Genomic DNA, 56,411 nt, shown 5'->3' on the forward strand with positions numbered 1-56,411 from the left:
TGGAAGCGGCGCCGGATTGCCGCAAGCGCGACCTTGGCTTCATGGATGGACGCGGTCCGCGCCGCCAGAGCCGTTTTTCGCTCTAGACCATCCGATCGTCATCCACATCGCCGGCCGAGAACGGGGCGCTGCTTTAGCAGCGCCTTCAGCTCCTGCTGCCATAAATTGGCAGCAGGCCGTTCCTCGCCGTGCCCAATTACCAGCAACGGGAGAACCGAAATGACCAGCCCCAATCTGATTATCCTCTACGTCAAGGAACCCGGCGAAAGCGCCAGCTTCTACCGGAACCTGTTGAACCGCGAACCGGCCGTGGAGGCGCCGAATTTCGTCGCCTTCCCGCTGGATGGCGGCTTCACGCTCGGCCTCTGGCGGCGCAGCAAGGTCGAGCCGCAGCCCTCCGCCATCGGCAACCGGGGTGAGGTGGCCTTCATGGTCGCGGGAGAAAATGCCGTTGCCAGGCAATATGAGGACTGGCGCCAGCGCGGCCTGCCGATCGCCCAGGAACTGACGGAACTGGATTTCGGCCCGACCTTCGTCGTGCTCGATCCGGACGGACATCGCCTGCGCGTCTGTGAGCCGGATAAGTAATATGCTGGATAGACGGGGCCTGCTTAGAGCAGGCCTCGCATCGCATGCCCCTTATAGACGCCGAGAATGCGCACCTTCTCGGAGAAGAACCGCAGTTCCTCCAACGCTCGGCGAACGTTCGGATCGTTCGGGTGGCCCTCGATATCGGCGTAGAACTGCGTCGCTACGAATTTTCCGCCGAGCTGGTAGCTTTCGAGCTTCGTCATGTTGATGTTGTTGGTGGCAAAGCCGCCGAGCGCCTTGTAGAGCGCGGCCGGAATGTTGCGGACGTTGAAGACGAAAGTGGTGACGACCTTCTCTTCAGCCGAATTGCGCTGCGCCCATTCCTCGTCCCGCGACAGGATGACGAAGCGGGTGACGTTGTTTTCCGTATCCTCGACATTTTCAGCGACAATCTCCAGCCCGTAGAGATCGGCTGCAAGACGCGGGGCAAGCGCGGCCATCGAGCGATCGCCGGTTTCCTTCACGAGTTTCGCCGCGCCTGCGGTATCGCCGGCGATAACAGGCTTCCAGCCATGGGCGCGCACGATCTTGCGGCACTGTCCGAGCGCGTGGATATGGCTGTGCACCGTGCGGATCTCGTCCTTGGTGACCCCGGGCAGCACCATCAGCTGGAAGCGAATCGGCATGAAATATTCGCCGATGATGTGCAGCCGCGATTCCGGCAGCAGATGGTGGATGTCGGCGACGCGCCCGGCAATCGTGTTCTCGATCGGGATCATCGCAATGTCGGCGTCGCCGTTGTCGACCGCCGTAAATGCATCCTCGAAGGTCTGGCAGGGCAGCGGCTCCATGGTCGGATACATGTCGCGGCAGGCCATGTCGGAATTGGCGCCGAATTCGCCCTGGAAGGCGATCCTGTTGGTCTTGATGTTCATGGGTGATTCCGTCAGTTCGACTTAGAGCATGATGCCGAAAAGTGTGAGCGGTTTTCGGACGACATCATGCTCTAACTCTTTAATTGAGAACAGGATTCAGATTTTAGGCCAACTGAGCTTAAAATCATCCTGTTCTGGCGGCGAGGATGCGCCGCGCCTTTTCGAGGTCGCCGGGAGTATCGACACCGAGCGGAACCGTGTCAACGATCTCGGCGTCGATGCGCATGCCGGCCTCCAGCGCCCGCAGCTGCTCCAGCGCCTCGCGCTTTTCGAGCGTTGACGGGCCGAGCGAAACGAACCGTTCGAGCGCCGCGCGGCGATAGGCGTAGAGCCCGATATGGTGGTAGAGCGGCCCCTTTCCGTAAGGCGCGGTCGCGCGGGTGAAATAGAGCGCGTGCAGACGGGTCTCGGAAACGGGCGAACCGACGACCTTGACGATGTGCGGCGCGGTCTTGTCCTCCTCATTGTCGATTTCGGTCGTCAGCGTGCCGATATCGACCGCCGGGTTCTCGAGGGGACGCAAAGCCGCCCGCACGGTTTCCGGCTCGATCGTCGGCAGATCGCCCTGGACGTTGACGATGATCTTCGCCCTTCCGTCGGGATCGACTTTCTGCAGCGCCTCGAAGATCCGGTCGGAACCCGATTGGTGATCCTGGCTGGTCATGACGACTTCGAAGCCGGCGGCGGCGATGGTATCGAACACCTCGTGGTCGTCGACAGCGACGACCACGCGGCCGATGGCCGCCTCCTTCGCACGCATCGCCACCTGCACGATCATCGGCAGGCCGCAAATATCGGCAAGCGGCTTGCCCGGAAGCCGAGTGGAGGCCATCCGCGCCGGGATCAATACGAGCACCTCGTCTAAATTTGAATCACTCATGGTTCGGGCCTTCTATTCCGGGCTGAAAAGTGTCAAAAAGTCTCACACGCAAGACCATTTAGACAGTTGCAACGATCAGCCAAAAGACATAGGTTCCGCGCGATTTCAAGATGGTCCGGTTTATGGTCTGCCGGCTGCAAGGGGAGCATTGCAGATGAATTCATACGTCAATACGGCCGTGGGGGCACTGCTCGGAACGATTTTCGTTCTGATGTCGGTCTCGATCGCGTCCGAGGGGATCTTCCATTCCGAAGCGCCGGAGAAGGAAGGTTTCGCGATCGTTGCCGAAGAGGCGCCGGCCGCCGGTGGCGAAGCCGCGCCGGCCGCTGCCGTTCCGATCGCGCAATTGCTCGCTTCTGCAGATGCCAAGGCCGGTGAAGTGGTCTTCAAGAAGTGTCAGGCCTGTCATGACGCCACCAAAGGGGGGCCGAACAAAGTCGGTCCTAACCTCTTTGGTGTCGTAGATCGCCCGATCGCCTCGCATGAAGGCTTCGCCTATTCCGCCGCCATGAAGGATTTCTCCAAGGGCAGCAGCGAAAAGTGGAGCTTCGAATTCCTCAACAAGTTCCTCCTGGCGCCGAAGAAGGACGTTCCCGGCACCGCGATGGGCTTTGCCGGTCTCCCGAAGGACCAGGATCGCGCCAACGTCATCCTTTATCTGCATACGCTGGCCGATTCGCCGGTGCCGCTGCCGGATCCGAACACGGCTACGCAGTAAAGCGAAGCGCAATCGCCTGAAAATCGAAGCCCGGCCGCAAGCCGGGCTTTCTTCGTTCCGGGAGCAGGTTCAGGCGCCGAGGAAATAGGCCCAGAGCGAGACGGTGATGGCGCCGAGCGCCGTCGTGACCGAGATCGTCGAGGCGGCGAGGCTATGCCCAACGCCGAAGCGATTGGCGATCAGCCAGGCGTTGACGCCTGTTGGCACCGATGAGGTCAGCACGATCGCCGCCGTCCATTCGGGGCTGAGGCCGAGGAGATGGCTTGCCGCCCAGACGCAGCCCGGCAGCAGCAGCAGCTTGCAGGCCGAGGTGACGCTGGCGATGCCGAGATTGCCGGATACGCCGTATTTTTCCAATGCCATGCCGAGCGAGATCAGCGCCGCCGGGCCGGCAATGCCGGCGATCTGGTTGACGACCGTCGCCAGCGCCGCGGTCATGGTCAGGCCGGAAAGGTGCATGGCCATGCCGGCCGCAAGCCCGATCACCAGCGGATTGCGGACGAGATTGACGGCAATCTGGCGCAGCACGAACAGCATGCTGCGGTCGCTTTTGCCGGCGATCTTTCGCTCGGCATGCTCCATCAGAACGGTGCCGGCGACCATCATGACCGGCAGATGTACGGCGAGCAGGATCGACAGCGCCACCAACCCCTCGTCGCCGACGGTGCGCTCGACGAGCGGCAGTCCGATGAAGACATTGTTGGCGAAGGCCGAGGACACGCCGGCGAGCACGCCGATCCGTTCGTCACGGCCGAAGAGGCGCGTGGCGGCGATATGACCGGCCGCCCAAGTGATGGCGACGCCGGAGAAATAGACGATCCAGAGCCGGAACGGCGAGGCGCCGTGAAAATCCGCCTCGGCAATCGTGCGGAAGAGTAAGAGCGGCACGGCGATCTTGAAGACGAATTCGCTGAGCGCTTCGCCGACATTCGATGCCATCAATCCGCTGCGGACGATCACCCAGCCGATGAGAATCAGGATGAAGATGGGAAGGACGTCGAGAATGATGGCTGACATGGGAAAGGCTGCTTTGCGCGGGAGGTCCCACCTCTAACAGCAAACCGCCCGGATTGAAAAGGCAAAGGCCGCCCGATCGCCAACAGAGCCGTCCGCAAAGCAAAAAAAGCGGGCTCAGCCCGCTTTTCCGCTCCGGCCCTGCCGGATATCCGAATCACGAAGCTGCCAGTTCATCCGTGGTCAGCGTCGCGCCGGTAAGATCGAAGGGATCATCCCTTACGCGCCCGGCTGCAACCGAAAGCTGCTCATGCCGGTCTTCTTGCGAGTATTTCTAGATTTCGAAGATGACAGGGGCATGACGAATAAGCGGCACTTTTGCGAAGAAATAGCTGCGCCATTCACCATTTATCCTTCCAAACCGCGGAAATTTCGCTAAGACCGAACCCCGGCTATCACAAATCCGGGACTCCCCATTTCATGACCAGATTCGATGTTCTGACAGTCGGCAACGCAATCGTGGATATCATTGCCCGTTGCAACGACCAGTTCCTCATTGACAACCAGATCACCAAGGCGGCGATGAATCTCATCGATGCCGAGCGCGCCGAACTCTTGTATTCGCGCATGGGGCCGGCCCTCGAAGCCTCCGGCGGCAGCGCCGGCAACACGGCGGCGGGCGTCGCGAACCTCGGCGGCAAGGCCGCCTATTTCGGCAATGTCGCCGCAGATCAGCTCGGCGACATCTTCACGCACGATATCCGCGCCCAGGGCGTCCACTATCAGACGAAGCCGAAGGGTACCTTCCCGCCGACGGCGCGTTCGATGATCTTCGTCACTGAGGACGGCGAACGCTCGATGAATACCTATCTCGGCGCCTGCGTCGAACTCGGCCCGGAGGACGTCGAGGCCGATGTCGTGGCCGACGCCAAGGTCACCTATTTCGAAGGTTATCTCTGGGATCCGCCGCGCGCCAAGGAAGCCATTCTCGATTGCGCCCGTATCGCCCATGAGAACGGCCGCGAAATGTCGATGACGCTTTCCGACAGCTTCTGCGTCGACCGCTATCGCGGCGAGTTCCTCGATCTGATGCGTTCCGGCAAGGTCGATATCGTCTTCGCCAATCGCCATGAAGCGCTGTCGCTTTACCAGACCGAAGATTTCGAAGAGGCGCTGAACAAGATCGCCGCAGACTGCAAGATCGCTGCGGTGACGATGAGCGAGAACGGTGCCGTCATCCTGAAGGGCCGCGAGCGCTATTATGTCGATGCGATCAGGATCAAGGAAGTCGTGGACACGACGGGTGCCGGCGATCTCTTCGCCTCCGGCTTCCTCTATGGCTATACGCAGGGACGGTCGCTGGAAGATTGCGGTAAGCTCGGTTGCCTGGCGGCCGGCATCGTCATCCAGCAGATCGGTCCGCGCCCGATGACCTCGCTGTCCGACGCCGCCAAGCGGGCTGGGCTTATTTGAAGGCTTCGCCGGGATAGGCGCCCCAGATCTCCGACTGCGCCACCCAACCGGAGGCGCCGTCGGTTTCGGCGCGGCACCAGTCGCCGGTGCATTCGCCGATCGTCAGCATCACGCCGGGTTCCAGCTTGGCGACGACCGAGGCGGAAGGCAGCGCCTCGCGGCGCAGATTGACGTAGACGCCCTTGCCCTTCGTCTTCATCCACGGCGCGGCGATTGCGGCGCGCTGGCCTGACAGCAGCGACTGGTTGACCCAGCCTTCGGTGCCGTCGGCATCGCGGATGCGCCGCCAGTTGTCATATTCCTGAATGATTTCCACAGGCAGCCCGGATTTCAGGTACATCCACGAAACGGCGTAATCCGTTCCCGGACCGATGCGCAGATTGACGCGTTTGGATTTCAGCGTCACGAAACGCGGCAACGGCAGTCCGCTCGGCCCCTTGGCCGCCTGCGCATGGGCAAATTCAACAGTTCCCAGGGATGCGGCCAGACCGATCGCGAGGGCGAGGCAGGACTTCAGGACTTTGCTGCGCATGGAAGCTTCCGTTTGCTCGAATCTGCGGGCCAGGCCCTGCCTGCTCGCTGGCCGGGCACTGACATTCCCCGGCTGCACCACGAGTTTTGTTTGTCTTCGCGTGCGGGTCTGGTAGAAAATGCCCGGAATGGGAAAATTATCACCCCTCTTGGTTAAAGACCTCTGAACAAGGCACGACAGGCAGCCATGACAGCGAAGAAAAAACCGAAGGTCTACATCACCCGCAAGCTGCCGGATGCCGTCGAAACCCGCATGCGGGAACTCTTCGACGCCGAGCTCAACATCGACGACACGCCGCGTTCCGTTCCCGAGCTGATCGCCGCCGTCAGGACCGCCGACGTGCTGGTGCCGACCGTCACCGATCGCATCGATGCGGCGCTGATCGAAGAGGCCGGGCCGCAGATGAAGCTGATTGCGAGCTTCTCCAACGGCACCGACCATATCGATGTCGAGGCGGCGGCGCGCAAAGGCATCACCGTCACCAACACGCCGAACGTGCTGACCGAGGACACGGCCGACATGACGATGGCGCTCATTCTCGCGGTGCCGAGACGGCTCGGCGAAGGCGCACGCGTATTGACCGACAAGCCCGGCGAATGGGCCGGCTGGTCTCCCACCTGGATGCTCGGTCGGCGCATCCACGGCAAGCGTATCGGCATCGTCGGCATGGGCCGCATCGGCACGGCGGTCGCGCGGCGCGCCAAGGCTTTCGGTCTTTCGATCCACTATCACAACCGCAAGCGCGCCAATCCGGCCGTCGAGGACGAACTCGAGGCGACCTATTGGGAAAGCCTCGACCAGATGCTTGCCCGCGTCGACATCGTATCCATCAACTGCCCCTCGACGCCGGCGACTTTCCATCTGCTCTCGGCGCGCCGCCTGGCGCTGCTGCAGCCGACCGCCTATCTCGTCAACACCGCCCGCGGCGACGTGGTCGATGAAGCCGCGTTGATCAAGTGCCTGAGGGAAGGCAAGATCGCCGGCGCCGGCCTCGACGTGTTCGAAAACGAACCCGCCGTCAACCCGAAGCTCGTCAAGCTCGCCAATGAGGGCAAGGTGGTACTGCTGCCGCATATGAGTTCGGCGACGATCGAAGGCCGGGTCGACATGGGCGACAAGGTCATCATCAATATCCGCACCTTCATCGACGGCCATCGGCCGCCGAACAGGGTGCTGCCCGGCCGTTGAAAGACGCCCCTTCGAGCTCGATCAGGCGGGGTTGATTTGGGGCGCAAGGACCTTGCGCATCTCGATGAAGGTCGTCCTGGCAAAACCGGGATGGGCCTTCTCGGCGGTTCTGGAAAAGCCCCAGGCGGCAAAGACGGCGTGATTGTCGGTAAGCTCGATGCGTGTCTCCAGCCGCAAGGCGGGAAGGCCGAGCGCTGAGGCCGTCTCCTCGGCGATATCAAGCAATCGCCGCCCGAGGCCCTTGCCTTGCGCCGAAGGGAGAACGGCGAGCTTGCCGACATAAAGGCAATCGGCTTCCGGCCGCAGGAAGAGGCAGCCGGTCAGCCTGCCGTTATCGATCGCGACATGACCGATCTCGGCTTCGGCCTTCGCTGCCAGCGCTTCGGCCGTCAGGCTGAGCGCCGACGATGGTGGATCGATCCTGCCGTTCATCGAGGCGAAGGCGGTCAGGATGAGGGCGAGCAGTTCGTCCCAGCGCGTGAAGCTGGCATCGAGGCGGATGATCGTCATTGCGCCGGCCTTGCGCGGCGGCGCCTGTAGCGCACGGTCTCGAACCGTGCCGAGAGGGCGTCGTAAAGCAGCAGCCGCCCGATCAGCGGTTCGCCGGCGCCGGTGACGAGCTTGATCGCCTCCATCGCCATCATCGTGCCGATGACGCCGGTGAGTGCGCCGATGATGCCGGCCTCGGAGCAGGCAGGGATGAGCCCCGGCGGCGGGGCCTCGGGAAACAGGTCGCGATATCGGGGGTTGGGCGTCCCGTCCTCGGCTGTCTCATAGGGTTTCAGAACCGTCAGCGAACCGTCGAAACGTCCGACCGCGCCGGTGACGAGCGGGATGCGCGCTTCTTCCGCCGCGTCGGCCGCGGCATAACGCGTGTCGAAATTGTCGGAGCCGTCGATCAGGAGATCGAAGCCGGACAAATGACGGCGGGCAGTCTCCTGAGAGAAGCGCTCCTCGAAACGGATCAGCCGGATATGCGGGTTGAGCCTTGTGATCGCCAAGGCGGCGCTTTCCGTCTTCAGCTCGCCGATCGTACCGGAATCATGGATCACCTGGCGCTGCAGGTTCGAAAGGGAAACCCTGTCGTCGTCGACGATTCCGAGCGTGCCGACGCCGGCCGCGGCCAGATATTGCAGGATCGGCGCACCGAGGCCGCCGGCGCCGATCACGAGCACGCGGGCGGCTTTCAGCTTCTGCTGGCCTGCGCCGCCGATTTCGGGGAGCAGGATGTGGCGGTGATAACGGGCGATTTCATCGGTGCTGAGCGGTTCCATGGCGCCGATCGTATCATGGCGCCCGACGTCGGGAAAAGCCGCCTCCGTCATTCGAACACCTTGCCGTCGGCCACCGTGAAGACCTGCGCCCGATCACCGAGTGCGGAGAACATCGCGCGATCCGTGCCGGTCATGAAAGCCTGGCCGCCGAGCCCGTCGATGAGGTCGAACAGCGCGGCGCGGCGGCCCTCGTCGAGATGCGCTGCGATCTCGTCGAGCAGCAGGATCGGCGCGTGGCCGGTGAGATTGCCGACGAGCCGGGCGTGCGCAAGCACCAGGCCGACGAGCAGCGCCTTCTGCTCGCCGGTGGAGCAGCGTTCGGCCTCCATCGCTTTTTCGCGATGGTGCACGATGAGGTCGGCCCGGTGTGGCCCCTCCAGCGTGCGCCCCGCGCCGGCATCGCGGTAGCGGCTCTCGGCGAGTATCGCCGCGTAGTCGTCCTCGAGGTCGACCGAAGGGCGCGAGAATTGGCCGTCCATGAAGCCGGAGAGCTGCAGGGACGCAGAGGGAAAGGGAGACGTCTCGCGCGTTTCCTCGATCAGCCGGGCGAGCAGGCCGAGCATCTCCTGCCGGGCGAGCGCCATGGCGATGCCGAGGCTTGCCATCTGCTCCTCGATGCCGGTGAGCCAGGACGGATCGAAGCGGCCTTCGTCGAGCAATTTGTTGCGGCTGCGCATGGCACGCTCGAAATCGCTGGCGCGGCGGCCATGGGCGGGATCGAGCGACAGCACCAGCCTGTCGAGAAAGCGCCGCCGGTCGGAGGAGGCGCCGGTAAAGAGGCCGTCCATCGCCGGGGTCAGCCAGAGAAGGCGCAGGTGATCGGTCAATTCGTCGGCCGTCCTCGCCGGCGTGCCGTTGATGCGCAGCCTGCGGGTGGTGGTGTCCTCGCCGGTTTCGATGCCGGTGCCGATCTCGACTTCACCCTCCATGCCATCGAGCGCGGCGAAGATCGAAAAACCGCCGGCTGCGCCGACGCGGGTAATATCGCCATAGGCCGCGCGCCTGAGGCCGCGGCCGGGCGAAAGCAGCGAGACCGCCTCCATCAGGTTGGTCTTGCCGGCGCCATTGTCTCCCGTCAGCACCACGTGCCGGCCGTCGAGGGCAAGCGTTGCCGCCGCATAATTGCGGAAGTCGCTCAGCTTCAGGCGGGAAAGGAAAACCTTGTGCGGCATCGGATGTCCGGAATCGTTAAGCGTGACAGCTAAGCCGAAGCGGCGCCGATGGCAAGGCTCGCCGCTTCTTTGCTATCGTAACCTCCTGTTGGCGCTGGCGAAAATCACCGCCGCAACGGGCGGCGACAGAACGGGGCAGCGTTCCCAAGGTTAAGAAAAATACAACCTGTGAGGCCATGGCTGGCGACCTCAGGCCGTGCCGCCTGCAGCGATAGCTGCGGCTTGCGCGCCTTGATATCAGGGGCTTTGACGCATTTCTCCGAATCGACTGACGTAACGTAAAGTCCAGAAAAAGTCGGTTGAAATTTGCAACTTTCGGGTTGAGTTATCCCGCAGAAACGATATGGTGAACAAAGCGTTTATGTAAAGAGAGTGGTGAAGTGCCGGATCCGGTTGATATTATCGTTGGTCGCAACATCAGACAGCTTCGCGCCCTTCGCCGTGTTTCCCAGCTCGAACTTGGTGAAGCACTCGGACTGACTTTCCAGCAGATCCAGAAATATGAAAAGGGAACAAACCGCGTTTCCGCCAGCAAGCTGCACCAGATCGCGGTTTTTCTCGGTGTCGAGATCTCCGCTCTCTTCGAGGGAACGGGCATATCGGAATTCGGCAGCCGGATCGAACTCAGCCCTGACGCCTATGCGCTTGCCCTGAGCTACGACAAGCTGAGCTCCGCCGCCGGCAAGGAAGCGGTCAAGACCATTCTCACGCTCATGACCGGCGAAGCGGTAGACAGCGCCGCCTGAGCGGCAGCTTTACGCTGGGAAAGACAGGACCTCTCCAAGAAATGGAGGGGCCGCGCCGGGACATTTGCACGTCTGCGGCGCAATCGCGAGGCAGACCCACATCACCTAAAGAGCGGAGCGTCTGGGGCGACGGCGTGCGAAGGGGCAGCGGTCTTGCGACAACGATGTGCGAGGAAAATAGACCTGAAGCGCGCGAAGCGATCCGAAAGATCGCTGCATGCTTTAGTGAATCTCGCATCCGTGCAGCGCCGTCAGCAGATCGTCCTGCGTCTGGTGGCCGGCATGATAGAGGTCGATCGCCATGCTGGCGATGGAAAGGCCCTGCTGGCTGCGAAGCTTGATGTTGCGTTCGGCACACCATGTGTAGATGGCGCCGGCGAGAACGTCGATGTCTTCGGACTGAGAGGAAAAGGCTGGCGCCATGATAGATACTCTTGCTTCCGTGGTCCCGCGTCCGATGGGGCGCGCTGAGAACGCTGTGTCATGTTAATTGCGCATCATCCTCCCGGTATCGGTGCCGATCTCCTGATTATGCGCTGACGGCAAAGATTGAAGTCATTTGGAAAACTTGCAAGCGGCATCATCCGGCTGCGTTAATGCAGTTTCTTTTCCGATTGAACGCCGTATCGATCTGGAACAGATGTCCCAAATCGGGACTTGCCCGAAAAAAAGCCGGAGACGTTTCCATCCCCGGCTTTTGCGATTGCGTATCGATCGGAGCCTCAGCCTTCGAAGAATTCCTTCATCCGGGCAAAGAAGCCCGTCGATTCGGGATTGTTCTCCTTGGAGGAAATCTGCTCGAATTCCTGCAGCAGCTCGCGCTGGCGCTTGGTCAGCTTTTGCGGCGTCTCGATCTGGATCTGGATGTAGAGGTCGCCCGTCTGCGCCGAACGCAGCACCGGCATGCCCTTGCTCTTGAGACGGAACTGTTTGCCGGCCTGCGTGCCCTCGGGAACCGTCACGCGCGACTTCGTGCCGTCGAGCGTCGCCACGTCGAAAGTACCGCCGAGTGCGGCCGTCGTCATCGAGATCGGGACGGCGCAATAGAGATCGGCTCCGTCGCGCTGGTAGAACTCGTGCGGCTTCACCGACAGGAAGATATAGAGGTCGCCCGCCGGCCCGCCGCGGGTGCCGGCTTCACCCTCGCCCTGCAGGCGAATGCGTGTGCCGTCCTCGATGCCCGAGGGAATATTGACCGAGAGCGAACGCTCTTCCGTCACCCGGCCCTGGCCGTGGCACTTCTGGCAGGGATCGGGAATGATCTGGCCGCGGCCATGGCAGGTCGGGCAGGTCCGCTCGATCGAGAAGAAGCCCTGCGCGGCGCGCACGCGCCCCGTCCCCTGGCAGGTGCCGCAGTTCTTCGGCTGCGTGCCGGGCTTGGCGCCCGAACCCGAACAGACGTCGCAGGTGATCGACGTCGGCACGCGGATCTGCGCCGTCTTGCCGGAGAAGGCCTCTTCCAGCGTGATTTCCATGTTGTAGCGAAGATCGGCGCCGCGTTCGCGCCCGCCCGACGAGCGCTGGCGCGCGCGTCCGCCGCCCATCATCTCGCCGAAAATATCCTCGAAAATGTCCGAGAAGCCGCCGCCGGCAAATCCGCCGCCACCGCCGCCCATGCCGCCATGCTCGAAGGCCGCATGGCCGTAGCGATCATAGGCCGCCCGCTTCTGCGGGTCCTTGAGCATCTCATAGGCTTCGTTGATTTCCTTGAACTTCCGCTCGGCGTCCTTGTCATCCGGGTTCTTGTCCGGATGGTATTTCATCGCCAGTTTTCGGAAGGCGCTTTTCAGCTCTTTCTCGTCCGCCGACTTGGCTACACCCAGAGTTTCGTAAAAGTCCGCTTTTGCCATTAAGGATTAAACCCCGGAAATGGATTTCCGGCTGCCATGGTGAGCAGCCGGATCAGGTGTTGAAGCATAACCACGCCGCCGCGGATTACGCGGACTTCTTGCGGTCGTCGTCCTTGATTTCCTCGTAGTCGGCATCGACGACATTGTCGCCGTCTTCCGCCGAGGCATCGGCAGCAGCGCCGCCTTCGGCCTGCTGTGCTTCATAGATCGCCTGACCGAGCTTCATGGAAACTTCCATGAGCGTCTGGGTCTTGGCCTTGATGTCTTCGGCGTCGGCTTCGGTTGCCTCGGTCGCGGACTTCAGAGCGGCGATCGCATCCGAGATTGCGGTGCGGTCGGCTTCGGAGACCTTGTCGCCGTAATCCTTCAGCGACTTTTCCGTGGAGTGGATCAGGCTTTCGGCCTGGTTCTTGGCTTCCACGGCCTCGCGGCGCTTCTTGTCTTCGGCGGCATGCGACTCGGCATCCTTGACCATCTTCTCGATGTCGGCGTCGGAGAGGCCGCCGGAAGCCTGGATGCGGATCTGCTGTTCCTTGCCGGTGCCCTTGTCCTTGGCCGAAACCTGCACGATGCCGTTGGCGTCGATGTCGAAGGTGACTTCGATCTGCGGCACGCCGCGCGGCGACGGCGGCAGACCGACGAGGTCGAACTGGCCGAGCAGCTTGTTGTCGGCAGCCATTTCGCGCTCGCCCTGCGAAACGCGGATGGTGACGGCCTGCTGGTTGTCTTCCGCGGTCGAGAAGGTCTGGCTCTTCTTCGTCGGGATCGTCGTGTTGCGCTCGATCAGGCGGGTGAAGACGCCGCCGAGCGTTTCGATGCCGAGCGACAGCGGGGTCACGTCGAGGAGTAGAACGTCCTTGACGTCGCCCTGGAGAACGCCGGCCTGGATGGCGGCGCCGAGAGCGACGACTTCATCCGGGTTGACGCCCTTGTGCGGCTCCTTGCCGAACAGCTGCTTGACGACTTCCTGCACCTTCGGCATGCGGCTCATGCCGCCGACGAGAACGACTTCGTCGATTTCGGCAGCGGTGACGCCGGCATCCTTGAGGGCTGCCTTGCAGGGCGCGATCGTGCGCTGGACGAGATCGTCGACCAGGCTTTCGAGCTTGGCGCGGGTCAGCTTCAGCGTCAGGTGCTTCGGGCCGGAGGCGTCGGCCGTGATGAACGGCAGGTTGATTTCGGTCTGCTGCGAGGACGACAGCTCGATCTTGGCCTTTTCGGCAGCTTCCTTGAGGCGCTGCAGGGCAAGCTTGTCGTTCTTCAGATCGATGCCGTTGTCCTTCTTGAACTCGGCAACGAGATATTCGACGAGACGCATGTCGAAGTCTTCACCGCCGAGGAAGGTATCGCCGTTGGTGGACTTCACTTCGAAGACGCCGTCGCCGATTTCGAGGATCGAAATATCGAAGGTGCCGCCGCCAAGGTCGTAAACGGCGATCGTCTTGCCGTCCTTCTTGTCGAGGCCGTAGGCGAGAGCGGCAGCGGTCGGCTCGTTGATGATGCGCAGCACTTCAAGGCCGGCGATCCTGCCGGCATCCTTGGTTGCCTGGCGCTGGGCGTCGTTGAAATAGGCGGGAACGGTGATGACGGCTTTCTCGACCTTTTCGCCGAGATAGGATTCGGCGGTTTCCTTCATCTTCTGAAGGATCATCGCGGAAATCTGTGCGGGCGAGTAGCCCTTGCCATTGGCTTCGACCCAGGCGTCGCCATTGTCGCCCTTGACGATGGTGAAGGGAACGAGATGCTTGTCCTTCTCGACGGTCGGATCTTCATAGCGGCGGCCGATCAGGCGCTTCACCGCAAAGAGCGTGTTCGTCGGGTTGGTGACCGCCTGGCGCTTGGCCGGCTGGCCGACGAGGCGCTCGCCGTCATCGGAAAAAGCCACCATGGAAGGGGTCGTGCGCGCACCTTCCGCATTCTCGATGACCTTCGCGTCCTTGCCGTCCATGACTGCGACGCAGGAATTCGTCGTTCCAAGGTCGATACCAATTACTTTTGCCATGTCATTCTCTCCTTGAAGCAAGCTGTCGGAACCCCGAGAAGGCATTTCCCTGACAGCCCCTTACGGGATGGGTCTACTTGAGATTACGCAATCGTGATTGCGGTGATGCGGCGTATATAAGGAGCGGTTTTCTGGACTGCAAGGCGGGAATTGGCCCGGAATCCAGCAAAACGAATGTGTTGCATTCAATTTTGACGGCAGCCGGGAGGGAGGTCTGCCGACGGCCTGCAAGGCAGTTGTTTCCTAGGGTACGGGGCTTGCGCCGGGCGTGCCGCAAAAATCTCACTGGCCCATGATCAGGTCGAGCAGGGTGGTGCGCCGCGGCTGCACCGAAGAGGTCGCCTGCGGCGTCCCGACATCGCCGGGCGGCACGACGTTTCCATAGCCGGACCCGTCGCCTTCGGCAACGTCGGAAGGCGGGACCGGACCGTTTCCGGACGGCACATTTTGCTGGCGCACGGGCGCCTGCGGATAGCGATTGGCACTTTCGTCGCCGCCGAAGACGCCGGAAATGATGCCGCCGATCGTCGTCGACGGCGGCGCCTCGGCCGTGACCGGCTGCCCGCCGTCGGGTACGGCCTGCGCCATCGGCTGGCCATTGTCCTGATCCCCGATCAGCTGGCCGTTGCCGAAGAGCGGAGCCGGCGAAAGACCCTTGTGGGCGGCGATCATAAATTCCTTCCAGGCCTTGGCCGGAAGACCGCCGCCGGTCACCTTCTTCATCGGCTTGCCGTCGTCATTGCCGAACCAGACGCCTGTCGTGAGGTTGCTGGTGAAGCCGACGAACAGCGCGTCGCGCGAATTCTGCGTCGTGCCGGTCTTTCCTGCCGCCTGCCAGCCGGGGATCTTGGCGCTCTTGCCGGTGCCGTTTTCGATGACGCCCATCATCATCGCATCCATTTCGGCGGCGATCTGCTCGGAGAGCACGCGCGGCGGGCTGTCATAGGTATTTTCGTAGAGAACCTTGCCTTCGGCGGTCGTCACCCGGCGGATGACGTGCGGCGTCGCCTTGTAGCCGCCGTTCATGAACGCGGCATAGGAGGCGGTCAGCTCCATCAGCGAGACTTCGGATGTGCCGAGCGCAATCGAGGCGTTCGGCTGCAGCTCGCTTTCGATGCCGAGCCGGTGGGCGAGTTTGATCACCTGATCCGGCCCGTCATACATCACCAGCTGCGCGGCAACCGTGTTCAGCGACTTGGAAAGCGCAGTGGCGAGCGTCACTTCGCCATTGTATTTCTTCTCGTAATTCTCCGGCGTCCAGTCGCCGATGCGGATCGGCGCGTCGTTGAACACCGAAAAAGGCGTCAGTCCCTTCTCCAGCGCAGCGGCATAGACGAAGGGCTTGAACGAGGATCCCGGTTGGCGCTTGGCCTTGACGGCGCGGTTGAACTGGCTTGCCGCGTAATCCCTGCCGCCGACGAGCGCGCGGATCGCGCCGGTCCCGTCGATCGAGACGAGCGCCGCCTGCGAGGCGTCGAGCTTGCCGCCTTCCTTGTCAAGCACGTCGACCAGCGATTGTTCGGCCTTCTTCTCCAGCGATTTGTCGATGGTCGTATCGACGATGACGTCTTCCTTGATGTCGCCGATCAGCCCGGGCAATTGGTCCATCACCATGTCGGCGACATAGTGCCCGGCGCCGGACCAATAGCTCTTGGCGGAAGCCGGGGTCTGCGACATCGCCGTCTTCACCTCGGAATCGGTGATGAAGCCCTGTTCGCGCATCGCCGCGAGTACGAGCTGGGCGCGTGCATTCGCCGCTTCCGCGTCGCGGGCCGGCGAAAGCCGCGACGGCGCCTTCAGCAGGCCGGCCAGCACGGCGGCCTCGCCGAGGTTCACGTCACGCGCCGATTTGTTGAAGTAGCGCCGCGACGCCGCTTCGACGCCATAGGCATTCGATCCGAAGAACACGCGGTTGAGATACATCGCAAGGATCTGGTCCTTGGTGTATTTCTGCTCCAGCCAGAGCGCGAGCAGCACCTCCTGCACCTTGCGCTCCAGGGTTCTTTCCGGAGAGAGGAAGAGGTTCTTGGCGAGCTGCTGCGTCAGCGTCGAGCCGCCCTGCACCATGTGGCCGGCGGTGAAGTTGGTGACGATCGCCCGGCCGAGGCCGAGCGGATCGACGCCGAAATGCGAATAGAAACGCCGGTCTTCGATGGCGATGACGGCTTCCGGAATATAGGGCGACATGTTTTCGAGCGACAGCGCCTCGCCGCCGGTGGCGCCGCGATTGGCGATGACGCTGCCGTCGACGGCGGTAATCTTGACGTTCGGCGGCCGTTCCGGGATCGCCCATGTGCTGGCGCTCGGCATGCGCGAGCCGTAATAGACGACAAGCCCGGCGACGCCGATGCCGGCCCAGATGAAAAGCACGACGCACCAGTAGACCACGCCGCGCAGGAAGCCGAAAAAGCCGCCGCCTTCGCGTTCGCGCGGCTCGCGCCGCCGGCGGGGAGCCGCCCGCTGCTTCGGGAGCTTTGAGCTGCCGCGCCGCGCGGACCGGTTTCCGCCAATGCGGTCGTCGGCATCGAGCGAGAATTCGTCATCGTCGCGTGCCGGACGGCCGCTGAAGGAAGGTTCGATTCTGTCGCCTGATCTGCCGCTGCCTGCCATCGCCGACCGGTCACACCCCTGTTCGATCGCGAAGCCCGGCTTCGCACAACGGCGCACTCGCGAGCGACGTGATCATCCGAGTGAACTTTAATTGCGGCGATTTAACGGGGTGTTAAAGAACATAAAGTGGCGGAAACGACGGCCTCTCGCCTTCAATACTGGCGAGCCTCATAATCATCGGCGGTCTCCGGGTCCTGCTTGTATTCCCATTGGCCCAAATGGAAACGGCGCCAGATCTGGCCGGAAGGATTGAGGTTTGTCCCATCGGTGAGACGCACGGGCAGGATGGGATTGTATTTATGCCAAACGGTAACGTCTTTGGCGGCCGCCCGAGGGCCGAATAGCCCGAAGAAAGCCAGGTAGTCTTGCGTCATCAGCTTCCAGCCTCGAACGGATCAAAATCAATCCGCAACGTCGTGAAGGTGCAATAAAGAACCCCGCAAGACAAGGGCGTCACGAGGCCCTCACAGCAAATTGTCGGTGAAGCGTCTGTCACGCCCACGCCGCTGCGCCGCACATCTTTTCTCGGGCAGGTGGAACCAACAGGCTTCGGGATTGTTTATGGGGAAGCGGGACAGCCCCCTCACGTCCCGCGAATGATCGGCCGTCTCCCCCTCAACACGCGCCGATCGACATCAGGCCCGGTGCATCCCCCAAGGGATCGCCGGGCTTTTTCTCGAGTGCCCGCCGTGCCGACACATGCCGAAAGGGCGGCGCTGCCGCCGCCCCTTATATATCATTGGTCGCAGGAAAGATCGCCGGGGAGGCAATCGGGATCTCTGCGATCCGGCCTGCGATTTCCATCTCGCCAGCCGTCCTGCCCCTCCTGGTCGCCGGCTCGATTGCGCCAATCTCTGTCGCCGTCCCGGTTGCTGTCCCCGTCGCGCCAGTTCCGGTCGTCGGTCCGGTTGTCCCGATCCCGCCGGTCCCGATCCCGGTCCCGGTCTCGATTGTCGCGGTCGCGGTAGTAATAGTCCGGGCCGCGGCTCCAGCGGTCACGCTCGCGGTAGAAATCTCGGTTGCGGTAATAACGATCCCAATAATTGTCGACGCTGAAGCGGACGACCGGAATGCCGAGCGGACGGTAATATTGCGGACCGACATAGATGCGGCGCTGCTGATAGAGGGCCTGGACATATTGGCCGGAGACCCAGCCGCGGCCGCCGTAGAATTCCACGTCGCACCAGTTGACGTCGGAAAGGCAGCCGCGGATCTCGACGGGAGAGCCGGCGGGTATGACCGCGACGGCGGGATACCGGGTGCTCGGTCCCGCACGCATATTGACGTTCGCCGTCGAATAGCCCTCGGCAGCCTGCGCGATCACAGGCGCCAGCACGAACAGGCTGGCCACAGCGATTTTAGCAAACAGATTTTTCACGCTTCTCTTACTCCTCATAGGCGCATTTTGGGGCAGCGCCTGACTGTATTTGCCATCCGACCGAACGGTGAAACCTTCGCCCTCCACGCGAGAGAGCGTTATCATTCACCTTGTCTTTCAATGGCTTATATGACGGTCGCGATGAACGCAGCTTGAACGAGGAATGTTCCGCCGATGCCAGGAAGCCAGCCGGCGCTTCCCATAGCCGGGCAACCCCGCGCGCTTGAGGGGCGTTAACGATGCGTTAACCTTTCGAGGGCAGTCTCGCTGCAATACCCGCTTCTCCTTGACCACGGATGAACTGGCACTGAGCGAGCGGATGACGAAGGGCCGGTTTCAACCGGCCTTTTTGTTATCGTATCCGAAACGCCGCGTGGTCAGGCAGCGAGCGCCTGAAGGATCCGCACCCAGGAGCGGATGCCCTTGTGGTAGGAAACGAGTTCGTATTTTTCGTTCGGCGAATGGATGCGGTCATCGCTGAGGCCGAAGCCGACGAGCAGCGATTCCATGCCGAGCATCTTCTGGAAATCTCCGACGATCGGGATCGAGCCGCCCATGCCGATGACGATGGCGGGTTTCGGCCACTCGTCGGACAGCGCGCTCTTCGCCTTGGTCAGAACGGGCGAATCATAGGAGAGATGAATCGCCGGCGAGCCGCCGTGCGAATGGAATTCGACCGAGCAGTCGGCCGGGATCTTCGACCTGATATAGCTGCGGAAGGCCTCGCGGATGGCGGCCGGATCCTGCGTGCCGACGAGGCGGAACGACACCTTCGCCGAAGCCTTGGCGGCGATCACCGTCTTGAAGCCTTCGCCGGTATATCCGCCCCAGATGCCGTTGACCTCGGCAGTCGGCCGCGCCCAGGTGAGTTCCAGCACCGAGCGGCCTTTTTCGCCCGATGGAATGGAAAGGCCGACTTCGCCGAGGAAGCTTTCCGCCGTCTTGCCGAGCGTCTCCCAGGAAGCCTTGATGTTGTCGGGTGTCTCCTCGACGCCGTCGTAGAAGCCGTCGAGCGTGATGCGGCCCGTTTCGTCGTGCAGGCCGGCAAGGGCCTCGACGAGGATATGGATCGGATTTGCCGCAGCACCGCCGAAGAGGCCGGAGTGCAGATCGCGGTCGGCAGCCGTCACGACCACTTCCTCGCCGACGAGGCCGCGCAGCGCTGCGGCGATCGCCGGCGTATCGCGGTCCCACATGCCGGTATCGCAGACCAGCGCATAGTCGGCCTTGAGTTCGGCGGCATTGGCTTCCAGGAAGGGCTTCAGCGACGGCGAGCCGGATTCTTCTTCGCCCTCGAACAGGATGGTGATGCGGCAGGGAAGGGCGCCGTTGATCTCCTTATAGGCGCGGCAGGCCTCGACGAAGGTCATCAACTGGCCCTTGTCATCCGACGTGCCGCGGCCAGTCAGGATCTTGCGGCCTTCGCCGACATCCTTGATCGACGGCTCGAAGGGGTCGTTTTCCCAAAGTTCGATCGGATCGACCGGCTGAACGTCGTAGTGGCCGTAGAACAGAACGTGCGGCGCATCGGCGCCGGCGCCGGCATGGTGGGCGACCACCATCGGATGGCCGGGCGTGTCGCGCACCGACGCCTCGAAGCCCAGCCCCTGGAGATAGGCGACCAGCCATTCGGCGGCTTTGCGGCATTCTGCCTTGTAGGCGGGATCGGTGGAAATCGACTGGATGCGCAGAAGCTCGAACAGCTTTTCAAGGCTCGATGAAAGATTCTGGTCCGCGCGCGAAAGCACCGGTTGTATATCGGTCATTTTCGACTCCTTTTCGAAATTCGGCGGGACGATAGACCAAACCGGAAAGGCAGGCGAGGCGGAAAAAGCAAAATCGATAGGGCGCAAGCGCGCCGAAACGACTCGGATCGCTTGTCGGAAGCGCGTCATATCAAACTTGATTCATGCGACGCGCATTCGCTCTTTGTTTTGAGCATGTCGTTATCCCGGAACCGCTGCAGACGTCCTGAGGACATGCATTAGTAATAAAGAAGAAAGTTCTAATTCAATTTACAGTTATTTAGCACAAGCTAAATAGCATCGGCCGAAGCAAGCTGTTCGGGGGGAGCAGATGTTTTCGGTCATTGCATGTATTCGCGACTATCACGATTGGCGTCTGGTCTTGGTGGCGGCCGCTGTCTGCTTGGTTGGCGCCATGGCGGCGATGCTGCTGCTTTCCCGTGCGCAGGAGTGCGACGCCGGGCGGCGCAAGCTCTGGATCGGCGCATCCGGCTTTGCCTTCGGCACCGGCGTATGGGCAACGCATTTCATCGCAATGCTCGCTTATGACGGCGGCAGGCCGATCAGTTATGCGCTCGACCTGACCCTGCTTTCCTTTCTTCTGTCGGTCGCAAGCTCATGGCTGGCGATCCTTGCCGCGACGCAACGCGACGGACGATTTTCCCGCATTTGCGGCGGCGTCCTGATGGCGCTCGGCATTGCCGCCATGCACCTGACCGGCATGCAGGCGATCGAGATGCAGGCGGTGATCCTCTACGATCCCGTGATGACGCTGACAGCGGTTCTGGCCGGAATGCTTCTGGCGAGCGCCGCCTTCCATATCTTTTTCACTCTGAAGGGCATGCGGCGGCTGCTGACCTCGTCGCTGGTCTTCGTCCTTGCCATCTGCACGCTCCATTTCATCTCGATGGGCAGCATTACGCTCGTGCCGGACCCCGGCAAGGAGGTTCCCACCTTGGTGCTCGACACCAGGGTGCTCGCCGCCATCGTCGTGGTGGCGGCAACCGCTCTCATCCTGGTCGTCCTTGCCGTAGTCTTCGTCCAAAGCCATCTGACGGATCTGCGCGGACTTGCCAATGCCTCGCAGGAGGGGCTGCTGATCCTGCGCGAAGGCCGGATCATCGACGCCAACGAGCGGTTCCAGGCCTTGTCAGGCTGGACGCTCGCCGACCTCTTGGGCAAGGCGCCCTCGGATGTCCTGACGGTCGTTCAGGGAGCGCGGGAGAACAGGCCCGGCGAGACGCTGCTGAACACCCGCACCGGCAGGGAAATTGCCGTCGAGGCGACCGCCAGCAGGATCGTTTATCGTGGCCGCAATTGCGAAGTGCTGGCGGTGCGCGATCTTACCGAGCGCAAGCAGGCCGAGGAGATGATAGAGCACCTCGCCCATCACGACGTGCTGACCGATCTGCCGAACAGGTCGCTCTTCGACACCCGCATCCGGCAGGCGCTGCAGGTGGCCGAACGAAAGAACGCCGAGGTCGCGTTGTTCCTTCTCGACCTTGATCGGTTCAAGGCGGTCAACGATATCTTCGGCCATGCCGAAGGCGACCGCATTCTCTGCAAGGTGGCCTCGATCCTGCGCCGGGTGGCGGGTGAAAGCGATACGATCGCCCGCCTCGGCGGCGACGAATTCGCCATCATCCAGCCCGCCGCGCAGCAGCCGGCGTCGGCGCAAAGGCTTGCGGCTGCGATCATCGACGAATTTGCCGCCGAGATGGACACGGCCCGGGATCCGACTGCCGTCGGCGTCAGCCTCGGCATCGCGCTCTATCCCAGGGATGGGAGCACGGCCGAAGAACTCTACAACAATGCCGATACCGCGCTCTACCGTGTCAAGCACGACGGTCGCGGCCAGGCATGTTTCTTCGATGCGGAAATGGACGAAGCGGCGCGCAACCGCCGCCAGATCGAAAGCGACCTGCGCCACGCGATCATCCGCAACCAGCTTCATGTCAGCTATCAGCCCATCCTCAATGCGCAGAGTGGCGAGATCAGCGGCTACGAGGCCCTGATGCGCTGGCACCGGCCGGGCCACGGCATGACCGAGCCGGACGTTTTCATCCCGATCGCCGAGGAAAGCGGTTCGATCGTCCAGCTCGGCGAATGGATATTGCAGCAGGCCTGCATGGAGGCCATGCGCTGGCCGCAGCCGCTGAGGATTGCAGTCAATGTTTCGCCGGTGCAGTTCATGCTGCCCAATCTGTGCGAGCGGATCGGGGCGGTCCTCGCCGAGACGGGACTCGCGCCCGATCGGCTGGAACTCGAGATCACCGAGGCAGCTCTGATCCGCGATCGCGACCGGGTGATGGTGACGCTGCAGCGCCTGCGCAAATTGGGGGTGCACATCGTCATGGACGATTTCGGCACCGGCTACTCCTCGCTCTCCAACCTGCGCTCGTTCCCCTTTGACAAGATCAAGGTCGATCGCAGCTTCACCGGCGTTCTGGAGCATGATGCGACGGCACGATCGATCGTGCGCGCCATCATCGGTCTCGGTCACAGCCTCGGCATGCCCGTGGTCACCGAGGGCGTGGAAACCGAAGTGCAGCGCCGGATCGTCGTCGAGGAAGGCTGCGCGCAGGTGCAGGGCATATTGCTCGGCGAGCCGGATATCGAGCCGAGCGTAAAGCTTGCCGCTCATCAAGGCTTCATGCCCAGGCAGGGCGAAACCGGCACGCCGCCGCGATGGCGCACAAGCCTTGTCAGCGACTGATCTTACCGCGTGCCGCGCAAATGTGTGCGCGGTTTTGCGATAGTCAGAGCGCCTTGGCGTTTTCCAGGAGCCGGCGAATATATTCGAGCGTCAGTTCACGCTCGAAAGAGCGGAAACCTTTGAACAGCGCAAGGTCGGCCTCGCGCGCGGTCTCGATCGCCTCCGCCTCCATGGCGCGCGCCTTCGGCGTCAGGAAGATCAGTTGCGCCCGCTTGTCGGACGGATGCGGCTGGCGCTCGATCAAGCCGTCGCGCACCATGCGCGAAAGCGTATTGGCCATGGTCGCCTGCTCGATGTCGACCCGTTCGAGAAGCTGTTTCTGGGTCAGCCCGTCTTCGGCCCAAAGCTCCAGCAGGATGGGAAACTGGCCCGGAGAAAAACCAAGCCCGACCGCGCGCTGGTGCAGCGAGCGGGCAAAACCTTTCGCCAACTGGCTGGCAAGGTAAGCTCCCGAATCCATGCGGTTAAATCCCATGATTGCAAGTTGGCTCAAAAGCATGCCGGAGACAATGCAGCAAATCGCCCAGGATGATCCAAAACATATGAGCCGGGACCATAATTTCGAGTGGCTGCAAAAAACATAAAGCCGCCATGGCCTGGAGGTTGGCCATGGCGGCTTGATGGTGAGGACAAAGGCCCGGAGAGGGGGATAAGGCCTTTGTCCAAGCCTGACGCGGCGGGGGACAAGCCGGTGATCAGACCCGCGGCGCATCAAGCGCCGGTGACATGGATTTGTGATTACGAATGTGGTTTTTCAAGGGTAACGGTACGTTACAAATCGGTAACAGTTTGGTGAGCAGAAATCCCCTGCATTTCGAACGCCATAATCTCCAGACGTCCCGAACTTTATATGGACCTCGTCCCGTGCCCGCGCTATCCATGCACGCATGAAAAAAGGCGATCACCTCTTCCTAGTCGATGGTTCGGGATTCATTTTTCGGGCCTTTCACGCACTGCCGCCGCTGACGCGCAAAACCGACGGCCTGCCGGTCGGCGCCGTTTCCGGTTTTTGCAACATGCTGTGGAAGCTCTTGAGGGATGCGCGCAATACCGATGTCGGCGTCACGCCGACCCATCTTGCCGTCATCTTCGACTATTCCGCCAAGACGTTCCGCAAGGATCTCTACGACGCCTACAAGGCCAATCGCTCGGCGCCGCCGGAGGAACTCGTTCCGCAATTCGGCCTCATAAGAGAGGCGACGCGGGCCTTCAACCTGCCCTGCATCGAGACCGAAGGCTTCGAGGCCGACGACATCATCGCCACTTACGCCCGCCTGGCCGAGGCATCGGGCGCCGATGTCACCATCGTCTCGTCAGACAAGGACCTGATGCAGCTCGTCACACCGAATGTCCACATGTACGACAGCATGAAGGACAAGCAGATCGGCATCCCTGACGTCATCGAGAAATGGGGCGTGCCGCCGGAAAAGATGATCGATCTGCAGGCGATGACCGGCGATTCCGTCGACAACGTTCCCGGCATTCCGGGCATCGGCCCGAAGACTGCCGCCCAATTGCTCGAGGAATATGGCGATCTCGATACGCTGCTCGAACGCGCCACCGAGATCAAGCAGGTCAAGCGCCGGGAGACCATCCTCGCCAATATCGACATGGCAAAGCTTTCGCGCGAACTCGTGCGGCTGCGCATCGACGTGCCGCTCGATCTCGATCTCGATGCGCTGGTGCTGGAGCCGCAGGACGGACCGAAGCTGATCGGCTTCCTCAAGGCGATGGAATTCACCACGCTGACGCGCCGGGTCGCCGAAGTCTGCGATTGCGATGCGAGCGTCATCGAGCCGGCGGTCGTGCGCATCGAATGGGGTGATAAGGCCCACGGTCCCGATCTCAGCGTGGCAGAGCCGGAACCGGTCGCCGGCGGCATCCCCGATGTTGCCGGTGAAGCCGTGCCGGTGCCGCAGCGTGCGAAGGCGAAGGCCGCAGTCGAAGGCGCCTTTTCGCCGGCGGACCTTGCCAAGACGCGGGCCGAGGCCTTCGCGACGCTTCCCTTCGATCATTCCGCCTATGTGACGATCCGCGATCTCGCCACCCTCGACCGCTGGATCGCCGATGCGCGCGATACCGGCCTCGTCGCTTTCGATACCGAGACGACTTCGCTCGATGCGATGCAGGCCGAACTCGTCGGCTTCTCGCTGGCGATCGCCGACAATCTGGCCGATCCCACCGGCACGAAGATCCGCGCCGCCTATGTACCGCTCGCGCACAAGAACGGCGTCGGCGATCTGCTCGGCGGCGGCCTTGCCGAAAACCAGATCCCGATGCGCGATGCCCTGCCGCGGCTGAAGGCTTTGCTGGAGGACGAATCGGTTCTCAAGGTCGCCCAGAACCTGAAATACGATTACCTGCTTATGAAGCGCTACGGCGTCGAAACCAGAAGTTTCGACGACACGATGCTGATTTCATACGTGCTCGACGCCGGCACCGGCGCCCACGGCATGGACCCGCTTTCGGAAAAATTCCTTGGCCATACGCCCATCCCCTACAAGGATGTGGCAGGCAGCGGCAAGGCCAACGTCACCTTCGATCTGGTCGATATCGACCGCGCCACCCATTATGCCGCCGAAGATGCCGATGTGACGCTGCGCCTCTGGCTGGTGCTGAAGCCGCGGCTTGCGGGCGCGGGGCTGACCAGCGTCTACGAGCGGCTGGAACGGCCGCTGCTGCCGGTGCTGGCGCGCATGGAAGCGCGTGGCATCACCGTCGACCGGCAGATCCTGTCACGCCTCTCCGGCGAGCTCGCCCAGGGCGCCGCACGCCTGGAGGACGAGATCTACACGCTGGCCGGCGAGCGTTTCAATATCGGTTCGCCGAAGCAGCTGGGCGATATCCTGTTCGGCAAGATGGGCCTTGCCGGCGGCAGCAAGACGAAGACCGGGCAATGGTCGACCTCCGCTTCGGTGCTCGAGGATCTCGCCGCCGCCGGTTTCGAACTGCCGCGCAAGATCGTTGACTGGCGCCAGCTCACCAAGCTGAAATCCACCTATACCGACGCGCTGCCCGGCTATGTCCATCCCGAAACAAAGCGGGTCCACACCTCCTATTCGCTGGCATCGACGACGACGGGGCGCCTGTCCTCTTCCGAGCCGAACCTGCAGAACATTCCCGTGCGCACCGCCGAAGGCCGCAAGATCCGTACCGCCTTCATCTCGACGCCGGGCCACAAGCTGATCTCGGCCGACTACAGCCAGATCGAACTGCGCGTGCTCGCCCATGTCGCCGATATCCCGCAACTGACCAGGGCCTTCGAGGAGGGCGTCGACATCCATGCCATGACGGCGTCGGAAATGTTCGGCGTGCCCGTCGAAGGCATGCCGAGTGAGGTCCGCCGCCGCGCCAAGGCGATCAATTTCGGCATCATCTACGGCATCTCGGCCTTCGGACTTGCCAACCAGCTTTCGATCGAGCGGTCGGAAGCCGGCGATTACATCAAGAAGTATTTCGAGCGCTTCCCCGGCATCCGCGACTATATGGACAGCCGCAAGGCGATGGCGCGCGACAAGGGCTATGTCGAGACGATCTTCGGCCGGCGAATCAACTATCCTGAGATTCGGTCTTCCAATCCATCCGTGCGCGCCTTCAACGAGCGCGCGGCGATCAACGCCCCGATCCAGGGCTCGGCCGCCGACGTCATCCGCCGGGCGATGATCAAGATGGAGCCGGCGCTTGTTGAAGCCGGCCTTGCCGAGCGCGTTCGCATGCTGCTGCAGGTGCATGACGAACTCATCTTCGAAGTCGAGGAGGAGGATGTCGAAAAGGCGATGCCCATCATCGTCTCGGTCATGGAAAACGCCACCATGCCGGCGCTCGAAATGCGCGTGCCGCTGAAGGTGGATGCGCGCGCCGCCACCAATTGGGACGAGGCCCACTAGCTCCTCCCTTAAAAAAGCGAAGATTTTTCCGATTTACGCAATTCATTGAAATCGCAGCGATTTACGCCCAGAAGCCGTATCGGAACGATACGGCAGGAAGGAACTTATTAACCTTCCTTTTCTATCCCGGTAGGGTCGTAATTTGCCAAGCGTGAGTGAGTAGCGGACGCATGCGTTTTCCCAGAACCAATTTGACGGATGCCGCAGATTTTTCCAGCGGGCTTGAAACGGAGCTTCGAGAGGAAGATGCCGGCGAAAGGCCGCCGGCGCCGATTTGGCAGAGCAATTTTTCACTGGCGCCGAACGTTCGTTTCACCCGAACGCCGGAAACGCTGATCAGCCGGCGCCGCGCGCCGAACGAGCCTGTTCGCGACGATTCGCAGATTGCACAGCAGGCGATCCGAATCGAGCCGGTCGCCGTCGACGTGCCCTTCGACATTTACCTGCCGGAGCCGGAAGAGCTTGCCCCGGCGCCTGCTCCCCTGATCGAGCCGCAACAGCCGGCGCTCCTCGTCGCAGCTGAAGCGCCGGGCCTGCGTGCGGCGTCCGAGCTATCTTCGATTTCGGATTTCGCCTTCTGGGAAGTCATGGCCTTCGAGGAGGCCGAGCCGGTCCGTGCACCGGCGATCATTCTGCCGAAGATCGAGACCGCGCCCGAATCGATCACCTCTTTGTTCCGCGTCATGGAATGGCGCCCGGGCGCCCCGAAAATCGCGCCCGCCGCATCCCGCCCGGTCCAGCCGCCTGCCGCGGCACCGGTACGGGCCGCCGTGCGCCCGCCCGCGGCGATATCGCGGGAAAGACCCGCGCCAGCTCCGGAGGCGCCCGTCGCACCGGTGCTTCAGGTCGCCCAGGCACCTCAGGCAGCACCCGTTCCTCAAGCTGCCCCTGTGGCCCAGGCTGCACCGACCCCCCGGCAGACGCCGCCCGTCGCCGCGGTCCTGCCGTCGCCGCGTCTTGCGGCAAGGCCGGAAAAGGTCGATCCGTCAGGCTACGAGTTCCCGCCGCGGGCTCTTTTGCAGGAGCCGCCGGAACGCCTTGGCGAGATCATGTCGCAGGAGACGCTGGAGCAGAATGCTGGTCTTCTCGAAAGCGTACTGGAGGACTTCGGCGTCAAGGGCGAGATCATCCATGTCCGCCCCGGTCCCGTCGTCACCCTCTATGAATTCGAGCCGGCGCCGGGCGTGAAGTCGTCGCGCGTCATCGGCCTTGCCGACGATATCGCCCGCTCGATGTCGGCGCTTTCGGCCCGTGTCGCCGTCGTCCCCGGCCGCAATGTCATCGGCATCGAACTGCCGAATGTCACCCGCGAAACAGTCTATTTCCGCGAGATGATCGAAAGCCAGGATTTCGAAAAGAGCGGCTACAAGCTGGCGCTCGGCCTCGGCAAGACCATCGGCGGCGAGCCCGTCATTGCCGAACTGGCCAAGATGCCGCATTTGCTCGTCGCCGGCACCACCGGCTCGGGCAAATCGGTCGCCATCAACACGATGATCCTGTCGCTGCTCTACCGGATGACGCCGGAGCAGTGCCGGCTGATCATGGTCGATCCGAAGATGCTCGAACTCTCCGTCTATGACGGCATCCCGCATCTGCTGACGCCTGTCGTTACCGATCCGAAGAAGGCGGTCATGGCGCTGAAATGGGCCGTGCGTGAAATGGAGGAGCGTTATCGCAAGATGTCGCGCCTCGGCGTGCGCAACATCGACGGTTATAACGACCGTGTGTCGCAGGCGCGCGAAAAGGACGAAACCATCCATATCATGGTCCAGGTCGGCTTCGACCGGCAGACCGGCGCGCCGATCGAGGAGCAGCAGGAGCTGGATCTTGCACCGATGCCCTATATCGTCGTCATCGTCGACGAGATGGCCGACCTGATGATGGTCGCCGGCAAGGAGATCGAAGGCGCGATCCAGCGCCTTGCCCAGATGGCGCGTGCCGCCGGCATCCATCTGATCATGGCGACGCAGCGTCCGTCGGTCGATGTCATCACCGGCACGATCAAGGCGAACTGCCCGACCCGCATCTCCTTCCAGGTGACTTCGAAGATCGACAGCCGCACCATTCGCGGCGAACAGGGCGCCGAACAGCTTCTCGGCCAGGGCGACATGTTGCATATGCAGGGCGGCGGGCGCATCGCCCGCGTTCACGGTCCCTTCGTCTCGGATGCCGAGGTCGAAAAGGTCGTTGCCCATCTGAAGACGCAGGGACGCCCCGAATATCTCGACACCGTCACCGCCGATGAGGAGGAAGAGACGGAAGAGGAAGAGGGCGGCGCGGTGTTCGACAAGAGCGCCATGGGCGCCGAGGACGGCGACGAGCTTTACCAGCAGGCGGTCAAGGTCGTCATGCGCGACAAGAAATGCTCCACCTCCTACATCCAGCGCCGCCTCGGCATCGGCTATAACCGTGCGGCCTCGCTGGTGGAGCGCATGGAAAAGGAGGGTCTCGTCGGACCGGCCAACCATGTCGGCAAGCGCGAGATCGTCTCGGGACGGGGCGAGGGCGACTGATTGATGGCGGGACGGAGTGCGGGCGCATTCCGTCTCACGGCCTCAGCGCCGCCAATCGCACCGTCTCGCTGACGAATTCGGTCTTTCCGCCGGTATAGACGTCCCAGTCACCGCCTGCCTCCACAGCCAGCCGCCGTTTCAGTTCGGCATAGGCCGTCGCTCTCTCGGGATGGTCTCTGAGATAGTCGCGAAACAGGATGCGTTGCCGATGCGCGCGATTATCCGGTCCGCAAAGATAGAGCTTGAACCCGTACCCTTCACAGTCCCGGGTGAAGACCCATCGGCCTTCTCCATGAAGGTCGCCGTGAAAGGTGAAATCCGCCGCGCGCAACAGTTCGATCGCCGTCTGTAGTGCTTCGTCGGAAGTCGTCACGGCATCGACGTCGATCTTCGGCTTGGCCGCCAGGCCGGGCACGGAGGTGCTACCGATATGATCGATGGAAAGTACGAGGCCTGGGAGTAGGGCGGAGACCTCGGCGCTGATGTCGTCAAAAAGCAGCGGCCAGGAAGGGTCGTAATCGACAACTTTGATGGCGCGCATGTCGGCTTCTCGCTTGCGGTCACTGCACCTCGGCCAGGAGCCCGTCCAGAATCTCGATCATCTTCTGCTCGGCCTCTTCCAGCGAGCCGCTATTGTCGAGATCCGTCACGTCGTATTCGCCACGCACCGTCAGCGGTCCGCGGGCGAGCCGCGCCATGATATCCTCATGCGTCTCGCGTCCGCGCGCCTCCAGCCGGCCGGCGAGCACATCGGGGCGGGCGGTGACGTTGATCACCTTCAGCCGCGGGAAGGCGGCCTGGAAACGGTGAAGCGCCGAGCGCGAACCGTTGGCGACGACGATATGGCCCTTCGACAGCGCCACCGAGACCTCGGCGGGAATGCCGTATTTCAGGCCGTGCGCCTCCCACCAGACGGCGAAGGAGCCCGACTGTTCCATGGCCGCAAAGCCTTGGAGGGAGACGGAAAGATGATCCTCGCCGCCGGCGTCGCGGTGGCGGGTGATGACGCGGCGGGTGAAATGAACCTCGGCGCGGCCGGTGAAATGCCGGGCGGCAAGCTTCATCAGCGTGTCCTTGCCGGCGCCGCTCGGCCCGACGACGACGACCATGATGCCGTGCTCGGCTCCGGCTCCGGGATGGGGTTCGTGCGGCATCATGCGACACGGCGTCCCTGGCGCCAGACGGAGCGTGTCACCGGCACGCCGTGCGAACGGTGAACGCGGACGAGATCGGCCCGTAGCCCGGTTGCGATCCGGCCGCGATCGTCGAGGCTGACGGTGCGGGCGGGCGTTGACGTCACCATGGCGATCGCCTTCGGCAGCGTGATGCTCTCCACCTCGTCGGCGAGGATGAAAGGCGCGTGCAGCAGGCTGAGCGGCACGTAATCGGAGGAAAGCACGTCGAGCACGCCCATTTCGGCGAGATCGCGGGCGGCGATATTGCCCGAGTGGGATTTGCCGCGCACGATGTTCGGCGCGCCCATCAGCACGCTCATGCCGTGCTCGTGCGAGGCGCGGGCGGCATCGAAGCTGGTCGGGAATTCGGCAAGGCGCACGCCGTTGTCGATCGCCTCGTCGACATGCGACAGCGTCGCATCGTCATGGCTTGCGACGGTGATGCCGCGTTCGGCGCAGACCTTGGCGATGGCGTTGCGGTGCGGCGTCGAATTGCGCGCCGATTCCGCCTGGCGCTTGGCGACGAAACGGGCGAAGGCCTCGTCGCTGAGGCCGCGCTTCTTCTGGTAGTAGAAGATGTACTGATCCATGGTCTGGAACTGCCGCTGGCCGGGTGCATGATCCATCAGCGAGACGAGCCGTACATGCGGGTCCTTTTCGAAATCGGCGAAATGTTCGAGCACATTGTCGGCCGAGACCTCGCAGCGAAGGTGGAGCAGGTGCTCGGCGCGCAGCCGCCCTTCCTTCTCCGCCGACTGGATGGCATCGGCCATCTCGCGCATCTCCCCATGCTCGAAACCGCCGTCCTCGTCCGCCCCCATGCGCAGGCAGTCGAAGACGGTGGTGATGCCTGACGTGACGATCTGGGCGTCATGCGCCTGGACCGCCGCCGTCTTGTTCCAGCGGATGCCGGGACGCGGCTGGTAATGGCCTTCGAGATGGTCGGTGTGCAGTTCCACGAGGCCAGGGATGATGTAATCGCCATCGAAATCTTCGCCGGCTACCGATTTGCCTTCGGAGATATCGGCAATCTTGCCGTCGCGAATGAGCATCGAGCCTGTGAGGATGTCGTCCTCGAGAACGATGCGGGCATTGGAAAACACGGTCTCTTTGCTCATGGGCGTCTGATCTTTCAGCGTTTGGCGCCGGCAAGCGGCAGCCAGGAATGAACTTTGAACGGGGCGCCGCGCGTCTCCTCGGTGAAGACGGCAAGGCCGGAAATCAAAAGCGGCCGGCCGGTGAAACCGGCAAAACGTTCGGCCAGGATCGCCTTCATCACTGCGGCACGTGTCTCCGGCACCTGGCCGCTCAGTGTCATGTGAAAGCCGAAATCCTCCATGACGTAAGGATAACCCCAGCGCTGCAGATTGGCGCGCTGGCTGTCGCTGAGCTTCTCCGGATTGCGCCTGATGATATCGGCTTCGGAGAGTGCTGCGCGAAACGGCTCGAAGGATTTTACCACCTTCGCGGCGAAATCCTGAAGAGGTTGATGAAGAGAACCGGGAACAAGGGCAAAAAAACGGCCGAGCTGGCCAAGCACGAGCTCGGGGATCTCGAAAGCCGGCGTGCGCGTGGCAAATTCCTCGACAACCGCCATGAGATCCTTCTCGGTGACGGAGGCGGCAAGCGAAAACGGCGCCTTGATCGTGGCGTGAAAGCCATAGCGCCGCGGGTCGGCGGTCAGCTCGAACTGCTCGGTGGCACTCAGCGTCTCGTGCTCCGGCGCAGGATAGGTCTCGCCGGTGAAGGCGTCGCGGCCGAGCCAGAGCGAGGCCGCGCCGGTCAGGGGATCATCCTTCGGCGGCGAGAAATAGAGAGCGTAGCGCAAGGCTTTTATCCTGGGGATCGTCGAGACGGGGGAGCGCAATGTGCAGTGATTTGGCGGCGAACCGCAAGCAGGCTCCCGGCTAAAAGATTTCCGTGACAGAATGATGATGGCGGCAGCGCCGCCACCGCCTTTGAATTGGTGGGTCAGTGCGCTTTCGTGCCCATCAGCCGGTGGCGCAGCGCGTTCGAAGCCGCATCGAAGAGGAAGACGACGATCAGGATCAGAATGACCATGTAGGCGACGTTTTCCCAATTGGCGTTGGTGCGCATGGCCTCCCAGAGTTTCAGCCCGATGCCGCCCGCGCCGACGGCGCCGATGATGGTCGCGCCGCGCACGTTCGATTCCCACTGATAGAGCGTCTGGCTGACGATGACGGGGACGATCTGCGGCATAATGCCGTAACGGTGGACGAGCACGGCCTCGGCGCCGGTCGATTTGACGCCCTCCCGCGGCTTGTTGTCGATATTCTCCAGCCCTTCGGAATAGAGCTTCCCGAGCGTGCCTGTCTCGGTGAGGAAGATCGCGCCGGAACCGGCAAGCGGGCCGGGCCCGAAGGCGCGGGTCAGGAACAGCGCCCAGATCAGCATGTCGACCGAGCGCAGGAAATCGAAGAAGCGCTTGAGGATCTGGTTCAAGAGGCGGTTCGGCGTGATGTTGCGCGCCGCCAGGAAGGCGAGCGGGAAGGCGGCGAGCGAGCCGAGCAGCGTTCCGAGAAATGCCATGACGATTGTCTGGAAGAGCTTGGTCCAGACGTCGCCATGCTGCCATTCGCTGTTGTTCCAGATATCGTCGAAGGCAAGCGACAGGTTGGACTGGTCGGGCTTGAGGCGCGGGCCGGAGACGATGAGGCTGATAACCTCGCCGGCCGGCTTGTCGAAGAAGGACGATTGCGGATCGAACAGAAAATTCGCCCAGCCGATGAAACGTTTGCGGATCTTCACGCGGTCGACGGAAATGCTGACGTCGCCGGCAAAGCCGAGATTTGCGAGCACGTTGTCGTCATAAACGGTCATCCAGCTCGGCACCCGTCCGACGACCTTGGGCGCGCCGCTCGAAACGTCGACGGGAACGCTGATCCCGTGGGCTGTCACGATCGTCTGGCTTTTCGAAACGGTGATGCTCCGGCTCGTGCCGCTGACGGAAACGGTGATGCTGCCGTCCGGGTTGTTGACCAGCCAATCGGGATGCGGATTGTCGCCGAGCGGCGAGAAACGGGGATAACGCACCTCGATCGAGCCGTCGTCCTGAATACGAAATTCCGGCTGGACGTCGTAGCTTATCCATTGGCTGAGATAGATGCCGACGCGCTCCCAATGGGCTTCGGCGAAGAGCTTCGGCAGGTCGAAGAACCAGACGGCGTAGAGGCCGTAGAGCAGCGTCGCGATCGCGATCATCAGCCCGCCGAAACGCTGGCGGAACGATCGGTGGAAATATTCCGGATAGCGCGCTTCTATCTCGTTCATGCGGTTTGCGTCGATCACCGTCATGGCGGCCTCAATGTTGCAGGAGGAAAGCGTGCTCGCCGACGAGACGGCGGCGCAGCCATGCGGAGAACTGGTCGACGGCGACGATCGTCACGAACAGCAGGAGCACGAGCGCCATCGTCTTGGCGCCGAAGCCGCGCGAGATCGAAAGCTTCAGCTCCTCGCCGATGCCGCCGCCGCCGACGGCGCCGATGATGGTCGAGGCGCGCACGTTGATTTCGAGACGGAGCAGCGCATAGGAGGTGAAATTCGGCATCACTTGCGGCAGTGCGGCGAAGCGCGCACGCTCCCACCAGTTGGCGCCGACGGCCTTCATGCCCTCATGCGGCTTCATGTCGATGTTCTCGGCCACCTCGTAGAAGAGTTTGCCGAGGGCGCCGATCGTGTGCAGGGTAATGGCGATGATGGCCGCGACCGGCCCGATCGACAGGATCGCGGAAAACAGGCCGGCGATGACGATTTCGGGGAAGGCGCGCAGGAATTCCATCAGCCGCTTGGAAAAGACGCGCAGCGGCCATGAACGTGTCAGGTTGCGCGCGGCAAAGAAGCTCAGGGGAACGGCAAAGATGAAGGCGACGATCGTCGAGATCAGCGCCACGTTGATCGTGACGATCATCAGCTCGAAATATTCAGGAATGTAGAAGTCGCCTGAGATATAGACGCGGCCCTTGTCGAAATTGAATTCCTCGCCGCCCTTGTCGTTGACGCTTGCTATGTCGAACAGCGCGCGCCAGACGTCGTTCCAATCCTTCGGGATGAGCCAGCTCAGGAAGTCGAAGAGATGCGGCAGCCGGTCGAAGAAATGACCGGCATTGCTCTCGTCGGCGAAGCGGACGGAGCTCACGAAAGCCGCAATGAGGATGACCAGGCCGAGCACGGTGTAGAAGCGGCGCCTGGCGACCATCCGCTCCCAGGCGGTGCCGATCTCCTCGGTGCTCTGCATATGCGGCTGTGTATCGGCAATAGTCATGGACGCCTCGCACGATCATAAGACAAAGGGCGGCCGTTTCCGGCCGCCCCTTTTCGAAAGACAATCAGCCGCCGATGGCAGCCTTGCGAACGTCGACGACGGCATTGTAGAAGTCGTGCTTGACCGGGGCGTAGCCCTGGTAGTCGCCGCCTTCGACGGCGGTGAAGCACTTGTGATCCTTTGCCGGCAGAGCCGTGAAGAAGGCGGCAAGCTTCGTCTGCCACTCCTCACCGAGGGCGTTGCGGACGACGAGCGGGCCGTTCGGGATCAGCGGCGAGCGCCAGACTTCAACGAGCTTGTTCGGATCGACGGCGCCCTTGTCGACTTCCTTGCGGAAAGTGCCGGAGGTGTAGCCGTCCTTGAAATCGCCGATGCCCGAGGAGTCGTCGACGGCGATGTCGACCTTGCCGTCATAGGCGGCCAGCAGGTTGTTCTCATGGCCGCCGTTGAACTGCGTCGAGGCGAAGAACTTGTCGTTCGGCATGCCCGTGTCCTTCGGGATCTGCGTCAGCGGAACGAGATAGCCGGAGGTGGAATCCGGATCGGCATAACCGAGCTTCTTGCCCTTGGCGTCCTTGATGGTCTTGATGCCGGAGGATTTCAGCGCCAGGCCGATCGAGTAGTAACCCGTCGAGCCGTCCTTCTGCTGCGTCGTCAGGATCGGCGTGACAGCCTTCGGATCCTTGAGGTAGACGGCTGCGTAGCCGGAGGCGCCGAGTTCGGCGAAGTCGAGCGTGCCGCCGAGCAGACCCTGGATGACGCCGTCATAATCGGCGGCCGGGAACAGCGACACCTTCTCGAAGCCGAATTCCTGCTTCAGGTGGTCGGCGAGGCAGGAATAGTTGCGCAGGCGGTCGGTTTCGTTTTCGCCGCCGAGGATGCCGATGCGGAATTCCTTGAGGTCCGCGGCATTGGCGGCGCCGGCGAGCGCGAACAGCGCCGTTGCCGCAAAGAGTGCTTTCTTCAACATGCGTTCTCTCCTATCGGCCGGTATCCCCGGCCTTCCCGTTACGAAGATAGTGTGCCCTTGACGCGGGCCTGCGATCGCGGCCCGCCCGCTCAGAGGCCGGCCAGCGCCAGCGGCTGGACGCCGGCGGATTGATTGTCCGCCCGCTCGGGCGCGATAGTGATCGATGTCGAGGTCATCGTTTCGTCGATGCCGGCCCCGTCCCTGTCCGTCCCGTAGATCGCCTTCACCGCTTCGGCCGTCAGCTCCGAGGGCTTGCCGTCGAAGACGACGCGGCCGCCGGCCATGCCGACGATCCGCTCACAATAGTTGCGGGCGGTATCGAGCGTGTGCAGGTTGGTGATGACGGTGATGCCCTCGCGCTCGTTGATATCGCGCAGCGCGTCCATGACGATCTTGGCGTTCAGCGGATCGAGCGAGGCGATCGGCTCGTCGGCGAGCACCATCTTCGGGTTCTGCATCAGCGCGCGGGCGATCGCCACACGCTGCTGCTGGCCGCCGGAAAGCGTGCCGGCCGGCTGCAGCGCCGTCTGCTCGATGCCGAGGCGTTCGAGCGCCGCGATCGCATGCACGCGCTCCTCGCGGGTGAAGATGTTGAGCAGGCTGAGAAACGTCGAGCGGTGATTGAGGCGGCCGAGCATGACATTGGTGAGAACGTCGAGGCGCGGCACCAGATTGAACTGCTGGAAGATCATCGCGCAGTCGCGCTGCCAGTTGCGCAGCGCCCGGCCACGAAGCCCGGAGACCTCGACGCCGGCGAAGTGAATGGAGCCGGAGCTCGGCTCCTGCAGCCGGTTGATCATGCGCAGCAGCGTCGACTTGCCGGCGCCGGAGCGGCCGATGATGCCGACCATCTGGCCCTGGGGAATGCTGAGCGTCACGGCATCGACGGCGAGCTTGTTTCCGAAACGGCGCGTCACATTCTTCAGCTCGAACATCATGCTCTTCCCTTGTGGTCCAGGCCCTGATGAGCACCGCATTAGTCCCGCTTCGTGAACCTCGCGTGTCATATTTGTGTAAGTGGTGTCACAAATCGTCCCCGGCTGAGGGAGGGTCTAGCGCTCGTAGCGCGACAGAAAATCTTCCGCGCTCAGGTTGCGGAAATCCTGCAAAGCCAGACGCAGCCGGTCGTGTTCCCAGTCCCACCAGGAGAGCCTGTCCATGCGTTCACCGATCTCTTGCGGGAAGCGTTCGCGGATGAGCTTGGCCGGCACACCGCCGACGATCGCGTAGGGCGGGACATCCTTCGAAACGACGGCCCCGGCGCCGATCACGGCGCCGTTGCCGACATTGACGCCGGGCAGAATGGTCGCCCCGTGGCCGATCCAGACATCGTTGCCGATCGTCACGCGGTTTGCGCGCCGCCAGGCGAAGAAGTCCGTTTCCATGTCGGCGTCCGGCCAGTAGTCGGCGGCGCGATAGGTGAAATGGTGCAGCGTCGCGCGCCAGGTCGGATGGTTGGTGGCGTTGATGCGCACGGCGGCGGCGATGTTGACGAACTTGCCGATCGTCGCGCACCAGACGGAGCCGTCCTGCATGATGTAGGAATAGTCGCCGAAGCTGGCTTCGCTGATGCGGCAGCGTTCGGAGACCTCGGTATAGCGCCCGAAGGTGGAATCGCTGACCTCGGCCGTTGCGTGGATATAGGGCTCGATATCAAGCTTGCGGCTCATGCGGCGATCTTCCCAGGCGAGAACTGCTGGATGTCGAGGATGCGGTCGGCGACCGCCTCGCGAACCTCCTCGTCGTGGAAGATGCCGAGAAGGGCGACACCCGCCTTCTTCTTCTCCGCGATCATGTCGACGACGACGGCGCGGTTTTTCGCGTCGAGTGAGGCTGTGGGTTCGTCGAGAAGCAGGATCGTATGCTCGGTGATGAAGCCGCGCGCAATGTTGACGCGCTGCTGCTCGCCGCCGGAGAAGGTGGCGGGCGGAAGCTGCCAGAGCGCTTCCGGCAGGTTGAGCCTGGCGAGCAGGGCGCCTGCCCTTTCCCGAGCGGCGGCCATTTCTTCGCCGCGCGCCACGAGCGGCTCGGCCACCACGTCGATCGCCGCCACGCGCGGCACGGTGCGCAGGAACTGGCTGACATAGCCGAGCGTATTGCGGCGGACATTGAGCACGGTGCGCGGATCGGCGGAAGCGAGGTCGACGATGCGCCCATCGTGGCGGATGAGGATCTGGCCGGTGTCGACGGCATAATTGCCGTAGATCATCTTGAGCAGCGAACTCTTGCCGATGCCCGAGGGGCCGCCGAGCACGACGCATTCGCCAGCCGCGACCGAGAAGGCGACATCGGAGACGACGGGCAGCCTGATGCCGTCGCGCAGATGCATGGTGAAGCTCTTCGAGACTTCGGAAACGACGAGGGGTGTTGGCATAATGTCTTCTTCCCTGGTTTTGGACCTGCAGCGGCGCTCAGACCTGCAGGATCGAGGAGACGAGCAGCTGCGTGTAGGGTTCGTGCGGATCGTCGAGCACGCGGTCGGTGAGACCCTGTTCGATGACGTAGCCGTCCTTCATCACCATCATCCGGTGGGAGAGCAGGCGGGCGACGGCAAGATCATGGGTGACGATGATGGCCGAGAGGCCGAGATCGTTGACGAGGCCGCGCACGAGATCGAGCAGGCGCGCCTGCACCGAGACGTCGAGGCCGCCGGTCGGCTCGTCCATGAAGACCAGCCGCGGACCGGTGACGAGGTTGCGGGCGATCTGCAGGCGCTGACGCATGCCGCCGGAAAAGGCGCGCGGCTGGTCGTCGATGCGGTCGGCGTCGATCTCGACGCGTTCGAGCCAGTCGATGGCAATCGAGCGGATCTTGCCGTAGTGCCGGTCGCCGATCGCCATCAGCCGTTCACCGACATTGGCGCCCGCAGAGACGGTCATGCGCAGCCCGTCGGCCGGGTTCTGGTGCACGAAACCCCAGTCGGTGCGCATCAGGAAGCGGCGCTCTGCCTCGTTCATGCGGTAGAGGTCGCGGTAGCTGCCGTCGCGCATATGGTATTCGACGCTGCCGGTCGATGGCATCAGCCGGGTGGAGATGCAGTTGAGCAGCGTCGTCTTGCCCGAACCGGATTCGCCGACGATGGCGAGCACTTCACCCGGCCAGAGCTCGAAAGAGACGTTCCGGCAGCCGATGCGATTGCCGTAGAATTTCGAGAGGTCGTTGACTTTGAGAAGCGGTGTGTCGGTCATTCTGCAGCCTCCCGGGCCAGCATTTCGCCAGCATGTCCCTGTGCGCGGCGATCTTCGCAATGGTCGGTATCGGAGCAGACGAACATGCGCCCGCCCTTGTCGTCTAGGATGACCTCATCGAGGTAGACCTCCTCCGCGCCGCAAAGCGCGCAAGGCTTGCCGAAACGCTGGATCTCGAAGGGATGGTCCTCAAAGTCCAGGCTGACGACATCGGTATGGGGCGGCACGGCATAGATACGCTTCTCGCGGCCGGCGCCGAAAAGCTGCAGCGCTTCCGACCTGTGCATCTTCGGATTATCGAATTTCGGCGTCGGCGAGGGGTCCATGACGTAGCGGCCATGCACCTTGACCGGATAGGCATAGGTCGTGGCGATGCGGCCGTTGCGGGCGATGTCCTCGTAGAGCTTCACATGCATGAGGCCGTATTCTTCGAGCGCATGCATCTTGCGCGTCTCGGTCTCGCGCGGCTCGAGGAAGCGCAGCGGCTCGGGAATCGGCACCTGATAGACAAGCACCTGGCCGGCCTTGAGCTTTTCCTCCGGAATGCGGTGGCGCGTCTGGATGATCGTCGCTTCGCTCGTATGGGTGGTCACCGCGACATTGGCGACCTTCTTGAAGAAGGCGCGGATGGAAACGGCGTTGGTCGTGTCGTCGGCGCCCTGGTCGATCACCTTCAGCACGTCGTCGGGCCCGATGATCGAGGCCGTCACCTGCACGCCGCCGGTGCCCCAGCCATAGGGCATCGGCATTTCGCGCGAGGCGAAAGGCACCTGATAGCCGGGAATGGCGATTGCCTTCAGGATGGCGCGGCGGATCATCCGCTTGGTCTGTTCGTCGAGATAGGCGAAGTTGTAGCTGGCCAGATCGCTCATTCGGCGGCTTCCTTCATCTCTTCGCCGCTGCGGGCGGCTTCGAATTCGCGGCGCATGCGGCGGACGAGATCGAGTTCGGCCTGGAAGTCCACATAATGCGGAAGCTTCAGGTGCTCGACGAAGCCGGTCGCCTGCACGTTGTCGGAATGGGAAATGACGAATTCCTCGTCCTGCGCCGGCGCGGTAATGTCCTCGCCGAGCTCTTCAGCCCGCAATGCGCGATCCACCAGCGACATCGCCATCGCCTTGCGCTCGCTCTGGCCGAACACCAGGCCGTAGCCTCGGGTAAACTGCGGCGGCGCCTTGGCCGAACCCTTGAACTGGTTGACCATCTGGCATTCGGTGATCTGGATCGTGCCGAGCGAGACGGCGAAGCCGAGTTCCGGCACGTCGAATTCCACCTCGACCTCGCCGATGCGGATCTCGCCGGTGAAGGGGTGGTTGCGGCCATAGCCGCGCTGAGTGGAGTAGCCGAGCGCCAGCAGAAAACCCTCGTCGCCGCGGGCAAGCGCCTGCAGGCGCAGATCACGGCTCATCGGGAATTCCATCGGCTCGCGGGTGAGGTCGCCGATCTCGTGATCTTCAGGCATGTCGCCGTCGGCTTCGATCAACCCTTCCTCGCCGAGGATTTCGGAGACGCGCATCACGCGGCCAGTTTCGGCGGTGCGCTGGTCGGGTGTCTCGACCGTCTCGTCGGAAAGCAGCGAGGGATCGAGCAGGCGATGGGTATAATCGAAGGTGGGCCCAAGAAGCTGGCCGCCCGGCAGATCCTTGTAGGTCGCCGAGATGCGGCGCTCGATGGTCATATCAGCCGTGTCGAGCGGCCTGGAATAGCCGAAGCGCGGCAGCGTCGTGCGGTAGGCGCGCAGCAGGAAGATCGCCTCGATCATGTCGCCGCGCGACTGGCGGATGGCGAGCGCCGCAAGCGCGCGGTCGAACAGCGAGGCCTCGGCCATGACGCGGTCGATGGCGAGTGCCAGCTGCGCCACGATCTGGTCGATGCCGATCGCCGGCAGCGAGCGGTCGCCGCGCCGGCGGTCGGCAAGCAGGCGGTGGGCGTTGGCGATGGCGGCCTCGCCACCCTTGACGGCAACATACATGAGCTCAGATCTCCGTTGCTGTGATCTTGGTGGTGCGCGGCAGGCAGAGGAACCGCTTGCCCGATGTCAGCACGATGTCGATGCCGCGGGGAAAGAGCGCGCGGTTCTCGGCCCAGAGCCGCGGGAAGGTCTCCGGCAGGCCGACCGGCGCGATCTCCGTCACGCTCTCAATGCCCGGACCCATCAGCGCCAATCTGTGTCCGCCTTCGAGTGCGGGAAGTTCGATGACGAGGGTGGTCGAACGGTCGGGATATTCCTGCGTGCCCGACGCAAAAAGGCCGAAGGAGCAAAGTGCTGTGCCCGCCTCGATGAAGGCAAAGCGCGCATCGGCCTTTTCGGCGGTCAAGGGAGCGCCGGCATGGAAGCCGAGCCATTCCGGCACGGCGGATCGCGTCAATCCCTGCGTCAGCCAGACCGGCGTGTCGTGGTCGCAAAGGGTGAGCGCGATCGTGCCTGCGGCGATGCCGAGCGGCGCCGGCGGATCGATATCGGGTTCTGCGGTCTGGATGGTGCCGGGGCGAGCCATGCCGTCCATCAGCGTCTTGAAGACACTTTGCGCATGGAAAACCGGATCGGCAAAGCCGCCGGTCAATGCTTCTGTCGTGATTGCCATCAGTCGTCTCCCCGCACCATTGTGAAGAAATCGACGCGGGTCGCGGCCGTCTCCTCCGCCTTGCGGCGTTCGGCGGCGGCGATGCGTTCGGCGATCGGTAAAAGCAGCGCCCGTTCGACGAAATCCGTCGTCGCGTCCTCCTGCCAGAGCGCGTCGAAGATCGCCGCAAGCCGCGCCTTCTCGCGGTCGGTGCCGAGCGCCTGCGCATGGCCGATGGAGCCGGATTCCAGCCGGACCGTGGCGCGCGTCATCGTCACCTCGCCGAGATTGAACGGCGCTCCGCCGCCGCCGATGCGGCCGCGCACCATGACCAGCCCGGTCTCAGGCCCGCGCACCGGATGCGCTGCGGGCTTTTGCGGCAAGGCATCCCAGGCCGCCTGGAGTTCGCTCCGTTCCGCACGCGCCAGCAGGTCGGCGGCGCGTTTGCGCCCTGAGACCGCCTGTGACGCAGCGTCGTTCCTGTCCGCTGATGCCATCGCCACTTCCTCTAAAATGTCTATTGATATAGACAACCATACAAGCTATACTTAGCCTTAAATCGATGTCGTGACAAGCGTGTGACATTGGGGCGGGGCTGAATGGCAGGTTTGAAGCAGGTGCAGAGGCAGACGGGCGTGGCGCTGTGGCGTCAGATCGCCGACCGGATTCGTGAGGCGATCGGGACGGGAGCCTATGACGAGACGGGAATGGTGCCGCCGGAAACGGTGCTGGCGCTGCAATTCGGCGTCAACAGGCATACGGTGCGCAGCGCGCTTGCGGCCTTGGCGCAGGAGGGGATCGTGCGCGCGGTGCAAGGCCGCGGCACGCTGATCGAACGCAAGGAGCGGCTGAATTTCCCGATTACCCGGCGCACCCGCTTCACCGCAGGAATCGGCGATCAGGCGCGCGAGACACGCGGCCTTCTGCTCGATGAGGCAAGGGAGGGGGCCAGCGCCGAGGTCGCCCGCTGGCTGGGCCTTAAACCAGGAGAACAGGTGGTCCGGCTGGAAACATTGCGCCATGCCGACAAGCGGCCGGTCTCAAAGGCGACGAGCTGGTTTCCCGCCGCCCGCTTCGCCGGCATCGGCGAGGCCTATCGCAAGCACGAATCGATCACCAAGGCTTTCGCCGAACTCGGCCTGTCGGACTATGTCCGCGCGACGACCGAGGTGACGGCCGCCCATGCGAGCACGGCCGATCTCGCCGATCTGGAACTCACCCCCGGCGCGATCCTGCTGATCGCCAAGGCGATGAACACCGATCTCGACGGCGTGCCGGTGCAATATTCGATCAGCCGCTTCGCGGCCGACCGGGTGCAGTTCACGATCGAGAATTGAGGTTGGCCTTCCCTGTCGGAAGAGGGAAGGCCGCTGGTATCAATGTGCGCCGGACATATCGCCGAGCACTTCCTTGGAAGCCACGGTGGAATCGGCCTTCAGCTTGTAGACCATGGGCACGCCGGTCGCGAGGTTGAGGGCGAGCACGCCTTCCTTGGTCAGCTTGTCGAGCACCATGACCAGCGAACGCAGCGAATTGCCGTGGGCGGCGACCAGCACCTTTTCGCCGCGCAGCACGCGCGGCAGGATCTCGGTGAGATAATAGGGCCAGACCCGGGCGCCGGTATCGCGCAGGCTCTCGCCGCCCGGAGGCGGCACGTCGTAGGAACGGCGCCAGATATGCACCTGTTCCTCGCCCCACTTGGCGCGCGCATCGTCCTTGTTGAGGCCGGAGAGGTCGCCGTAGTCGCGCTCGTTCAGCGCCTGGTCGCGGATCGTCTGCAGATCGGGCTGGCCGACCTTGTCGAGGATGAGCTTCAGCGTGTGCTGGGCGCGCACAAGTGCCGAGGTATAGGCGACGTCGAATTTGATGCCGTATTCGGCAAGGGCGGCACCGCCGGCATTGGCTTCCTGAATGCCGAGCTCCGTCAGGTCGGGGTCCTTCCAGCCGGTGAAGAGATTCTTCAGGTTCCAGTCGCTCTGGCCGTGGCGAACGAGGACGAGGGTACCGCTCATGAATATGCCTCCGATATGTCGTTATTGGGAAGAAAGCCCGAGCACGTCGAGCATGGAATAGAGACCCGGCTTCTTGTCGCGCGCCCAGAGCGCGGCCTTGATGGCGCCGCGCGCGAAGATCGAGCGGTCGGCCGCACTGTGCGACAGGGTGACGATTTCGCCTTCTCCGGCGAAAAGCACGGAATGTTCGCCGATGACGGAGCCGCCGCGCAACGTCGCAAAGCCGATCGTGCCGGCCTCGCGGGCTCCGGTATGGCCGTCGCGCACCCGTACCGATTTCGAGGCGAGATCGATATTGCGGCCCTTGGCCGCGGCTTCGCCGAGAAGAAGGGCGGTGCCGGAAGGCGCATCCACCTTGTGCTTATGATGCATTTCCAGGATTTCGATGTCCCAGTCATTGGCGTCGAGCGCGCGGGCTGCCTGTCGCGTCAAAACGCTGAGCAGGTTGACGCCAAGGCTCATATTGCCCGACTTGACGATGCGGGCATGGCGGGCCGCTGCCGCGATCCTGGCGTCGTCGTCTGCCGAGCAGCCGGTCGTGCCGACGACATGGACGATGCGGGCCTGTGCGGCGAGGCCGGAGAATTCCGCCGTTGCTGCGGGCGAAGTGAAATCGAGCACGCCTTCGGCATGCAGGAAGGCCTGCAGCGGATCGTCGCCGATGATGACGCCGGTCGGGCCGAGCCCGGCGATCTCGCCGGCATCCTTGCCGACGAAGGGCGAGCCGGCGCGCTCGACGGCGGCATGCAGCGTCACGCCCTCGATGGAATGGATGAGCCGGATCAGCGTCTGCCCCATGCGCCCTGCTGCGCCGACCACCACCAGTTTCATCGCAGCATCGCTCATCTCGGTCATCCGTATCAGGTCAGTTTGAATCGGAGGCCGAAGGCCTCTGCAGATTGTTGAGGCGAGCGTAAAGACCGTCGCTGACCTTCGCAAGCGTCTCGTGATTGCCCTCTTCCACGACCCGGCCCTGCTGCATGACGACGATCTTGTCGGCGCGCACGACGGTCGAAAGCCGGTGGGCGATGACGACGACGGTGCGTCCGGTCATCGCCTCGTCGAGCGCCTTCTGCACGGCGGCTTCGGATTCGGTATCGAGCGCCGAGGTCGCTTCGTCGAGCAGCAGGATCGGCGCGTTGCGCACCAGAGCACGGGCTATCGACAGCCGCTGGCGCTGGCCGCCCGAAAGCGTCACGCCGTTTTCGCCGACCGGCGTATCGTAACCCTGCGGCTGGGCGCAGATGAAATCATGCGCATAGGCAAGCCGCGCCGCCTCTTCCACCTCGGCATCGGTCGCTTCCGGCCGGCCGTAGCGAATATTGTCGCGGATCGTGCCCTCGAACAGATAGGGCTGCTGCGAGACATAGGCGAGCTGCTGGCGCAGCGACTTCTTGGTGATGTGGGCGATATCCTGCCCGTCGATCAGGATTTCGCCTTCGCGCGGATCGTAGAAGCGCGGGATGAGGCTGATGACGGTGGATTTGCCCGCACCCGAGGGGCCGACGAGCGCCGTGGTCTCTCCGCCTTCGGCGACGAAGCTGACGCCGCTCAGCACGCTCTCATTGCCATAGGCGAAGGAGACGTTGCGGAATTCGATGCGCGCCTGCGTCACCGTCAGCGGCCGCGCATCCGGCAGATCGCGCTGGCGCGGCTCCATGTCGAGCAACTCGTAGATCATCCGCGCATTGACGACGGCGCGCTCCATCTGCACCTGCAGGCGGGCAAGCCGGCGGGCCGGATCATAGGCAAGGAGCAGGGCTGTGACGAAGGAGAAGAAGGCGCCCGGCGGCACATTGTAATAGATCGAGCGATAGGCGGCATAGGCAAGCACGCTGGCGACGGCAAAGCCCGCGAAGCTCTCCGTCAGCGGCGAGGTGCGCTCGGAAAGCCGGGCAATCCGGTTCGCCCGATTTTCGGCGGCCCTGATGAGCTTGTTGACCTTGCTTTCCAGCTCCTCTTCCATCGTGAAGGCTTTGACGATGGCAATGCCCTGGATCGTCTCCTGCATCGCGCCCAGCACGTGGCTGTTGAGATGCACCGCCTCGCGTGTCGCCGAGCGCAGCCGCTTGGAAACATAGCGAAGCGCATAGAGCAGCGGCGGCGCCATGATGAACACGGCGAGGCTGAGCAGCGGGTCCTGGAGGACCATCACGCCGATCAGCGACACGAAGGTCAGGAGGTCGCGCACCGTCGAGGTGATCGTCAGATTGAGCACGTCACGGATGCCGGTGACGTTCTGGCTCACTTGCGCGGCGATATGAGCCGAGCGCGCCTCGCTGAAGAAGCCGACCGAAAGCGTCATCAGATGCGAATAGAGGCGGCGCTGATACCGCGCGACGATATCGTTGCCGACCTTGGAAAGCGCCACTGCCTGGCCGTAGCTCGCAAAGCCGCGCAGCACGAAGGCGACGAAGATCGAAAGACAGATGATCCAGACGACGTCCGCGCGGCGGTTGGCGAAGGCCTCGTCGATGATTGCCCGCATGATCCAGGCGGTGAATGCCGTCGAAAGCGCCACGACCACGAGGCAGGCGATCGCAAAGACATAACCCCAGAGATGGTCGCGGCCGTTTTCAGCGATGATGCGTTTCAGGATGCCGGTGACGGTATCGCTGCTGACGCTCTGCTTTCTGCTTTCCACGGCTTCCAAATATTAAGCTTCCTGTCCGAGGCCAAGCGCGCCGTAAATGTGGCGCGCACTTTCGCGGGCTCTATAAAGAGTTGGGACTGGTTTGGCTAGACCAGCGCGCGTCCCGGGAGGACGCGCGCTGGGTCAGCGCCGCCAACGCCGGCCTTCCGTGGAAACGCCGAAATTGGCCGGCATGCGCGCATAGGAGGAAAGCCCGGCGAGCGCTGCCAGCGGATGCGTCACCACATAGGTCGGGATGGTGCGAAGCAGTGCGCTGTGCGGCGCCTTGTCCTCGAAGGCTGCGCGGAATTCCGGCTTCTTCAGCGCGGGGAGAATCTTCTGCGAGATGCCGCCGGAGAGGTAGACGCCGCCGCGCGCCATGAACACCATTGCCATGTCGCCCGCCACGCGGCCGAGATAGGTGGCAAACAGCGACACGGTCTCTACCGCCGCCTTGTCGCTGCCGGCAAGCGCATGCGAGGTGATGTCGGCCGGATCCTTCATCGTCGGCTGGATGCCGTCGACCACGCAGATGGCGTTGTAGAGATTGACGAGGCCGCGCCCGCAGAGGATCTGCTCGGCCGAAACACGGCCTTCGATCGTCTCGATATGCGGGAAGATGTCATAGTCGCGCTTGCTGCGCGGCCCGAGATCGATATGGCCGCCTTCGCCCGGAACCGGGATCCAGCTGTGCTGGGCATGCACGAGCCCGCCGACGCCGAGGCCGGTGCCGGGTCCGAGCACGACGCGCGAGGCGATCATGTCGCCGGTGGCGCTGCCGATGCGCTCGCGGTTTTCATCCGACAGGGCGGCGATCGCCAGCGCCTGCGCCTCGAAATCGTTGACGACGAGCACGTCCTCGATGCCGAGGCCTTTGATCATCGTCCTCGGCCGCACCACCCAGTCGCAATTGGTCAGCGGGATCTCGTCGTCGTTGATCGGGCCGGCGACGGCGAGGATCGCCGAACGCGGCTGCACCGCTGTTTTGTCGAGCACGCCCTTCTGGATCGCTTCGTCGATCGTCGCGAAATCCGCCGTGCGCACGTTCGGAAACTGCTTCGGTTCGGCATAGGCATCGGACAGGATGGAGAAGCGGGCATTGGTGCCGCCGATATCGCCGATCAGGATCGGGAAGGGCAGCGGAGCGGTACTGTTGTTCGGTTTTGGCATGGCCGGTCCCGTGCTGATCAGGCTTCGAGTGTGGGAAGGAGCTTTATAGCGGTCGCGTGGTTGAGCGCCATCGGAATGTCGTAGACGATCGCCAGCCGCATCAGCGCCTTCACGTCGACATCATGCGGCATCGGCGTCAGCGGGTCGACAAAGAAGATCAGGGCGCCGACCTCGCCGGTGGAGATCAGTGCGCCGATCTGCTGGTCGCCGCCGAGCGGCCCGCTTTTCAGCCTGGTGACGTCGAGATCGGGGGCGGCGTCGAGCACACGCCCGCCGGTCGTGCCTGTCGCGACGATCTTCCAGCGGGAAAGGACGTCCCTGTTGGCGCGGGCGAAATCCGCCATATCGTCCTTCTTCTGGTCATGCGCAATCAAAGCGAGGCATTTGCCGCCGGCCATGAACCCAATCTCCGCCCGAACAATTCAATCGATTTGACCGCTTCTATACCAAGAGTTTGCGATTTGAAAGACAGCCTACCGGCGCCGCTCACTGCATCACCGGCTTGTCGTTCGGAAACGGGCCGACATCCGGCAGCATCCCCTCGGCATCGGCGGCAGGGTCGGCGGCCGGAGCGGCGGTGAGCGCGCTCGCGGCGGCGGAAGATCCGCCGTAAGTCGCGGCCTGGACCGAGGCGACGGAAGCGGAATCGAGCACGGCGCCGCAGGCCTTCGGCAGATCGGAGACCATCATCTCGCGCGGCGGCTTCGGCGGTTTGGCGCCGGGCTTCGGTGGCTTGGGTGGCGCCCACGGGGCCGGCGTAAACCAATAGGCGAGCGACTTGTCGCAGCCGTCTCCCGCGGCGATGGGAGCTTGCGGCGTGCATCCGGCGGCGCCGGGCGGGCACTTCATACGGATGTGGAAATGCGAGTCATGGCCGTATATCGGCCGGAGCTTGCCGAGGTTGGTGCGATCGCCCGTCCAGGTGTCGCACATCTTTTTCTTGATGGCAGGATTGACGAAAATGCGCTCCACCTGGGGATAGCTTGCCGCCAGCATCAAAAGGCGCGCCCGCGATTGTGTCCATACCTTGGGATCGACGGTCAGGAGCTTGTTCTTCTGCAGCATGGTGGTGAAAGGCAGGCTCTCACGCTCCTCGGCCGTCAGGCGGCGTGCGGGCATCGGCGTGAACCATATATCGGCATCGAGGCCGATCTGGTGCGAGGAATGGCCGTTGAGCATTGGCCCGCCGCGCGGCTGGGCGATGTCGCCGACGAGAATGCCCGGCCAGCCGGCATATTTGACCGCATCCTGCGAAAACCGTTCCAGGAGCGCGATCATCGCGGGGTTGCCCCAGCGGCGGTTGCGCGAAAGCCGCATCGCCTGCCAGGTCGGCCCGTCGGTCGGCAGCGCCACGGCGCCGGTCATGCAGCCCTTGGCGTAGAAGCCGATCGGCTGCGCCGGCCCCTCAGTCGGCAGGCTGGCACCGCCGAACAGGGCCTTGGCGCTGCCCGGGCTCGGCGTCTTCTGCTGAGCGCCGGCGTCGCCGGCGGCAAGGCTTGCGCCGATCGTGCCGGCGAGCGCCAGTTTGCCGAATGTCCTGAAAGCCTGAGCGAAGCCGAATGCCATGCTGTTCCCTTGAGAAGTGATTTGCGTTCGAATCTATCGTGAAAAGTGATTTTGGTGAATCGATGTTTTGGCGTGCGGGGTTGGACCACGTGCCGACGGATCGCGCGGCGACGCCGGTATCGGAGCCTTGTTACGGGCGAAGGTCAAAATTTCGCGAGCCCGGCAAAAACCAAACTCTCTCCTGTTTTTCGCCAGTATTTTCCGTATTGTCGAATCTATCAATAATTAGGGGAAAGTGTGAATGGCGGCTTTGTGGTCGAAGATCGGTCTGGTTCTGTCGCTTGCCGGTGCTCTGGCGCCAGTGACTGTTATGGCCGAGGATCAGCCGTTTCAGATCGGAAGCTCGGTCATCAGCGAGATGAAGTACAAGCCCGGCTTTGCGCATTTCGATTACGTCAATCCCAATGCTCCGAAGGGCGGCGACCTGCGCCTTTCCGCAAGCGGCGCCTTCGACACCTTCAATCCGCTGCTTGCCAAAGGCCAGACGGCGGTCGGTCTTTCGCTCGTACACGACACGTTGATGAAATCAGCCGATGACGAGCTCCTCGTCTCCTACGGCCTGCTTGCCGAGGGGCTGTCCTTTCCCGCTGACGTCTCGAGCGCGACCTTTCGCCTGCGCAAGGAAGCGAAATGGGCGGATGGCCAGCCGGTGACGCCCGAGGACGTCATCTTCAGCCTGGACAAGACCAAGGAACTCAATCCCGTCACCGCCAACTATTATCGCCACGTGGTAAAGGCCGAAAAGACCGGTGATCGCGATGTCACCTTCACCTTCGACGAGAAGAACAATCGCGAGCTCCCCAATATTCTCGGCCAGCTGGTGGTCGTGCCGAAACATTGGTGGGAAGGACAGGGACCCGACGGCAAGCCGCGCGATATTTCGAAGACGACGCTCGAGCCGGTGATGGGTTCCGGACCGTATAAGATCGCGTCCTTCTCGCCCGGGTCGACGATCCGTTATGAGCTGCGTGACGACTATTGGGGCAAGGACCTCAATGTGAATGTTGGCCAGAACAATTTCCGCAACGTCATCTATACCTATTTCGGTGATCGCGATGTCGAGTTCGAAGCCTTTCGTGCCGGCAACAGCGACTATTGGCAGGAGACGACGGCTTCCCGCTGGGCGACGGGATATGATTTTCCCGCGGTGAAGGAGGGACGCGTCAAGAAGGAGGAGGTTGCAAACCCGCTGCGCTCCACCGGCATCCTGCAGGCTCTCGTGCCCAATATGCGGCGCGACATCTTCAAGGACGAGCGCGTCCGCGAGGCGCTGAACTACGGTTTCGATTTCGAGGAATTGAACCGCACGGTTGCCTTCAACAGCTACAAGCGCATCGACAGTTACTTCTGGAACACCGAACTCGCCTCGTCCGGCCTGCCGCAGGGGCGTGAGCTGGAAATATTGCAGGGCATGAAGGACAAGGTTCCGCCCGAGGTCTTCACGACGCCCTACACCAATCCCGTCGGCGGCGATCCGCAGAAAAGCCGCGACAACCTGCGCAAGGCGATTGCGCTTCTGAAGGAAGCGGGATGGGAGCTCAAGGCCAATCGCATGGTCAACACCAAGACCGGCCAGCCGATGAGTTTCGAGATCCTGTTGTCGAGCCCGATACTGGAGCGCTGGGCGGTGCCCTATGCCAACAATCTGAGGAAAATCGGCATCGATGCGCGGGTGCGGACAGTCGATGCATCGCAAGCTGTCAATCGCGAACGCAGCTTCGACTACGACATGATCTGGAATGTTTGGGCGCAGACGATGAACCCCGGCAACGAGCAGGCCGACTATTGGGGATCCGGCTCGGTCAACCAGCAAGGCTCCCAGAATTATGCCGGCATCGCCAATCCGGCCGTCGACGAACTCATCCGCATGATCATTTTCGCGCCGAACCGCGATGAACAGGTTGCGGCGATCAAGACGATGGACAGGGTCCTGCTTGCGAACCACTACGTCATTCCGCTGTTCTATCGCGGCAATTATAACCTCGCCTATTGGAACACGATCACCCATCCGGCCGAATTCCCGGCCTACAGCCTCGGCTTCCCCGATGCCTGGTGGTCAGCTTCGGCAAAATGAGCGGGCTTGCATTGCAGGGCCCCTCGGCTCCAAATGGCACAAGCGAATCACGACAAGCCGGCAAAGCCGGCAAGGGAAGGCTGGCGGATTGAGCGGCATCAGACTGGACGGCAGGCAGACAAGAAGAACATTTCCGGAGGCTGAAGGCTGATGGGCGCCTATGTCATTCGCCGCCTGCTTCTGATGATCCCGACCATCGTCGGCATCATGGCGATTTCCTTCATCGTCATTCAATTTGCGCCAGGTGGCCCCGTCGAGCAGGTGATCGCCCAGTTGACCGGCCAGGCCGATGGCGCCGACCAGCGCCTGTCCGGCGGCGGCGATTTGCTGGGTGACGGCGGCGGCGACGAAGGCTCGAGATATCGCGGCGCCCAGGGGCTCGATCCGGAGCTGATCGCCAAGCTGGAAAAGCAGTTCGGTTTCGACAAGCCGCCGCTGACGCGTTTCGGCGAGATGATGTGGAATTACATCCGCTTCGATTTCGGCGAGAGTTTCTTCCGCAACACCTCCGTGCTCGATCTCATCAAGGAGAAGCTGCCGGTGTCGATCTCGCTCGGCATCTGGATCCTGATCTTCTCCTATGCCATCTCCATCCCGCTCGGCATCCGCAAGGCGGTCAAGGACGGATCGACCTTCGACGTCTGGACTTCGGGCGTCATCATCATCGGTTATGCCGTGCCGAGCTTCCTCTTCGGCATTCTGCTGATCGTGCTTTTCGCCGGCGGCTCCTTTTACGACTGGTTTCCGTTGCGGGGCCTCGTCTCCGATAATTTCGACCAGCTCGCCTGGTGGCAGAAGCCGCTCGACTATTTCTGGCATCTCACCCTGCCGCTGATTTCGCTTTCTCTCGCCGCCTTCGCCACCACGACGCTGCTGACCAAGAATTCCTTCATCGAGGAGATCAAGAAGCAATATGTCGTCACCGCCCGCGCCAAGGGCCTGAACGAGCGGCAGGTGCTCTACGGCCATGTCTTCCGCAATGCCATGCTGATCATCATCGCCGGTTTTCCCGGCGCCTTCATCTCCGCCTTCTTCACCGGCTCGCTGCTCATCGAAAACATCTTCTCGCTGGATGGCCTCGGCCGCCTCGGCTATCTCTCGGTGGTCAACCGGGATTATCCGATCGTCTTCGCGACACTCTACATCTTCTCGCTGCTCGGCCTCTTCGTCAGCCTGGTCTCGGACCTCATCTACACCTGGATCGATCCGCGCATCGATTTCGAGCGGAGGGATGTCTGATGGACGCCGCCGCAAATCCCGCCACCACCACCCCCGTCAAGCCGCCGCGCAAGGGACTGCTCTCGCCGACCAACATCCGCCGCTGGAAGAATTTCCGCGCGAACGGCCGCGGCTACTGGTCGTTGTGGCTGTTCCTGCTGCTGTTCGGGCTCAGCCTGTTTGCCGAATTCCTCGCCAACGACCGGCCGATCATCGCCTCCTACAAGGGCGAGATCCTGTTTCCGGTGCTGGTCGATTATCCCGAGGAGAAGTTCGGCGGCTTCCTGGCGGAAACCGATTACCGCTCCGCGGTGATCGCGGATGAAATCAACGCCAATGGTTGGATGATCTGGCCGCCGATCCGCTATTCCTACCGCTCGGTCAATTCGAACATCCCGCATTCGGCGCCGACCGCCCCCTTCTGGCTGATGACCAAGGAGGAGCGCTGCGCCGGTTATCCCCAAGGCGTGAACGATCCCGCCTGCACCCTCGGCAATCTCAACTGGCTCGGCACCGACGATCAGGCCCGCGACGTGCTGGCGCGCGTCATCTACGGTTTCCGTATCTCGGTGCTCTTCGGTCTGGCGCTCACCATCTGCTCGGCGATCATCGGCGTCACGGCCGGCGCGGTGCAGGGCTATTTCGGCGGCTGGACCGATCTTTTGCTGCAGCGTTTCATCGAAATCTGGTCGTCGATGCCGGTGCTCTACATTCTGCTGATCATCGCCGCCATCCTGCCGCCTGGCTTCTTCGTGCTGCTCGGCATCATGCTGCTCTTTTCCTGGGTCGGCTTCGTCGGCGTCGTGCGCGCCGAATTCCTGCGCGCCCGCAATTTCGAATATGTCCGCGCCGCCCGCGCGCTCGGCGTCAACAACCGCACCATCATGTGGCGCCACCTGCTGCCCAACGCCATGGTGGCGACGCTGACCTTCCTGCCCTTCATTCTCTCCGGCTCGATCACGACGCTGACCTCGCTCGATTTCCTGGGCTTCGGCATGCCGCCGGGTTCTCCCTCGCTCGGCGAGATGATCGCCCAGGGCAAGACCAACCTGCAGGCGCCATGGCTTGGGCTGACGGCTTTCTTCGCCATGTCGATCATGCTGTCGCTGCTGATCTTCATCGGCGAAGCCGTACGCGACGCCTTCGATCCGAGGAAGACGTTTCAATGAGTGATATGACAGAACCGCTGCTTTCCGTCCGCGATCTCTCGGTTGCCTTTCACCAGGGCGGCGAGACCTCGCTCGCCGTCGACTGTATCTCCTTCGACATCGCCAAGGGCGAGGTCGTGGCGCTCGTCGGCGAATCCGGCTCCGGCAAGTCCGTCTCTGCCAATTCGATCCTGCGGCTCCTGCCTTATCCCTCCGCAAGCCATCCCTCCGGCGAAATCCTGTTCAAGGGCAAGGATCTGCTGAAGGCGCCGGAGCGGGTGTTGCGGGAGGTGCGCGGCAACGACATCACCATGATCTTCCAGGAGCCGATGACATCGCTCAATCCGCTTCACACGATCGAGAAGCAGATTGGTGAGATCCTCGCTCTGCATCAGGGTCTCAGCGGCCAGCCGGCGCGTGAGCGCGTGCTGGAACTGTTGAACCAGGTGGGCATCCGCGAGCCGGAGAAGCGGTTGAAGGCCTATCCGCACGAACTGTCCGGCGGCCAGCGCCAGCGCGTCATGATCGCCATGGCGCTCGCCAACCGGCCGGAACTGCTGATCGCCGACGAGCCGACAACGGCGCTCGACGTCACCGTGCAGGCGCAGATCCTCGAATTGCTGCGGCAGTTGAAGACGGCGCACGGCATGTCGCTGCTGTTCATCACCCATGATCTCGGCATCGTGCGCAAATTCGCCGATCGCGTCTGCGTCATGACCAAGGGCAAGATCGTCGAGGCCGGCACGGTGGAGGAGGTCTTCACCAATCCGAGGCACGAATATACCCGCCACCTTCTCGCCGCCGAGCCGCGCGGCGAGCCGCCGCTTGCCGATCCGTCGAAGCCGGTGGTGATGGAAGGCTCCGATATCCGCGTCTGGTTCCCGATCAAGGCAGGGCTGATGCGCCGCGTCGTCGATCATGTGAAGGCGGTCGACGGCATCGATCTTTTGCTGCGCGCCGGGCAGACTCTGGGCGTCGTCGGCGAATCCGGTTCCGGCAAGACCACGCTTGGTCTCGCGCTCACCCGGCTGATCTCCTCGAAAGGGCGGATCGCTTTCGTCGGCAAGGATATAGCCGGCTATTCGTTCAGCGAGATGCGGCCGCTGCGCAATCAGCTGCAGATCGTCTTCCAGGATCCCTACGGCTCGCTCAGCCCCCGCATGTCGGTCGGCGATATCATTGCCGAAGGGCTGAAGGTGCATGAGCGCGCCTTGAGCGCCGAAGAGCGCGACCAGCGCGTCTGCTGGGCGCTGGAGGAGGTGGGGCTCGATCCCCTGACCCGCTGGCGTTATCCGCATGAATTCTCCGGCGGCCAGCGCCAGCGCATCGCCATTGCCCGCGCCATGGTGCTGAAGCCGCGCTTCGTCATGCTCGACGAGCCCACATCCGCCCTCGACATGAGCGTGCAGGCGCAGGTGGTCGATCTCCTGCGCGACCTGCAGAAGAAGCACGATCTCGCCTATCTCTTCATCAGCCACGACCTGAAGGTGGTGAAGGCTCTCGCCAACGACGTCATCGTCATGCGTTTCGGCAAGGTGGTGGAGCAGGGGCCTTCCGCGGAGATCTTCCGCGCGCCGAAGGACGATTACACCAGGGCGCTGATGGCCGCCGCCTTCAACATCGAGGCGGTGCCGACGCCCGCCGTGCAGCAGTAAAGAAGATCATGTCCGCGCGCCCTCCCATTCTCGTCGATATCAAGTTCAATCCCGAAGGCGTCGCCCGCGTCCTGAAGACGGCCTTTGCCGATCGCGGCAGCATCAATCTCGCCGACCCCGCCAATCGCGGGCGAGATCTAAGCGAAGCTGAATACGCCCTTCTCTGGAAGCCGGATGCCGATCTCTTCCAGCGGGCGCCAAACCTCAAGGTGATCTTTTCCGGCGGCGCCGGCGTCGACCATATCATCGGCATGGACGGCCTGCCTGATATTTCGATCGTCCGTTTCGTCGATCGCAGCCTGACGACCCGCATGAGCGAATGGGTGGTCATGCAGTGCCTGATGCATCTGCGTGGCCAATACGCCCATGATATCAGCCAGCGGCAGCGCCAATGGGCCAAGCTGATTGCGCCGGAGGCGGCCGAGGTGACGGTCGGCGTGATGGGCCTTGGCATTCTCGGCCAGGATGCAGTCGCCAAGCTCAAGGTGATGGGTTTCGATGTCATCGGCTGGTCGCGCACCCGCAAGGAGATCGACGGCGTCGAAACCTTCGATGCACGCGCGCTGGATCGCTTCCTCGCAAAGACGGACATTCTTGTCGGCCTTCTGCCGCTGACGCCTGAGACAACAGGATTTTATAATAGCGGGCTCTTTAAAAAGCTCCGCCGCGATGGGGCGCTTGGAAAGCCGGTCTTCATCAATGCCGGCCGCGGCAGGAGCCAGGTCGAGGCCGATATCGTTTCCTCAATAGCTGATGGCACCCTCGGCGGCGCGTCCCTCGATGTCTTCGAAGTCGAGCCGCTTCCGTCAACCAGCCCGCTGTGGGAGCTCGAGAACGTCTTCATCACGCCGCATGATGCGGCCGTCTCGGAAGAAAACGCACTCTTCCGTCATGTCGAGGCGCAGATCGCCCGGTTCGAGCGCGGCGAGACGCTGCAATTCGTCGTCGACCGCGCCGTCGGCTATTGAGGGCCCGGAACCTTCGAGACATCAGACCGTTTTCCTGCAGAGTTCTTTATGGCCGATCGGCCGTCAAGACAGCGGAAGGAGACGATGATGGCGCATCAGACGGAAACACGCTGGGAAAAGTCCGATGGCAAGCTTCACCGGGAAGAACAGATCCCGCCGGTGAAGGCAAGGCAGGGGCGCATGGGTTATCGCATCCTGATGGTGCTGCTCGCCGCCCTGGTGCTTGCTTTCGTGGTCTGGATTCCCGTTGAAATCTGGGGCAATCGCGAGGCGGAGGAAGTGGCGCCGCAACAGCCCGGTCAGCAGCTTCAGTCGCAGCAGCCAGGCGCAGCGCCTGCGCCGACGCTGCAGAATGGTAATGCGATTCCGACCGAAACGCCGAACACCACGCCACCCGCTCCGAATGTCGCGCCTGCACCAGCCCAGCCGGCAGCGCCGGCCCAGTAAAGCTTCGGGAGGTGATCTCTTGCATCCCGCCGCCGTAGCGCGGCGGGATGTTTATTGTTTTGTCTGGACTTTCTCTGCCGATTTTTCGATAAGAAGGCGCACGAGCCGGTTTCGTGCGCCCGGCCGGAGCTTAGCAGCACCTCGGAACTTGGCAGCGCCTGACCGGAGTGGACAGGGGCAGGAATCTCATGGCCAAGACTGATATCGCGAGACGCGTCTACAATCACGCTTGGAAACT

Annotated in this window: 53 protein-coding genes (2 of these 53 running past the window's edge); 17 read left to right on the forward strand and 36 right to left on the reverse strand. The window is 62.9% G+C overall.

Features of this window, described 5'->3' with window-relative positions; genetic code table 11:
• Together CO670_RS09365 and CO670_RS09370 are read left to right on the forward strand one after the other, a co-directional pair.
• A protein-coding gene (locus tag CO670_RS09365; RefSeq protein ID WP_097589988.1) for a hypothetical protein crosses the window boundary here: on the forward strand, positions 1-86 show its 3' end. The gene continues 175 nt to the left of window position 1, outside the view; the window shows 86 of its 261 coding nt (coding positions 176-261); its start codon lies off the left edge, out of view; the stop codon is at positions 84-86.
• A gap of 133 nt (positions 87-219) precedes the next feature.
• Complete coding sequence (locus CO670_RS09370; protein WP_097589989.1) at positions 220-588, forward strand: VOC family protein; 369 nt, start codon at positions 220-222, stop codon at positions 586-588.
• Between the two features lie 23 nt (positions 589-611).
• Here CO670_RS09370 and CO670_RS09375 read toward each other — a convergent pair whose 3' ends face one another.
• Together CO670_RS09375 and CO670_RS09380 are read right to left on the reverse strand one after the other, a co-directional pair.
• On the reverse strand, positions 612-1,466 hold the full coding sequence (locus CO670_RS09375; RefSeq protein WP_097589990.1) for a prephenate dehydratase: 855 nt from the start codon (positions 1,464-1,466) through the stop codon (positions 612-614).
• Positions 1,467-1,590: 124 nt separating this feature from the next.
• On the reverse strand, positions 1,591-2,346 hold the full coding sequence (locus CO670_RS09380) for a 3-deoxy-manno-octulosonate cytidylyltransferase (RefSeq protein ID WP_097589991.1): 756 nt from the start codon (positions 2,344-2,346) through the stop codon (positions 1,591-1,593).
• 154 nt (positions 2,347-2,500) lie between these two features.
• Here CO670_RS09380 and CO670_RS09385 point away from each other — a divergent pair, with 154 nt between their 5' ends.
• A complete protein-coding gene (locus tag CO670_RS09385; protein WP_088676417.1) occupies positions 2,501-3,064 on the forward strand; it encodes a cytochrome c family protein in 564 nt (187 codons plus the stop codon).
• 69 nt (positions 3,065-3,133) lie between these two features.
• Here the strand turns inward: CO670_RS09385 and CO670_RS09390 are convergent, their stop codons facing one another.
• A complete protein-coding gene (locus CO670_RS09390) occupies positions 3,134-4,081 on the reverse strand; it encodes an AEC family transporter (RefSeq protein WP_097589992.1) in 948 nt (315 codons plus the stop codon).
• 417 nt (positions 4,082-4,498) lie between these two features.
• On the opposite strand from CO670_RS09390, the gene CO670_RS09395 reads away from it, so the two are divergent.
• Entirely contained in the window at positions 4,499-5,491 is a 993-nt protein-coding gene (locus CO670_RS09395; protein ID WP_097589993.1) for an adenosine kinase, read from the forward strand.
• Here CO670_RS09395 and CO670_RS09400 read toward each other — a convergent pair.
• A complete protein-coding gene (locus CO670_RS09400; protein WP_088676420.1) occupies positions 5,484-6,023 on the reverse strand; it encodes an SH3 domain-containing protein in 540 nt (179 codons plus the stop codon). The genes CO670_RS09395 and CO670_RS09400 overlap by 8 nt on opposite strands.
• 186 nt (positions 6,024-6,209) lie before the next feature.
• Here CO670_RS09400 and CO670_RS09405 point away from each other — a divergent pair, with 186 nt between their 5' ends.
• Entirely contained in the window at positions 6,210-7,211 is a 1,002-nt protein-coding gene (locus CO670_RS09405) for a D-glycerate dehydrogenase (protein ID WP_088686621.1), read from the forward strand.
• A 21-nt stretch (positions 7,212-7,232) separates the two neighbouring features.
• On the opposite strand, the gene CO670_RS09410 is transcribed toward CO670_RS09405, so the two are convergent.
• The 3 genes from CO670_RS09410 to recF are packed head-to-tail and all read right to left on the reverse strand — an operon-like array spanning position 7,233 to position 9,657.
• Positions 7,233-7,721 carry a GNAT family N-acetyltransferase gene (locus CO670_RS09410; protein ID WP_097589994.1) on the reverse strand — a complete coding sequence of 163 codons (489 nt, stop codon included), beginning with the start codon at positions 7,719-7,721 and terminating at the stop codon, positions 7,233-7,235.
• Positions 7,718-8,536 (reverse strand): molybdopterin-synthase adenylyltransferase MoeB, encoded by an 819-nt coding sequence (locus tag CO670_RS09415; protein WP_097589995.1) that lies wholly within the window; start codon positions 8,534-8,536, stop codon positions 7,718-7,720. The genes CO670_RS09410 and CO670_RS09415 overlap by 4 nt, the downstream gene beginning before the upstream one ends.
• Positions 8,533-9,657, reverse strand: coding sequence for a DNA replication/repair protein RecF (gene recF / locus CO670_RS09420; protein ID WP_097589996.1), 1,125 nt, complete (start codon positions 9,655-9,657; stop codon positions 8,533-8,535). The genes CO670_RS09415 and recF overlap by 4 nt, the downstream gene beginning before the upstream one ends.
• 380 nt (positions 9,658-10,037) lie before the next feature.
• Between recF and CO670_RS09425 the strand changes: the two genes are divergently transcribed.
• Positions 10,038-10,403, forward strand: coding sequence for a helix-turn-helix transcriptional regulator (locus tag CO670_RS09425; protein WP_097589997.1), 366 nt, complete (start codon positions 10,038-10,040; stop codon positions 10,401-10,403).
• A 222-nt stretch (positions 10,404-10,625) separates the two neighbouring features.
• Here CO670_RS09425 and CO670_RS09430 read toward each other — a convergent pair whose 3' ends face one another.
• The 7 genes from CO670_RS09430 to CO670_RS09460 form a co-directional block, all read right to left on the reverse strand.
• The gene (locus CO670_RS09430; RefSeq protein WP_088676426.1) at positions 10,626-10,826 is read right to left on the reverse strand and encodes a hypothetical protein; all 201 of its coding nucleotides are present in this window, start codon (positions 10,824-10,826) and stop codon (positions 10,626-10,628) included.
• A 299-nt stretch (positions 10,827-11,125) separates the two neighbouring features.
• Entirely contained in the window at positions 11,126-12,253 is a 1,128-nt protein-coding gene (gene dnaJ, locus CO670_RS09435; RefSeq protein ID WP_088676427.1) for a molecular chaperone DnaJ, read from the reverse strand.
• 85 nt (positions 12,254-12,338) lie between these two features.
• On the reverse strand, positions 12,339-14,255 hold the full coding sequence (gene dnaK / locus CO670_RS09440) for a molecular chaperone DnaK (RefSeq protein WP_097589998.1): 1,917 nt from the start codon (positions 14,253-14,255) through the stop codon (positions 12,339-12,341).
• A gap of 282 nt (positions 14,256-14,537) precedes the next feature.
• A complete protein-coding gene (locus CO670_RS09445; RefSeq protein ID WP_097589999.1) occupies positions 14,538-16,865 on the reverse strand; it encodes a transglycosylase domain-containing protein in 2,328 nt (775 codons plus the stop codon).
• 152 nt (positions 16,866-17,017) lie between these two features.
• Entirely contained in the window at positions 17,018-17,239 is a 222-nt protein-coding gene (locus CO670_RS09450) for a hypothetical protein (protein WP_097590000.1), read from the reverse strand.
• A gap of 362 nt (positions 17,240-17,601) precedes the next feature.
• Positions 17,602-18,243: an SH3 domain-containing protein gene (locus tag CO670_RS09455; protein ID WP_097590001.1), complete on the reverse strand. Its 642-nt coding sequence runs from the start codon at positions 18,241-18,243 to the stop codon at positions 17,602-17,604.
• 377 nt (positions 18,244-18,620) lie between these two features.
• Entirely contained in the window at positions 18,621-20,009 is a 1,389-nt protein-coding gene (locus CO670_RS09460) for a dipeptidase (RefSeq protein WP_097590151.1), read from the reverse strand.
• A gap of 310 nt (positions 20,010-20,319) precedes the next feature.
• Between CO670_RS09460 and CO670_RS09465 the strand changes: the two genes are divergently transcribed.
• A complete protein-coding gene (locus CO670_RS09465; protein WP_097590002.1) occupies positions 20,320-22,704 on the forward strand; it encodes an EAL domain-containing protein in 2,385 nt (794 codons plus the stop codon).
• A 43-nt stretch (positions 22,705-22,747) separates the two neighbouring features.
• On the opposite strand, the gene CO670_RS09470 is transcribed toward CO670_RS09465, so the two are convergent.
• Positions 22,748-23,164, reverse strand: a complete 417-nt coding sequence (locus CO670_RS09470; RefSeq protein WP_088676433.1) for a MarR family transcriptional regulator — start codon at positions 23,162-23,164, stop codon at positions 22,748-22,750.
• Between the two features lie 427 nt (positions 23,165-23,591).
• Between CO670_RS09470 and polA the strand changes: the two genes are divergently transcribed.
• Together polA and CO670_RS09480 are read left to right on the forward strand one after the other, a co-directional pair.
• Positions 23,592-26,591 (forward strand): DNA polymerase I, encoded by a 3,000-nt coding sequence (gene polA / locus CO670_RS09475; RefSeq protein WP_097590003.1) that lies wholly within the window; start codon positions 23,592-23,594, stop codon positions 26,589-26,591.
• A 170-nt stretch (positions 26,592-26,761) separates the two neighbouring features.
• The gene (locus tag CO670_RS09480) at positions 26,762-29,104 is read left to right on the forward strand and encodes a DNA translocase FtsK (RefSeq protein WP_097590004.1); all 2,343 of its coding nucleotides are present in this window, start codon (positions 26,762-26,764) and stop codon (positions 29,102-29,104) included.
• Positions 29,105-29,138: 34 nt separating this feature from the next.
• Here the strand turns inward: CO670_RS09480 and CO670_RS09485 are convergent, their stop codons facing one another.
• The 15 genes from CO670_RS09485 to phnG all read right to left on the reverse strand — a co-directional run bounded on the left by CO670_RS09485 (position 29,139) and on the right by phnG (position 41,780).
• Positions 29,139-29,645: a GrpB family protein gene (locus tag CO670_RS09485; protein WP_097590005.1), complete on the reverse strand. Its 507-nt coding sequence runs from the start codon at positions 29,643-29,645 to the stop codon at positions 29,139-29,141.
• Between the two features lie 19 nt (positions 29,646-29,664).
• Positions 29,665-30,258 carry a phosphonate metabolism protein/1,5-bisphosphokinase (PRPP-forming) PhnN gene (phnN, locus tag CO670_RS09490; protein WP_176538909.1) on the reverse strand — a complete coding sequence of 198 codons (594 nt, stop codon included), beginning with the start codon at positions 30,256-30,258 and terminating at the stop codon, positions 29,665-29,667.
• Entirely contained in the window at positions 30,258-31,397 is a 1,140-nt protein-coding gene (locus CO670_RS09495) for an alpha-D-ribose 1-methylphosphonate 5-triphosphate diphosphatase (protein ID WP_097590007.1), read from the reverse strand. Before CO670_RS09495 ends, phnN begins: the two co-directional genes overlap by 1 nt.
• A gap of 14 nt (positions 31,398-31,411) precedes the next feature.
• Positions 31,412-32,107 (reverse strand): DUF1045 domain-containing protein, encoded by a 696-nt coding sequence (locus CO670_RS09500; protein ID WP_097590008.1) that lies wholly within the window; start codon positions 32,105-32,107, stop codon positions 31,412-31,414.
• A gap of 143 nt (positions 32,108-32,250) precedes the next feature.
• Positions 32,251-33,594: a phosphonate ABC transporter, permease protein PhnE gene (gene phnE, locus CO670_RS09505; RefSeq protein ID WP_097590009.1), complete on the reverse strand. Its 1,344-nt coding sequence runs from the start codon at positions 33,592-33,594 to the stop codon at positions 32,251-32,253.
• A gap of 7 nt (positions 33,595-33,601) precedes the next feature.
• Positions 33,602-34,561: a phosphonate ABC transporter, permease protein PhnE gene (gene phnE / locus CO670_RS09510; protein WP_097590010.1), complete on the reverse strand. Its 960-nt coding sequence runs from the start codon at positions 34,559-34,561 to the stop codon at positions 33,602-33,604.
• A 64-nt stretch (positions 34,562-34,625) separates the two neighbouring features.
• The gene (phnD, locus tag CO670_RS09515; RefSeq protein ID WP_097590011.1) at positions 34,626-35,531 is read right to left on the reverse strand and encodes a phosphonate ABC transporter substrate-binding protein; all 906 of its coding nucleotides are present in this window, start codon (positions 35,529-35,531) and stop codon (positions 34,626-34,628) included.
• 89 nt (positions 35,532-35,620) lie between these two features.
• On the reverse strand, positions 35,621-36,466 hold the full coding sequence (phnC, locus tag CO670_RS09520; protein WP_176538910.1) for a phosphonate ABC transporter ATP-binding protein: 846 nt from the start codon (positions 36,464-36,466) through the stop codon (positions 35,621-35,623).
• Between the two features lie 117 nt (positions 36,467-36,583).
• Positions 36,584-37,201 carry a DapH/DapD/GlmU-related protein gene (locus CO670_RS09525; protein WP_097590013.1) on the reverse strand — a complete coding sequence of 206 codons (618 nt, stop codon included), beginning with the start codon at positions 37,199-37,201 and terminating at the stop codon, positions 36,584-36,586.
• On the reverse strand, positions 37,198-37,905 hold the full coding sequence (gene phnL / locus CO670_RS09530; protein ID WP_097590014.1) for a phosphonate C-P lyase system protein PhnL: 708 nt from the start codon (positions 37,903-37,905) through the stop codon (positions 37,198-37,200). Before phnL ends, CO670_RS09525 begins: the two co-directional genes overlap by 4 nt.
• A gap of 37 nt (positions 37,906-37,942) precedes the next feature.
• Positions 37,943-38,719: a phosphonate C-P lyase system protein PhnK gene (gene phnK / locus CO670_RS09535; protein WP_097590015.1), complete on the reverse strand. Its 777-nt coding sequence runs from the start codon at positions 38,717-38,719 to the stop codon at positions 37,943-37,945.
• Complete coding sequence (locus CO670_RS09540; protein WP_097590016.1) at positions 38,716-39,591, reverse strand: alpha-D-ribose 1-methylphosphonate 5-phosphate C-P-lyase PhnJ; 876 nt, start codon at positions 39,589-39,591, stop codon at positions 38,716-38,718. The genes phnK and CO670_RS09540 overlap by 4 nt, the downstream gene beginning before the upstream one ends.
• Positions 39,588-40,691 (reverse strand): carbon-phosphorus lyase complex subunit PhnI, encoded by a 1,104-nt coding sequence (locus CO670_RS09545; protein WP_097590017.1) that lies wholly within the window; start codon positions 40,689-40,691, stop codon positions 39,588-39,590. The genes CO670_RS09540 and CO670_RS09545 overlap by 4 nt, the downstream gene beginning before the upstream one ends.
• A gap of 4 nt (positions 40,692-40,695) precedes the next feature.
• Positions 40,696-41,304, reverse strand: a complete 609-nt coding sequence (gene phnH, locus CO670_RS09550) for a phosphonate C-P lyase system protein PhnH (RefSeq protein ID WP_097590018.1) — start codon at positions 41,302-41,304, stop codon at positions 40,696-40,698.
• Complete coding sequence (gene phnG, locus CO670_RS09555; protein WP_097590019.1) at positions 41,304-41,780, reverse strand: phosphonate C-P lyase system protein PhnG; 477 nt, start codon at positions 41,778-41,780, stop codon at positions 41,304-41,306. Before phnG ends, phnH begins: the two co-directional genes overlap by 1 nt.
• Before the next feature lie 102 nt (positions 41,781-41,882).
• Here phnG and phnF point away from each other — a divergent pair, with 102 nt between their 5' ends.
• Positions 41,883-42,620, forward strand: coding sequence for a phosphonate metabolism transcriptional regulator PhnF (gene phnF, locus CO670_RS09560; protein ID WP_097590020.1), 738 nt, complete (start codon positions 41,883-41,885; stop codon positions 42,618-42,620).
• A 39-nt stretch (positions 42,621-42,659) separates the two neighbouring features.
• Here phnF and CO670_RS09565 read toward each other — a convergent pair whose 3' ends face one another.
• The 6 genes from CO670_RS09565 to mepA form a co-directional block, all read right to left on the reverse strand.
• Entirely contained in the window at positions 42,660-43,295 is a 636-nt protein-coding gene (locus CO670_RS09565; RefSeq protein ID WP_097590021.1) for a 2,3-bisphosphoglycerate-dependent phosphoglycerate mutase, read from the reverse strand.
• Between the two features lie 21 nt (positions 43,296-43,316).
• Positions 43,317-44,141, reverse strand: a complete 825-nt coding sequence (gene dapB / locus CO670_RS09570; RefSeq protein WP_097590022.1) for a 4-hydroxy-tetrahydrodipicolinate reductase — start codon at positions 44,139-44,141, stop codon at positions 43,317-43,319.
• 19 nt (positions 44,142-44,160) lie between these two features.
• Positions 44,161-45,948 carry an ABC transporter ATP-binding protein gene (locus tag CO670_RS09575; protein WP_097590023.1) on the reverse strand — a complete coding sequence of 596 codons (1,788 nt, stop codon included), beginning with the start codon at positions 45,946-45,948 and terminating at the stop codon, positions 44,161-44,163.
• Between the two features lie 123 nt (positions 45,949-46,071).
• Entirely contained in the window at positions 46,072-47,097 is a 1,026-nt protein-coding gene (locus CO670_RS09580) for a glucokinase (RefSeq protein WP_097590024.1), read from the reverse strand.
• 17 nt (positions 47,098-47,114) lie between these two features.
• Complete coding sequence (locus CO670_RS09585) at positions 47,115-47,495, reverse strand: methylglyoxal synthase (RefSeq protein WP_088676452.1); 381 nt, start codon at positions 47,493-47,495, stop codon at positions 47,115-47,117.
• Between the two features lie 88 nt (positions 47,496-47,583).
• A complete protein-coding gene (gene mepA / locus CO670_RS09590) occupies positions 47,584-48,663 on the reverse strand; it encodes a penicillin-insensitive murein endopeptidase (protein WP_097590025.1) in 1,080 nt (359 codons plus the stop codon).
• 241 nt (positions 48,664-48,904) lie between these two features.
• Here mepA and CO670_RS09595 point away from each other — a divergent pair, with 241 nt between their 5' ends.
• The 7 genes from CO670_RS09595 to pncB form a co-directional block, all read left to right on the forward strand.
• Positions 48,905-50,737 carry an extracellular solute-binding protein gene (locus CO670_RS09595; RefSeq protein WP_097590026.1) on the forward strand — a complete coding sequence of 611 codons (1,833 nt, stop codon included), beginning with the start codon at positions 48,905-48,907 and terminating at the stop codon, positions 50,735-50,737.
• 150 nt (positions 50,738-50,887) lie between these two features.
• Positions 50,888-51,976 carry a microcin C ABC transporter permease YejB gene (locus tag CO670_RS09600; RefSeq protein ID WP_097590027.1) on the forward strand — a complete coding sequence of 363 codons (1,089 nt, stop codon included), beginning with the start codon at positions 50,888-50,890 and terminating at the stop codon, positions 51,974-51,976.
• A complete protein-coding gene (locus CO670_RS09605; protein ID WP_097590028.1) occupies positions 51,976-53,124 on the forward strand; it encodes an ABC transporter permease in 1,149 nt (382 codons plus the stop codon). Before CO670_RS09600 ends, CO670_RS09605 begins: the two co-directional genes overlap by 1 nt.
• The gene (locus tag CO670_RS09610; RefSeq protein WP_097590029.1) at positions 53,121-54,758 is read left to right on the forward strand and encodes an ABC transporter ATP-binding protein; all 1,638 of its coding nucleotides are present in this window, start codon (positions 53,121-53,123) and stop codon (positions 54,756-54,758) included. The genes CO670_RS09605 and CO670_RS09610 overlap by 4 nt, the downstream gene beginning before the upstream one ends.
• Positions 54,759-54,766: 8 nt before the next feature.
• Complete coding sequence (locus CO670_RS09615; protein WP_097590030.1) at positions 54,767-55,726, forward strand: glyoxylate/hydroxypyruvate reductase A; 960 nt, start codon at positions 54,767-54,769, stop codon at positions 55,724-55,726.
• Positions 55,727-55,810: 84 nt separating this feature from the next.
• Positions 55,811-56,173: a hypothetical protein gene (locus tag CO670_RS09620; protein ID WP_176538906.1), complete on the forward strand. Its 363-nt coding sequence runs from the start codon at positions 55,811-55,813 to the stop codon at positions 56,171-56,173.
• A 188-nt stretch (positions 56,174-56,361) separates the two neighbouring features.
• Positions 56,362-56,411 carry the 5' portion of a nicotinate phosphoribosyltransferase gene (gene pncB, locus CO670_RS09625; protein ID WP_088676459.1) on the forward strand. Its footprint extends 1,255 nt past the window's final position, so the window shows 50 of its 1,305 coding nt (coding positions 1-50); it begins with the start codon at positions 56,362-56,364; its stop codon lies beyond the right edge, outside the window.

Source organism: Rhizobium sp. J15, assembly GCF_002531825.1.
Lineage (GTDB): Bacteria > Pseudomonadota > Alphaproteobacteria > Rhizobiales > Rhizobiaceae > Rhizobium.

Bases quoted from the DNA above. Each gene is read 5' to 3' on its own strand.
- CO670_RS09370 (WP_097589989.1), top strand. From the start codon at position 220: ATGACCAGCCCCAATCTGATTATCCTCTACGTCAAGGAACCCGGCGAA.
- CO670_RS09375 (WP_097589990.1), bottom strand. From the start codon at position 1,466: ATGAACATCAAGACCAACAGGATCGCCTTCCAGGGCGAATTCGGCGCC.
- CO670_RS09380 (WP_097589991.1), bottom strand. From the start codon at position 2,346: ATGAGTGATTCAAATTTAGACGAGGTGCTCGTATTGATCCCGGCGCGG.
- CO670_RS09385 (WP_088676417.1), top strand. From the start codon at position 2,501: ATGAATTCATACGTCAATACGGCCGTGGGGGCACTGCTCGGAACGATT.
- CO670_RS09390 (WP_097589992.1), bottom strand. From the start codon at position 4,081: ATGTCAGCCATCATTCTCGACGTCCTTCCCATCTTCATCCTGATTCTC.
- CO670_RS09395 (WP_097589993.1), top strand. From the start codon at position 4,499: ATGACCAGATTCGATGTTCTGACAGTCGGCAACGCAATCGTGGATATC.
- CO670_RS09400 (WP_088676420.1), bottom strand. From the start codon at position 6,023: ATGCGCAGCAAAGTCCTGAAGTCCTGCCTCGCCCTCGCGATCGGTCTG.
- CO670_RS09405 (WP_088686621.1), top strand. From the start codon at position 6,210: ATGACAGCGAAGAAAAAACCGAAGGTCTACATCACCCGCAAGCTGCCG.
- CO670_RS09410 (WP_097589994.1), bottom strand. From the start codon at position 7,721: ATGACGATCATCCGCCTCGATGCCAGCTTCACGCGCTGGGACGAACTG.
- CO670_RS09415 (WP_097589995.1), bottom strand. From the start codon at position 8,536: ATGACGGAGGCGGCTTTTCCCGACGTCGGGCGCCATGATACGATCGGC.
- recF (WP_097589996.1), bottom strand. From the start codon at position 9,657: ATGCCGCACAAGGTTTTCCTTTCCCGCCTGAAGCTGAGCGACTTCCGC.
- CO670_RS09430 (WP_088676426.1), bottom strand. From the start codon at position 10,826: ATGGCGCCAGCCTTTTCCTCTCAGTCCGAAGACATCGACGTTCTCGCC.
- dnaJ (WP_088676427.1), bottom strand. From the start codon at position 12,253: ATGGCAAAAGCGGACTTTTACGAAACTCTGGGTGTAGCCAAGTCGGCG.
- dnaK (WP_097589998.1), bottom strand. From the start codon at position 14,255: ATGGCAAAAGTAATTGGTATCGACCTTGGAACGACGAATTCCTGCGTC.
- CO670_RS09445 (WP_097589999.1), bottom strand. From the start codon at position 16,865: ATGGCAGGCAGCGGCAGATCAGGCGACAGAATCGAACCTTCCTTCAGC.
- CO670_RS09450 (WP_097590000.1), bottom strand. From the start codon at position 17,239: ATGACGCAAGACTACCTGGCTTTCTTCGGGCTATTCGGCCCTCGGGCG.
- CO670_RS09460 (WP_097590151.1), bottom strand. From the start codon at position 20,009: ATGACCGATATACAACCGGTGCTTTCGCGCGCGGACCAGAATCTTTCA.
- CO670_RS09465 (WP_097590002.1), top strand. From the start codon at position 20,320: ATGTTTTCGGTCATTGCATGTATTCGCGACTATCACGATTGGCGTCTG.
- CO670_RS09470 (WP_088676433.1), bottom strand. From the start codon at position 23,164: ATGGATTCGGGAGCTTACCTTGCCAGCCAGTTGGCGAAAGGTTTTGCC.
- polA (WP_097590003.1), top strand. From the start codon at position 23,592: ATGAAAAAAGGCGATCACCTCTTCCTAGTCGATGGTTCGGGATTCATT.
- CO670_RS09480 (WP_097590004.1), top strand. From the start codon at position 26,762: ATGCGTTTTCCCAGAACCAATTTGACGGATGCCGCAGATTTTTCCAGC.
- CO670_RS09485 (WP_097590005.1), bottom strand. From the start codon at position 29,645: ATGCGCGCCATCAAAGTTGTCGATTACGACCCTTCCTGGCCGCTGCTT.
- phnN (WP_176538909.1), bottom strand. From the start codon at position 30,258: ATGCCGCACGAACCCCATCCCGGAGCCGGAGCCGAGCACGGCATCATG.
- CO670_RS09495 (WP_097590007.1), bottom strand. From the start codon at position 31,397: ATGAGCAAAGAGACCGTGTTTTCCAATGCCCGCATCGTTCTCGAGGAC.
- phnE (WP_097590009.1), bottom strand. From the start codon at position 33,594: ATGACGGTGATCGACGCAAACCGCATGAACGAGATAGAAGCGCGCTAT.
- phnE (WP_097590010.1), bottom strand. From the start codon at position 34,561: ATGACTATTGCCGATACACAGCCGCATATGCAGAGCACCGAGGAGATC.
- phnD (WP_097590011.1), bottom strand. From the start codon at position 35,531: ATGTTGAAGAAAGCACTCTTTGCGGCAACGGCGCTGTTCGCGCTCGCC.
- phnC (WP_176538910.1), bottom strand. From the start codon at position 36,466: ATGTTCGAGCTGAAGAATGTGACGCGCCGTTTCGGAAACAAGCTCGCC.
- CO670_RS09525 (WP_097590013.1), bottom strand. From the start codon at position 37,201: ATGAGCCGCAAGCTTGATATCGAGCCCTATATCCACGCAACGGCCGAG.
- phnL (WP_097590014.1), bottom strand. From the start codon at position 37,905: ATGCCAACACCCCTCGTCGTTTCCGAAGTCTCGAAGAGCTTCACCATG.
- phnK (WP_097590015.1), bottom strand. From the start codon at position 38,719: ATGACCGACACACCGCTTCTCAAAGTCAACGACCTCTCGAAATTCTAC.
- CO670_RS09540 (WP_097590016.1), bottom strand. From the start codon at position 39,591: ATGAGCGATCTGGCCAGCTACAACTTCGCCTATCTCGACGAACAGACC.
- CO670_RS09545 (WP_097590017.1), bottom strand. From the start codon at position 40,691: ATGTATGTTGCCGTCAAGGGTGGCGAGGCCGCCATCGCCAACGCCCAC.
- phnH (WP_097590018.1), bottom strand. From the start codon at position 41,304: ATGGCAATCACGACAGAAGCATTGACCGGCGGCTTTGCCGATCCGGTT.
- phnG (WP_097590019.1), bottom strand. From the start codon at position 41,780: ATGGCATCAGCGGACAGGAACGACGCTGCGTCACAGGCGGTCTCAGGG.
- phnF (WP_097590020.1), top strand. From the start codon at position 41,883: ATGGCAGGTTTGAAGCAGGTGCAGAGGCAGACGGGCGTGGCGCTGTGG.
- CO670_RS09565 (WP_097590021.1), bottom strand. From the start codon at position 43,295: ATGAGCGGTACCCTCGTCCTCGTTCGCCACGGCCAGAGCGACTGGAAC.
- dapB (WP_097590022.1), bottom strand. From the start codon at position 44,141: ATGAGCGATGCTGCGATGAAACTGGTGGTGGTCGGCGCAGCAGGGCGC.
- CO670_RS09580 (WP_097590024.1), bottom strand. From the start codon at position 47,097: ATGCCAAAACCGAACAACAGTACCGCTCCGCTGCCCTTCCCGATCCTG.
- CO670_RS09585 (WP_088676452.1), bottom strand. From the start codon at position 47,495: ATGGCCGGCGGCAAATGCCTCGCTTTGATTGCGCATGACCAGAAGAAG.
- mepA (WP_097590025.1), bottom strand. From the start codon at position 48,663: ATGGCATTCGGCTTCGCTCAGGCTTTCAGGACATTCGGCAAACTGGCG.
- CO670_RS09595 (WP_097590026.1), top strand. From the start codon at position 48,905: ATGGCGGCTTTGTGGTCGAAGATCGGTCTGGTTCTGTCGCTTGCCGGT.
- CO670_RS09600 (WP_097590027.1), top strand. From the start codon at position 50,888: ATGGGCGCCTATGTCATTCGCCGCCTGCTTCTGATGATCCCGACCATC.
- CO670_RS09605 (WP_097590028.1), top strand. From the start codon at position 51,976: ATGGACGCCGCCGCAAATCCCGCCACCACCACCCCCGTCAAGCCGCCG.
- CO670_RS09610 (WP_097590029.1), top strand. From the start codon at position 53,121: ATGAGTGATATGACAGAACCGCTGCTTTCCGTCCGCGATCTCTCGGTT.
- CO670_RS09615 (WP_097590030.1), top strand. From the start codon at position 54,767: ATGTCCGCGCGCCCTCCCATTCTCGTCGATATCAAGTTCAATCCCGAA.
- CO670_RS09620 (WP_176538906.1), top strand. From the start codon at position 55,811: ATGATGGCGCATCAGACGGAAACACGCTGGGAAAAGTCCGATGGCAAG.